55 protein-coding genes (1 of these 55 only partly in view) are annotated in these 54,411 nt (G+C 70.8%); 37 read left to right on the top strand and 18 right to left on the bottom strand.

Annotated features, from left to right (window positions below):
* The 10 genes from NGJ44_RS19700 to NGJ44_RS19655 all read left to right on the top strand — a co-directional run.
* Positions 1–57 carry part of the coding region annotated (locus NGJ44_RS19700) for a TetR/AcrR family transcriptional regulator (RefSeq protein WP_251865315.1) on the top strand (this coding region is incomplete at its 5' end). Its footprint begins 641 nt before the window's first position, so 57 of the 698 annotated nt are shown.
* 11 nt (positions 58–68) lie between these two features.
* The gene (locus NGJ44_RS19695) at positions 69–1,034 is read left to right on the top strand and encodes an HlyD family secretion protein (RefSeq protein WP_251865313.1); all 966 of its coding nucleotides are present in this window, start codon (positions 69–71) and stop codon (positions 1,032–1,034) included.
* The gene (locus tag NGJ44_RS19690) at positions 1,031–1,999 is read left to right on the top strand and encodes an ABC transporter ATP-binding protein (RefSeq protein ID WP_251865311.1); all 969 of its coding nucleotides are present in this window, start codon (positions 1,031–1,033) and stop codon (positions 1,997–1,999) included. Before NGJ44_RS19695 ends, NGJ44_RS19690 begins: the two co-directional genes overlap by 4 nt.
* Entirely contained in the window at positions 1,996–3,141 is a 1,146-nt protein-coding gene (locus NGJ44_RS19685; RefSeq protein WP_251865309.1) for an ABC transporter permease, read from the top strand. The genes NGJ44_RS19690 and NGJ44_RS19685 overlap by 4 nt, the downstream gene beginning before the upstream one ends.
* Before the next feature lie 8 nt (positions 3,142–3,149).
* On the top strand, positions 3,150–4,631 hold the full coding sequence (locus NGJ44_RS19680; protein WP_251865307.1) for an efflux transporter outer membrane subunit: 1,482 nt from the start codon (positions 3,150–3,152) through the stop codon (positions 4,629–4,631).
* Positions 4,632–4,808: 177 nt separating this feature from the next.
* Entirely contained in the window at positions 4,809–5,537 is a 729-nt protein-coding gene (locus NGJ44_RS19675; protein ID WP_251865305.1) for a response regulator transcription factor, read from the top strand.
* Positions 5,538–5,603: 66 nt separating this feature from the next.
* Positions 5,604–6,086, top strand: a complete 483-nt coding sequence (locus NGJ44_RS19670) for a YbaK/prolyl-tRNA synthetase associated domain-containing protein (protein ID WP_251865303.1) — start codon at positions 5,604–5,606, stop codon at positions 6,084–6,086.
* A gap of 37 nt (positions 6,087–6,123) precedes the next feature.
* A complete protein-coding gene (locus NGJ44_RS19665) occupies positions 6,124–8,079 on the top strand; it encodes an FUSC family protein (RefSeq protein WP_251865301.1) in 1,956 nt (651 codons plus the stop codon).
* A gap of 15 nt (positions 8,080–8,094) precedes the next feature.
* Positions 8,095–8,880 carry an NRDE family protein gene (locus NGJ44_RS19660; protein WP_251865300.1) on the top strand — a complete coding sequence of 262 codons (786 nt, stop codon included), beginning with the start codon at positions 8,095–8,097 and terminating at the stop codon, positions 8,878–8,880.
* Between the two features lie 91 nt (positions 8,881–8,971).
* A complete protein-coding gene (locus tag NGJ44_RS19655; RefSeq protein ID WP_053246348.1) occupies positions 8,972–9,406 on the top strand; it encodes a carboxypeptidase-like regulatory domain-containing protein in 435 nt (144 codons plus the stop codon).
* Positions 9,407–9,437: 31 nt separating this feature from the next.
* On the opposite strand, the gene NGJ44_RS19650 is transcribed toward NGJ44_RS19655, so the two are convergent.
* Positions 9,438–9,812 (bottom strand): MAPEG family protein, encoded by a 375-nt coding sequence (locus tag NGJ44_RS19650; protein ID WP_251865298.1) that lies wholly within the window; start codon positions 9,810–9,812, stop codon positions 9,438–9,440.
* A 114-nt stretch (positions 9,813–9,926) separates the two neighbouring features.
* Here NGJ44_RS19650 and NGJ44_RS19645 point away from each other — a divergent pair, with 114 nt between their 5' ends.
* Entirely contained in the window at positions 9,927–10,832 is a 906-nt protein-coding gene (locus tag NGJ44_RS19645; protein ID WP_502802155.1) for a CPBP family intramembrane glutamic endopeptidase, read from the top strand.
* 6 nt (positions 10,833–10,838) lie between these two features.
* Here NGJ44_RS19645 and NGJ44_RS19640 read toward each other — a convergent pair whose 3' ends face one another.
* The 4 genes from NGJ44_RS19640 to arfB all read right to left on the bottom strand — a co-directional run bounded on the left by NGJ44_RS19640 (position 10,839) and on the right by arfB (position 14,084).
* Entirely contained in the window at positions 10,839–11,894 is a 1,056-nt protein-coding gene (locus NGJ44_RS19640; protein WP_251865294.1) for an alkene reductase, read from the bottom strand.
* Positions 11,895–11,931: 37 nt separating this feature from the next.
* Positions 11,932–12,273, bottom strand: coding sequence for an ArsR/SmtB family transcription factor (locus tag NGJ44_RS19635; RefSeq protein ID WP_053246824.1), 342 nt, complete (start codon positions 12,271–12,273; stop codon positions 11,932–11,934).
* 703 nt (positions 12,274–12,976) lie between these two features.
* A complete protein-coding gene (locus tag NGJ44_RS19630) occupies positions 12,977–13,675 on the bottom strand; it encodes a DUF2238 domain-containing protein (protein ID WP_251865292.1) in 699 nt (232 codons plus the stop codon).
* Positions 13,668–14,084, bottom strand: a complete 417-nt coding sequence (arfB, locus tag NGJ44_RS19625; RefSeq protein WP_251865290.1) for an alternative ribosome rescue aminoacyl-tRNA hydrolase ArfB — start codon at positions 14,082–14,084, stop codon at positions 13,668–13,670. The genes NGJ44_RS19630 and arfB overlap by 8 nt, the downstream gene beginning before the upstream one ends.
* Before the next feature lie 102 nt (positions 14,085–14,186).
* On the opposite strand from arfB, the gene queE reads away from it, so the two are divergent.
* The 7 genes from queE (at position 14,187) to NGJ44_RS19590 (ending at position 20,634) form a co-directional block, all read left to right on the top strand.
* Entirely contained in the window at positions 14,187–14,819 is a 633-nt protein-coding gene (gene queE, locus NGJ44_RS19620; protein WP_251865288.1) for a 7-carboxy-7-deazaguanine synthase, read from the top strand.
* 28 nt (positions 14,820–14,847) lie between these two features.
* Positions 14,848–15,291, top strand: coding sequence for a 6-carboxytetrahydropterin synthase QueD (queD, locus tag NGJ44_RS19615; protein WP_053246813.1), 444 nt, complete (start codon positions 14,848–14,850; stop codon positions 15,289–15,291).
* Between the two features lie 139 nt (positions 15,292–15,430).
* Positions 15,431–15,904, top strand: coding sequence for a MarR family winged helix-turn-helix transcriptional regulator (locus NGJ44_RS19610; RefSeq protein ID WP_053246814.1), 474 nt, complete (start codon positions 15,431–15,433; stop codon positions 15,902–15,904).
* The gene (locus NGJ44_RS19605) at positions 15,901–17,952 is read left to right on the top strand and encodes an FUSC family protein (RefSeq protein ID WP_251865286.1); all 2,052 of its coding nucleotides are present in this window, start codon (positions 15,901–15,903) and stop codon (positions 17,950–17,952) included. Before NGJ44_RS19610 ends, NGJ44_RS19605 begins: the two co-directional genes overlap by 4 nt.
* Positions 17,949–18,161 (top strand): DUF1656 domain-containing protein, encoded by a 213-nt coding sequence (locus NGJ44_RS19600; protein WP_053246741.1) that lies wholly within the window; start codon positions 17,949–17,951, stop codon positions 18,159–18,161. The genes NGJ44_RS19605 and NGJ44_RS19600 overlap by 4 nt, the downstream gene beginning before the upstream one ends.
* A gap of 5 nt (positions 18,162–18,166) precedes the next feature.
* Positions 18,167–19,078: an efflux RND transporter periplasmic adaptor subunit gene (locus tag NGJ44_RS19595; protein ID WP_251865284.1), complete on the top strand. Its 912-nt coding sequence runs from the start codon at positions 18,167–18,169 to the stop codon at positions 19,076–19,078.
* 62 nt (positions 19,079–19,140) lie between these two features.
* A complete protein-coding gene (locus NGJ44_RS19590) occupies positions 19,141–20,634 on the top strand; it encodes an efflux transporter outer membrane subunit (protein WP_251865282.1) in 1,494 nt (497 codons plus the stop codon).
* Positions 20,635–20,659: 25 nt separating this feature from the next.
* On the opposite strand, the gene ypfH is transcribed toward NGJ44_RS19590, so the two are convergent.
* Positions 20,660–21,373, bottom strand: coding sequence for an esterase (ypfH, locus tag NGJ44_RS19585; protein ID WP_251865280.1), 714 nt, complete (start codon positions 21,371–21,373; stop codon positions 20,660–20,662).
* A 187-nt stretch (positions 21,374–21,560) separates the two neighbouring features.
* Between ypfH and imuA the strand changes: the two genes are divergently transcribed.
* The 4 genes from imuA to NGJ44_RS19565 all read left to right on the top strand — a co-directional run bounded on the left by imuA (position 21,561) and on the right by NGJ44_RS19565 (position 27,372).
* A complete protein-coding gene (gene imuA / locus NGJ44_RS19580; protein WP_251865278.1) occupies positions 21,561–22,265 on the top strand; it encodes a translesion DNA synthesis-associated protein ImuA in 705 nt (234 codons plus the stop codon).
* A complete protein-coding gene (locus NGJ44_RS19575) occupies positions 22,195–23,664 on the top strand; it encodes a Y-family DNA polymerase (RefSeq protein ID WP_251865276.1) in 1,470 nt (489 codons plus the stop codon). The genes imuA and NGJ44_RS19575 overlap by 71 nt, the downstream gene beginning before the upstream one ends.
* 13 nt (positions 23,665–23,677) lie before the next feature.
* On the top strand, positions 23,678–26,887 hold the full coding sequence (locus NGJ44_RS19570) for an error-prone DNA polymerase (protein WP_251865274.1): 3,210 nt from the start codon (positions 23,678–23,680) through the stop codon (positions 26,885–26,887).
* Positions 26,888–26,970: 83 nt separating this feature from the next.
* The gene (locus NGJ44_RS19565) at positions 26,971–27,372 is read left to right on the top strand and encodes an I78 family peptidase inhibitor (RefSeq protein WP_251865272.1); all 402 of its coding nucleotides are present in this window, start codon (positions 26,971–26,973) and stop codon (positions 27,370–27,372) included.
* A 33-nt stretch (positions 27,373–27,405) separates the two neighbouring features.
* Here NGJ44_RS19565 and NGJ44_RS19560 read toward each other — a convergent pair whose 3' ends face one another.
* The 3 genes from NGJ44_RS19560 to NGJ44_RS19550 are packed head-to-tail and all read right to left on the bottom strand — an operon-like array spanning position 27,406 to position 29,268.
* Entirely contained in the window at positions 27,406–28,227 is an 822-nt protein-coding gene (locus NGJ44_RS19560; RefSeq protein WP_251865270.1) for a ParB N-terminal domain-containing protein, read from the bottom strand.
* A gap of 11 nt (positions 28,228–28,238) precedes the next feature.
* Positions 28,239–28,853, bottom strand: a complete 615-nt coding sequence (locus NGJ44_RS19555; protein WP_251865268.1) for an LON peptidase substrate-binding domain-containing protein — start codon at positions 28,851–28,853, stop codon at positions 28,239–28,241.
* 7 nt (positions 28,854–28,860) lie between these two features.
* On the bottom strand, positions 28,861–29,268 hold the full coding sequence (locus tag NGJ44_RS19550; RefSeq protein ID WP_251865266.1) for a carboxymuconolactone decarboxylase family protein: 408 nt from the start codon (positions 29,266–29,268) through the stop codon (positions 28,861–28,863).
* A 258-nt stretch (positions 29,269–29,526) separates the two neighbouring features.
* On the opposite strand from NGJ44_RS19550, the gene NGJ44_RS19545 reads away from it, so the two are divergent.
* Positions 29,527–29,961, top strand: coding sequence for a VOC family protein (locus tag NGJ44_RS19545; RefSeq protein ID WP_251865264.1), 435 nt, complete (start codon positions 29,527–29,529; stop codon positions 29,959–29,961).
* A gap of 25 nt (positions 29,962–29,986) precedes the next feature.
* On the opposite strand, the gene NGJ44_RS23210 is transcribed toward NGJ44_RS19545, so the two are convergent.
* Entirely contained in the window at positions 29,987–30,262 is a 276-nt protein-coding gene (locus tag NGJ44_RS23210) for a leucine zipper domain-containing protein (protein WP_502802154.1), read from the bottom strand.
* Positions 30,263–30,440: 178 nt separating this feature from the next.
* Positions 30,441–31,292: an IclR family transcriptional regulator gene (locus tag NGJ44_RS19535; RefSeq protein WP_251865262.1), complete on the bottom strand. Its 852-nt coding sequence runs from the start codon at positions 31,290–31,292 to the stop codon at positions 30,441–30,443.
* 178 nt (positions 31,293–31,470) lie between these two features.
* Between NGJ44_RS19535 and NGJ44_RS19530 the strand changes: the two genes are divergently transcribed.
* Together NGJ44_RS19530 and NGJ44_RS19525 are read left to right on the top strand one after the other, a co-directional pair.
* Positions 31,471–33,111 (top strand): GMC family oxidoreductase, encoded by a 1,641-nt coding sequence (locus NGJ44_RS19530; protein WP_251865260.1) that lies wholly within the window; start codon positions 31,471–31,473, stop codon positions 33,109–33,111.
* Positions 33,112–33,251: 140 nt separating this feature from the next.
* On the top strand, positions 33,252–34,583 hold the full coding sequence (locus NGJ44_RS19525) for an MFS transporter (protein ID WP_251865258.1): 1,332 nt from the start codon (positions 33,252–33,254) through the stop codon (positions 34,581–34,583).
* Positions 34,584–34,623: 40 nt separating this feature from the next.
* Here the strand turns inward: NGJ44_RS19525 and NGJ44_RS19520 are convergent, their stop codons facing one another.
* The 3 genes from NGJ44_RS19520 to NGJ44_RS19510 form a co-directional block, all read right to left on the bottom strand.
* Positions 34,624–35,625: an aldo/keto reductase gene (locus NGJ44_RS19520; RefSeq protein ID WP_251865256.1), complete on the bottom strand. Its 1,002-nt coding sequence runs from the start codon at positions 35,623–35,625 to the stop codon at positions 34,624–34,626.
* Positions 35,626–35,697: 72 nt separating this feature from the next.
* Complete coding sequence (locus NGJ44_RS19515; RefSeq protein ID WP_251865254.1) at positions 35,698–36,759, bottom strand: serine hydrolase domain-containing protein; 1,062 nt, start codon at positions 36,757–36,759, stop codon at positions 35,698–35,700.
* Between the two features lie 53 nt (positions 36,760–36,812).
* Positions 36,813–38,009, bottom strand: a complete 1,197-nt coding sequence (locus NGJ44_RS19510) for a pyridoxal-phosphate-dependent aminotransferase family protein (protein ID WP_251865252.1) — start codon at positions 38,007–38,009, stop codon at positions 36,813–36,815.
* A 207-nt stretch (positions 38,010–38,216) separates the two neighbouring features.
* On the opposite strand from NGJ44_RS19510, the gene NGJ44_RS19505 reads away from it, so the two are divergent.
* The 7 genes from NGJ44_RS19505 (at position 38,217) to NGJ44_RS19475 (ending at position 46,024) form a co-directional block, all read left to right on the top strand.
* Entirely contained in the window at positions 38,217–38,963 is a 747-nt protein-coding gene (locus NGJ44_RS19505; protein ID WP_251865251.1) for a GntR family transcriptional regulator, read from the top strand.
* Positions 38,964–39,122: 159 nt separating this feature from the next.
* Positions 39,123–40,688, top strand: coding sequence for an ABC transporter substrate-binding protein (locus tag NGJ44_RS19500; protein WP_053246733.1), 1,566 nt, complete (start codon positions 39,123–39,125; stop codon positions 40,686–40,688).
* Between the two features lie 49 nt (positions 40,689–40,737).
* Positions 40,738–41,655 (top strand): ABC transporter permease, encoded by a 918-nt coding sequence (locus NGJ44_RS19495; protein WP_053246734.1) that lies wholly within the window; start codon positions 40,738–40,740, stop codon positions 41,653–41,655.
* A gap of 1 nt (position 41,656) precedes the next feature.
* A complete protein-coding gene (locus tag NGJ44_RS19490; RefSeq protein ID WP_053246735.1) occupies positions 41,657–42,571 on the top strand; it encodes an ABC transporter permease in 915 nt (304 codons plus the stop codon).
* A 2-nt stretch (positions 42,572–42,573) separates the two neighbouring features.
* Positions 42,574–43,563, top strand: a complete 990-nt coding sequence (locus NGJ44_RS19485) for an ABC transporter ATP-binding protein (RefSeq protein ID WP_251865319.1) — start codon at positions 42,574–42,576, stop codon at positions 43,561–43,563.
* The gene (locus tag NGJ44_RS19480; protein ID WP_251865249.1) at positions 43,560–44,600 is read left to right on the top strand and encodes an ABC transporter ATP-binding protein; all 1,041 of its coding nucleotides are present in this window, start codon (positions 43,560–43,562) and stop codon (positions 44,598–44,600) included. Before NGJ44_RS19485 ends, NGJ44_RS19480 begins: the two co-directional genes overlap by 4 nt.
* Positions 44,597–46,024: a M20 family metallopeptidase gene (locus tag NGJ44_RS19475; protein ID WP_251865247.1), complete on the top strand. Its 1,428-nt coding sequence runs from the start codon at positions 44,597–44,599 to the stop codon at positions 46,022–46,024. Before NGJ44_RS19480 ends, NGJ44_RS19475 begins: the two co-directional genes overlap by 4 nt.
* Before the next feature lie 9 nt (positions 46,025–46,033).
* Here the strand turns inward: NGJ44_RS19475 and NGJ44_RS19470 are convergent, their stop codons facing one another.
* A complete protein-coding gene (locus tag NGJ44_RS19470; protein WP_251865245.1) occupies positions 46,034–46,636 on the bottom strand; it encodes a TetR/AcrR family transcriptional regulator in 603 nt (200 codons plus the stop codon).
* A gap of 253 nt (positions 46,637–46,889) precedes the next feature.
* Here NGJ44_RS19470 and NGJ44_RS19465 point away from each other — a divergent pair, with 253 nt between their 5' ends.
* Both NGJ44_RS19465 and NGJ44_RS19460 read left to right on the top strand, forming a co-directional pair.
* Positions 46,890–47,408, top strand: a complete 519-nt coding sequence (locus tag NGJ44_RS19465) for a hypothetical protein (protein ID WP_053246736.1) — start codon at positions 46,890–46,892, stop codon at positions 47,406–47,408.
* 136 nt (positions 47,409–47,544) lie between these two features.
* Entirely contained in the window at positions 47,545–48,516 is a 972-nt protein-coding gene (locus tag NGJ44_RS19460; protein ID WP_251865243.1) for a Bug family tripartite tricarboxylate transporter substrate binding protein, read from the top strand.
* A 30-nt stretch (positions 48,517–48,546) separates the two neighbouring features.
* On the opposite strand, the gene NGJ44_RS19455 is transcribed toward NGJ44_RS19460, so the two are convergent.
* Both NGJ44_RS19455 and NGJ44_RS19450 read right to left on the bottom strand, forming a co-directional pair.
* On the bottom strand, positions 48,547–49,053 hold the full coding sequence (locus tag NGJ44_RS19455) for a 2-thiouracil desulfurase family protein (RefSeq protein WP_251865242.1): 507 nt from the start codon (positions 49,051–49,053) through the stop codon (positions 48,547–48,549).
* Between the two features lie 33 nt (positions 49,054–49,086).
* Positions 49,087–49,344 (bottom strand): hypothetical protein, encoded by a 258-nt coding sequence (locus NGJ44_RS19450; protein WP_251865241.1) that lies wholly within the window; start codon positions 49,342–49,344, stop codon positions 49,087–49,089.
* A 68-nt stretch (positions 49,345–49,412) separates the two neighbouring features.
* Here NGJ44_RS19450 and NGJ44_RS19445 point away from each other — a divergent pair, with 68 nt between their 5' ends.
* Complete coding sequence (locus tag NGJ44_RS19445; protein ID WP_251865240.1) at positions 49,413–50,234, top strand: AraC family transcriptional regulator; 822 nt, start codon at positions 49,413–49,415, stop codon at positions 50,232–50,234.
* Positions 50,235–50,430: 196 nt separating this feature from the next.
* On the opposite strand, the gene NGJ44_RS19440 is transcribed toward NGJ44_RS19445, so the two are convergent.
* Positions 50,431–51,900 (bottom strand): NYN domain-containing protein, encoded by a 1,470-nt coding sequence (locus NGJ44_RS19440; protein WP_502802153.1) that lies wholly within the window; start codon positions 51,898–51,900, stop codon positions 50,431–50,433.
* 583 nt (positions 51,901–52,483) lie between these two features.
* On the opposite strand from NGJ44_RS19440, the gene NGJ44_RS19435 reads away from it, so the two are divergent.
* Together NGJ44_RS19435 and NGJ44_RS19430 are read left to right on the top strand one after the other, a co-directional pair.
* Complete coding sequence (locus tag NGJ44_RS19435) at positions 52,484–53,347, top strand: motility protein A (RefSeq protein WP_251865239.1); 864 nt, start codon at positions 52,484–52,486, stop codon at positions 53,345–53,347.
* The gene (locus NGJ44_RS19430) at positions 53,344–54,366 is read left to right on the top strand and encodes an OmpA/MotB family protein (protein WP_251865238.1); all 1,023 of its coding nucleotides are present in this window, start codon (positions 53,344–53,346) and stop codon (positions 54,364–54,366) included. The genes NGJ44_RS19435 and NGJ44_RS19430 overlap by 4 nt, the downstream gene beginning before the upstream one ends.
* Positions 54,367–54,411: the final 45 nt, after the last annotated feature.

Genomic DNA, 54,411 nt, shown 5'->3' with positions numbered 1-54,411 from the left:
GTGCTGGCCGGCGGCCTGTTCATCCCGCATCCGCCCGGCGCCGGCGGATCCGCCTGAGGAGACTGACCATGCGCCCCGTTCCCCTCGTCCGCCGCGGCCTGGCCGCGCTGCTGTGCGCCGCCGCGCTCGGATCCTGCGGCGGCGGCGACACGCCCTATTACCAGGGTTACGTCGAAGGCGAGTTTGTCTATGTCGCCTCGCCAGTGGCCGGCCGCCTGGAAACGCTGGCGGTGCGGCGAGGGCAGCAGGTCGCGGCCCGGGCGCCGCTGTATGCGCTGGAGGCCGTCAGCGAAACGGCCGCGCGCGACCAGGCGCGCGCGCAGCGGGATGCCGCGCAGGCGCGCCTGGACGACAGCGCCACCGGCAAGCGTCCCGAGGAGGTTGACGTGAACCGCGCGCGGCTCGCCCAGGCCGAGGCGGCCGCGCAGCGCTCGGCGGCCCAGCTCGTGCGCGACGAAGCGCAGCTCCGCGCCGGCGGCGTTTCCCGTGGGCAGCTCGACGACAGCCGCGCCCAGGCGCGCGCGGACGCGGCGCGCGTGCGCGAGCTGCGCGCGCAGCTACTGGTGGATGCGCTGCCGGGCCGCAGCGCCCTGCGCCGCGCCGAAACCGCCGAAACGCAGGCGGCCGACGCCGCGCTGGCGCAAGCCGAGTGGACCCTGGCCCAGACCCGCGGCGTGGCGCCGGCGGCGGGGCTGGTCTTCGACACGCTGTACCGCCAGGGCGAATGGGTGGCGGCAGGCAGCCCCGTCGTCAGCCTGCTGCCGCCCGGCAACGTCAAGGTGCGGTTCTTCGTGCCCGCCGCGGTGGCGGGCGGCCTGCGCGCCGGCCAGCGCGCCAGCGTGCGCTGCGAAGGCTGCGGCGAGCCGGTGCCGGTGCGCATCGATTACGTGTCCACCCAGGCCGAATACACGCCGCCCGTGATCTACAGCCGCGAAACGCGCGACAAGCTCGTCTATCTGGTAGAGGCCCGGCCCGACCCTGCCGACGCCGCGCGCCTGCACCCCGGCCAGCCCGTGGAGGCCACGCTGCAATGAACGCCGCCGCGCCCTCCCCCGCCACGCCGCACGCCGGCGGCCTGGTCATCGACGTGCGCGGGCTGAACAAGCGCTTCGGCGACAAGCACGTGGTCAATGACGTGTCGCTGCAGGTGCGCGCAGGCGAAATCTTCGGTTTTCTGGGGCCCAACGGCAGCGGCAAGACCACCTGCATCCGGCTCATGTGCGGCCTGCTGACGCCGGACGGCGGCAGCGGCACCTGCCTGGGCTACGACATCCTGCGCGACAGCGCCCGGATCAAGCGCGAGGTGGGCTACATGACCCAGCGTTTTTCGTACTGGGAAGACCTGACCATCCGCGAGAATCTCGACTTCGTGGCGCGCATGTACGGCCTGCCCGACCGCCGCCAGGCGGTGGACAGCGCCCTGGAAGACCTGGGCCTGGCCACCCGGTCCAGCCAGCTCGCCGGCGCGCTGTCGGGCGGCTGGAAGCAACGCATGGCGCTGGCGGCCTGCCTGCTGCACCGCCCCCGCCTGCTGCTGCTCGACGAACCCACGGCCGGGGTGGATCCCACGGCCCGGCGCGATTTCTGGGAAACGCTGCACCAGCTCGCCTCGCAAGGCATATCGGTGCTGGTCAGCACGCACTACATGGACGAGGCCGAGCGCTGCCACAAGCTGGCCTACCTGTCATACGGCCGGCTCCTGGCCCAGGGCACGGCCGAGGAGATCATCGCCGGCGAAGGCCTGGCCACGTGGTCCGTCCGGGGCGCGGACCTGACGGCGCTGGCGCGCGAGCTGCGCGAGGCGCCCGGCGTGGCGCAGACGGTGGCCTTCGGCGCCGCGCTGCACGTCAGCGGATCGGACGCCGCGCTGCTCGAGCGCACGCTGCGCGAGGCGGCGGCCGGGCGTCCGCTCGCGCTGGAGCCCGTCGCAACCAGCCTGGAAGACGTCTTCATCCACATGATGCGGCGCTCGGACGACAACTACGGGAGCCCGGCATGAACGACGCGCAACGGCGGTTTTCCTGGGCGCGCTGGTGGAGCATGGTGCTCAAGGAGTTCCTGCAATTGCGGCGCGACCGCATCACCTTCGCCATGATCGTGGGCATTCCCATCATGCAGCTCGCGCTGTTCGGCTACGCCATCAACACGGACCCGCGCCACATGCCCACGGCCGTGATCGCCGCCGACCAAAGCCCTTTCACGCGCAGTTTCCTGGCCGCCATGCAGGCGTCGGACTATTTCGACATCACCGAATCGCTGCCGGACGAAGAAGCGGGCCGCGCCGCGCTGGCGCAGGGCCGCGTGCTCTTCGTGGTGACCATTCCGCCCGACTTCACCCGCAAGCTGCTGCGCGGCGAGCGGCCCGCGCTGCTCATCGAGGCCGACGCCACCGATCCCATGGCCACCGGCATGGCCATCGGAGCCGCCTCGCAACTGGCGCAGAGCGTGGCCGCCAAGGATCTCACCGGCCCGCTGGCGCGGCTGGCGCAGGGGCCGGCGCCCTTCGAGGTGCGCGTGCACCGGCTCTACAACGAAGAACAGGTTTCGCAATACAACACCGTGCCCGGGCTGATGGGCGTGATCCTCACGCTGACCCTGGTGATGATGACGGGCCTGGCCATGACGCGCGAACGCGAGCGCGGCACCATGGAAAACCTGCTTTCCATGCCGGTGCGGCCGCTGGAGGTAATGACGGGCAAGATCGTGCCCTACATCGCCATCGGCCTGATCCAGGCCACCATCATCCTGCTGGCGGCGCGCTTCGTCTTCCACGTGCCGTTCCAGGGCAGCGTGCTCGCCGTCTACCTGTCGGCGCTGCTCTTCGTGGCCGCCAACCTCACGGTGGGCATCACGCTGTCGTCGCTGGCGCAGAACCAGCTGCAAGCCATGCAGCTCACGATGTTCTATTTCCTGCCCAACCTGCTGCTCTCGGGCTTCATGTTCCCGTTCCAGGGCATGCCGCAATGGGCGCAGCACCTGGGCAACCTGCTGCCGCTGACCTACTTCAACCGCCTGGTGCGCGGCATCCTGCTCAAGGGCAACGGCTGGCCCGACCTCTGGCCCAGCCTCTGGCCGCTGCTCGTCTTCACCGCCGTCGTCATGGCGGCAGCCGTGAAGTTCTACCGCCGCACCCTGGATTGAGGCCCGCCATGCCCCGCCGTCCTTCCTCGTCCGCTCTCCTGCCCCCGGCCCTGCTGGGCGCGGCCGCCCTGCTGGCCGGCTGCGCCGCGGGCCCCGACTTCCAACCGCCCGACGCGCCGGCCGTGGCCGCCTATGCGCGAGGCGCGCCCGAAACCGCGCCGCAAGGGCAGCGCCTGGCTTCCGGCGCCGACATCCCGGCGTTGTGGTGGCGGCTGTACCGCTCGGAGGCGCTGGACGCCCTGGTGCGCGATGCGCTGGCCGCCAGCCCCACGCTGGAAGAGGCGCGCGCCCGCCTGCGGCAGGCGCAGGAAGACCTGAACGCCGAAACCGGCGGACGCATGCTGCCGTCCGTGGACGGCTCGCTCTCCGCCGCGCGCCAGAAGGTGGATCCGTCCGCCTTCGGCGTGCCGGTGGCCGAGCAGCCGGCCCCGTTCACGCTCTACAACGCCTCGATCAGCGTCTCCTACACCCTGGACCTCTTCGGCGCGGACCGCAGGGCGATCGAGGCCGTGGCGGCCCGCGCCGACGCCCGCGCCCACGAGTGGCAGGCGGCGCGCATGACGCTGGCGGCCAATGTGGTCACGGCGGCGATCCGGCGCGCCGAGCTGGACGAACGGCATGCGGCCACCCAGGCCCTGATCGACGCCCAGGCGCGCCAGCGCGACATCCTGGAGCGCCGGCTGCGGGCCGGCGGGGTGTCCGAGGCCGACCTGCGCGCCCAGGAGGTGCTGCTGGCGCAGACCCGGGCCCTGCTGCCGCCCCTGGCCAGCGCCCGCGCGCAGGCCGAGCACCAGTTGGCCGTGTACCTGGGCGTGCCGCCCGCCGCGCTGGCGGCACGGCTGCCGGCGCTGTCGGAGCTGACGCTGCCGGCGGAAGTGCCGCTGGGCGTGCCCTCCGCCCTGACGCGCCAGCGGCCCGACATCCTGGCCGCCGAGGCCCTGTGGCGGCAGGCCTGCGCCGAAGCGGGCGTGGCGGCCGCGCAGCAGTATCCCCAATTCACCCTGACCGCGGGCTTCGGCTCCCAGCGCACCCGCGCCGGCGGCCTGCCCGACGGCGTAAACGTCTGGAACCTGGGCCTGGGCCTGACGCAGCCGCTTTTCCACGGCGGCGAACTGCGGGCGCGCGCCCGCTCCGCCCAGGCCGCCTACGAAGCCGCCGGCGCGCACTACCGGCAAACGGTGCTGGACGGATTCCGGCAGGTGGCCGACGCGCTGCGCGCGCTGCAGGCCGACGGACAGGCCTACCAGGCGCAGGACCAGGCCTGGCGCCGCGCCGCCGACGCCGAGCGCATCGCCCGCGACCGCCTGCGGGCGGGCGGCATCAGCCAGTTCGAGCTGCTGGACGCCCAGCGCCAACTGCTGCAGACGCGCCTGGCCCGGGTGCAGGCCGACGCCGCCCGCTACGCCGATACGGCGGCCTTGCTGCAAGCTCTGGGCGGAGGCTGGTGGAACACCGCCCCGGCGCCCGCCGCGCAGGCCGGCGGTTCCTGACGAACCCGCCGCCGCAGGGCCAGCCGGGCCTCGTCTGGTCTGGTTTTTCAGGCCGCGTTCAGCGGGAAGCAGCCCTAGCTCAAGAATTCGGGTAGGAAAATGGCGTTGAGCGGAGGTTTCGCCGGGACGCGCATGGACGATCATTCGTCTGCGCTTGAGCTGCACAGATACCGATTCATGAATGACCTCCTAGACCTGATCGTTTTTTCTCCCGATCCAGGCCAACGCGCGCGCCGCAGCGAGGCGCTGGCCGGCATGGGGTTTTCGCCCCGGCGCTGCGAAGATTCCACCGGCCTGTTCCGGCTCTTCCAGGCGCGCCGCACCCCGCTCCTGGTCATGGAGGCCGAACTGCAGGACCTTTGCATGGCCGTCGCGGGGCTGCGGGCCATGGACACCACGGCGGGCATCGTCGCCATTTCCGCCTTCGATTCCGCCGAGAACCGCATCCTGGGCCTGCACTGCGGGGCCGACGCCTGCTTCCCTCCCGACGTTGCCACCGCCGAAGTGGCCGCCGCGCTGCAGGCGCTGGTGCGCCGCGTGCCGCCCTCGTCCGGCCGGCGGCTGTCTTCCGAGCCCGAACCGCGTCCCGCGCCCGCCCCGGCCGCGCCGGAGACGGCCGGCAAATGGCAGCTCCAGGATGCCGCCTGGACGCTGGTCAGCCCCGCCGGCGCCCGCCTGCCCCTCACCCAGGCCGAGCGCGATTTCCTGCTGCGGCTGACCCGCGCGGCAGACCGCCGCCTGCCGCGCGGCGACGCCGCCGCGGGCGAGGCGCAGGCCGGCCGCGAATCGGCCCGCCGCACGGACGTGGTCGTCAGCCGGCTGCGCCGCAAGGCGCAGGAACTCAACGTGGACCTGCCCATCCGCACCGTCTGGGGCTGGGGCTACGCCTTCACCGGCGAAATCTGACTCCCGCGGCGTATCATGCGGCTTGCGGGGCGACCGTCCCGCACCCCGCAACCCCACGCCACCGACATGCAAGTCTTTGAACAACTGCAGGCGCTGCTGACCGGCCATGCGGCGCGCTTTCGCCTCATCGAACACCCCGCGGCCGGCAAGTCCGTCGAAGCGGCCGCCGCGCGCGGCACCGAGGTCAGCCAGGGCGCCAAGGCCCTGGTCTGCCGCGTCCGCATTTCCTCCAGCCAGCGCAAGAACGTGCTGGCTGTCTTTCCTGCGGACCAGCAGGCCGACCTGGAAGCCATCGCCCGGGCCGCGGGCGGCAAGAAGGCCTCGCTCGCCTCGCAAGACCTGGCGCGCGAGCTGACCGGCTGCGAAATCGGCGCCATTCCGCCGTTCTCGTTCAACCCGGAGCTTGCGCTCATCGTCGACCCCACGCTGCGCGAGCGGCACGCGGAGATCGTGTTCAACGCGGGCCGGCTGGACGCCTCCATCCTGCTGGACACCGAGGACTACTTCCGCGTGGCCCGGCCCGCCGTCGCGCCGCTGATACGGCGCTAGGCGCCGCAGGCGGCTTCCGCGCAGACAGGCCCAGCCCGTGCCATTGCATCCGAGACGCATCTCGCCGCGCGCCACCAACATGCGCTGGCTCATGAGCCTGGCGCACATGGAACCGGCGCCGGTGTCGCGCGCCGCCGCGGTGCGCGCGGCCCTGGCCATCGGCCTGCCGTCGGCGGCGGGGCTGGCGCTGGACCAGAGTGCGGCGGCCGCCCTGGTCGCGCTGGGCGCCCTGCCTTCCATCACGGGCGACAACGGCGGCCCCTACCGCAATCGCGCCGTGTCCATCGGCTGCACGGTGCTGGGAGGCATGCTGGGCTACGTGCTGGGCGCGCTGCTCTACGGCCAGGGCTGGGCGGGCGGCGTCGCCATGATCGCGCTGGTGCTGGCGGCCAGCCTGATCGGCACGCTGAACAACATCGCGGCGGTGGCCACCCTGCAATTCGCCACCTACGTCATCGTGGGCTCCAGCCTGCCCACGGCGCTGCCGCCGTGGATGCCGGCCCTGCTGGTGGGCGCGGGCGGCCTGTTCGGGCTGGCGCTGACGCTGGCGGGCTGGATCGTCCACCCCACCGCCCCCGAACGCGCCGCCGTCGCGCTGGCCTACCGCAAGCTGGCGGCCATGTACGCGGCTATCGGCACCTCGCGCACCATGATGGCCCGGCGCGACATGGAAACAGCCATGGCCTCGGCCTACGATGCCGTGCTGGCGGCGCGCCGCCGGGCGGCAGGCCCGTCGCCCCGCCTGTCGCGCCTGGCCGCGCAGCTGCAAGCCTGCACGCCGCTCAGCAACGCCGCGCTCGCGCTGGCCCGCGCCGGGCGGGTGCTTCCGGCCGAATGCGCGCGCGCCATGAACCGCATCGCCGACCGCATCGAGAACGGCGCCCCGCCCGCGCCGCAGGCCGAGATCGCCGCTTTGCGCGCGGCCGGCATGCCCCAGCTTGCCGACGCGCTGGCGCACATCGGCCCGCAGCTCGCCGGGGAGGCTTCGGCGCCCGCGGCGGCGGCCGAAGCCTCGATGCCGGCGCCCGCCCCGCGCACGTCCTGGCGCGCCCTGCTGCGGATCTACCGGCCCGGGCCGGTGGCCGCGCGCTACCTGGGCCGCCTGGCGCTGTGTCTGGTGGCCGCCGAGGCCGTGGCCCTTACCGGCCTGCTGCCGCGTTCGTACTGGGTGCCGCTGGTGGTCGTGGTGGTGTTCAAGCCCAATTTCGGCTCGGTGTTCGCGCGCGCCCTGCAAAGCTGCGCCGGCAGCGTGGCCGGCGTGGCCATCAGCGCCACCGTGATGGCGCTGGACCGCAGCGGCGTCGTCAGCCTGGCGGCGCTGACCGCCCTGGCCGCGCTGCTGCCCTGGTCCATCCGCCGCAACTACGGCCTGTTCTCGGCGATCCTGCTGCCCATCCTCATGCTGCTCATCGGCGCCCTGCAGCCGGGCAGCTGGCCCATCGCGCTGGCGCGCTTCATCGACGTGCTGGCGGCCGCCTCCATCGTGATCGTGGTGGGCTACCTGCCCTGGATGCGCCTGGAGCGCCACAATCTGGATCATGCGGTGGCGGCCGCCATGCAGACCCTGGCCGCCTACCTGAACGCAAGCTATCAGGACCGCGCCGCTTCCCGCCTGGCGCTGCGCGCGCAGACCTACGCGCGCCTGTCGGACCTGCGCATCGCCCTGCAACGCGCGCTGTCGGAGCCCCGCCCGGTAAGCCGGCGCGCGCTGGCCTGGTGGCCCGTGGAAGTAGAGCTGGAGCGCGTGGCCAATACGCTTTCCGACACGCTGCCCCCCGCACCCGATGCGGCGCCCGCCCCGTCGGACGTGGCGCGGCTGGCCGGCGCGCTGCAGGAAATGGCCCAGGCCGTCGAACAGGGCCGGCCCGTGCCGACCGGCCCCGCCCCGGTGTCGGCCGCCGCGCTGCGCGAGGCGGCCGCGCGCATCGAAGCCGTGCGCGCGGCGCTGGCCGGCCCCGAGTTCGCCGCCGCGCCCGCGGCCGCGCCCTCCTAGAACAAGGAAACCGATATGTGTCTTGCCGTGCTGGCTTTGCAGGCGGTGCCTGGCATTCCCGTCCTCATTGCCGCCAACCGCGACGAATTCCACGCCCGCCCCACCCTGCCCGCGGCGGCCTGGCCCGATGCGCCCGACATCCATGCCGGCCGCGACGCCCTGGCGGGCGGCACCTGGATGGGCGTCACGCGCAGCGGCCGGTTCGCGCTGGTCACCAATTTCCGCGAACCCGGCCGCCAGATCGCCGGCGCCCCCAGCCGCGGCGCGCTGGTGGAGCGTTTCCTGCGCGGCGGGCAGGCGCCCGGAGACTATCTCTCGGCCCTCCACGGCCGGGCCCAGGACTACAACGGCTTTAACCTCATCGTGGGCGTGGGCGGGCATGCCTGGTATCTCAGTAACCGCGACGGCGTGCCGCGCGCGCTCCCGCCCGGCGTACACGCGCTGTCCAACCATCTGCTGGAAACGCCCTGGCCCAAGCTCGCGCGCACCCGGGCCGCGTTCGAGCGCGTGCTCGCGCAGGGCCCGCAGCCGGATCTGCCCGGACTGTTCGCCGCGCTGTCCGACCGCGACCCCGCGGCCGACGACGAACTGCCGGCCACCGGCCTGCCGCTCGAGCGCGAGCGCCTGCTGAGCAGCCCCTTCATCGTGAGCCCCCTGTACGGCACGCGCAGTTCCACCGTGCTGTCGCTGCACGCCGACGGGCGCGCGCAACTGTTCGAGAAGCGCTATGCGCCCGACGGCACGCAATCCGGCGAAACCGACCTGCGCTTTGCGTGGCGGCCTGGGGCGGACGGCCGGTGAACTCCGGGCCGGCGGCGCAGTCGAAATCCTGTCTCTTCATCCGCAAGACGGCGCGGCTTCCCGAGGCCGCGCCATACCAAGGAGAAACCGCATGAACAAACGAATCGAACGCAGCGCCATGGCGGCCGCCATGGCCGTGGGCACCATCGCGCTGGCCGGTTGGCTCGGCGCCGCGCAAGCGGCGCTGCCTCCCCTCAAGACCCAGGGCTCGGTGCAGTACGTGAGCGGCGGCATCGGCCTGGACGAATCCGAATCGTTCAAGGCCGCGGCCAAGGACTATCCGCTGGCGCTCACTTTCGCGGCCCGGATCGACGGCAATGCCGACTATGTCGCCAACGTGTCGGTGTCCATCAAGAACACCCACGGCCAGCCGGTGCTGGACGCCACCGCCGAAGGCCCCTACATGCTGGTGAAGCTGCCCGAGGGCCGCTACAAGATCACGGCCACCTACGAGGGCAAGGCCCAGGAGCGCGAGGTGTCGGTCGCCAAATCGGGCACCGCCCGCGCCGTGTTCGAATGGCGCTGATGCGCACCGCGCCGGCGCGCGGCCTCCCGCCCTACGCGCCGGCGAACAGGATCGCGATCACGAAACCCACGCTCGCCGCCCAGGCGAGCGACCGCAGGCCCCCCCACCCCGCCAGGTACAGCGCCAGATAGCCCAGGCGCACGCCCAGCCAGCACGCCATCAGCGTGGCCACGTGCGCCGCCGGCGCCTGGGTATACAGGGCGAACAGCACCGCGCCGAAGAAGAAAGGCAGGGCTTCGAACGTATTGGCCTGCGCCGCGTCGGCGCGAGCGCGCCATCCTTCCTGCCGCGCCAGCCACGGACGCGGATCGTTGTTGTCGAACCCTTTGCCGCCCGCCTTGGCCAGGATAGCCGCCACCCAGGGCAGCGCCGCGGCCGCCAGCATCAACCACGCAATTGTCTTCATCTTCCCTCCCAGGGCTTGTCGACCGCGGTTCCGGCAGGGCCTGCCGGAACCGCCCGGGCATTATCGCCCGCCGGCAGCGCTTACACTCTTGCGCTTCGCTTCCGCGATCCGCGCATGCCGTCCATGCCTGCTCCGCTGCCCGGTTTTGTCTATCCGCTTTTCTGCGCCGCCGCCCTGCTCTGGGCGCCGCGGCTGCGCGCGCTGTGCCTGGCGGCGCTGGCGGCCGCCTGGGCGCTGGCCTGGCGCGAGGGCTACCTGGACCCGCGGGCCCTGGCCGGGCCGGCCAGCCTGGCGGCCTGCGCCCTGCTGGTGCGGCCCGGCATGCCGGCCGCCTGCCGCGCGGCCGGCCACGCCTTGTTCGTGGCGCTGGCCGCGCTGCTTTTCCTGCACCGGCTGCCCGGTTTCCACAATTTCCTGGCAATGCCGCGCGCCGCGCTCACGCCCGATGCGCTGCCCTACGCCATGTATGTCAACCTGGACAAGCCGCTGGCGGCGTTCTGGGTGGTGCTGGCCATGCGGCCGCGCCTGGCCGCCGGGACGGCCGCCACGCTGGGCGCCGGCCTCGCGGGCGCGGCCGCCGCCATCGCCGTCTGCCTGGGCGCGGCGCTGGCGATGGAGATGGTGGCCTGGGCGCCGAAATGGCCGGACGGCGCCTGGCTGTGGCTGGCGAACAATGCGCTGCTGACGGCGCTTGCCGAGGAAGCCCTGTTCCGGGGCTACGTGCAGCAGCGCCTGACCCAGCGCTGGGCCGGCCGCGCCTGGGGCGGCCGGGCGGCGGTGGCGGTTTCCGCCGTTTTGTTCGGGCTGGCCCATATTGGGCTGGCCCATATTGGGCTGGCCCATACTGGGCTGGCCCATGCGGCGGGCGGCTGGGCGTGGGTGCCGCTGGCCACGCTGGCGGGCCTGGCCTACGGCGCGGCCTACCGCCGCGGCGGGCTGGCGGCGGCCGTGCTGGCGCACGCGGGGCTGAATCTGGCGCACTTCGCGCTCTACACCTACCCCGCCCTCGCGGGCGCCTGACCGGCGTCAGTCCGGCAGCGCCGGATAATCGGTGTAGCCGTGCGGGCCGGGCGTGTAGAAGGTGGAGGCGTCGGCCTCGTTGAGTTCGGCCTTCAGCGCGAAACGGCGCGCCAGGTCGGGGTTGGCAATGTACGGCACCCCGAAGGCCACGGCGTCGGCGCGGCCCGCGGCGATGGCCGCTTCGGCCGACTCGCGCGTAAAGCCCTCGTTGGCGATGTAGACGCCGCCGAAGGCCGCCTTGAGGTCGGGGCCCAGGCTGTCGGCCGCTTCGTATTCGCGCACGCAGAGAAAAGCGATGCCGCGCCGGCCCAGCTCGCGGGCCACGTAGCCGAAGGTGGCCGCGGGATTCGAGTCCCGCATGGAATGCACGCCGCCGCGCGGCGACAGGTGCACGCCCACCCGGCCCGCGCCCCAGACCGCGATGCAGGCGTCGGCGACTTCCAGCAGCAGCCGGGCGCGGTTCTCCACCGGGCCGCCGTAGTCGTCGGTGCGCAGGTTGCTGCCATCCTGCAGGAACTGATCCAGCAGATAGCCGTTGGCGCCATGCACTTCCACCCCGTCGAAACCGGCTTCCATCGCCATCTGGGCCGCATGGCGATAGGCCTGGACGATGCCCGGGATCTCCGCGGCGTCGAGCGCGCGCGGCGTGACATAGGCACGCTTGGGGCGCAGGTGGCTGACGCAGCCCTCGGCGGCCACGGCGCTGGGCGCCACGGGCAGCTCGCCATCGAGCAGCTCGGGGTCGGAAATCCGGCCCACGTGCCAGAGCTGGGCCAGAATGCGCCCGCCGGCTTCGTGCACCCCGGCAGTCACCTGCCGCCAGCCGCGCACCTGCTCGGGCGACCACAGGCCGGGCGTGTCGGCGTAGCCCACGCCGCGCGGCATGACCGCCGTGGCTTCGCTCAGGATCATGCCGGCGCCGGCGCGCTGGCGGTAGTACTCGGCCATGAGGGCGTCGGGCACGCGGCCGGGGCCGGCGTGCATGCGGGTCAGGGGCGCCATGACGATGCGGTTGGGCAGGACGAGATCGCCCACGCTCAGGGGTTCGAACAAAAGGCTCATGCCATATCCTTTGCGCCCGCGGCCGGGCGCCTGCTTGCTATAGGTCGTGGTTCAACTGCCGCAGGAACGCGGCGATGACGGGTTCATTGCGCCGATAGAAAATCCACTGCCCGTTGCGGGTCGCCAAGATCAGGCCGGCGCGCTGCAGAATGGCCAGGTGCGACGACACGGTGGACTGCGACAGGCCGCAGCGCGCATCGATGTGCCCCGCGCACACGCCGTGCTCGAAGCTGTGGCCGGGACGCTCCTCGAAATAGTCGCGAGGCGTTTTCAGCCAGGCCAGGATCTCGCGGCGCACCGGGTTGGCCAGCGCCTTGTGGATGGCGTCGGCGTCCAGCGGCGGCGCGTCGGCGGCGGAAGAATCGGGTTCGGTTTCCATATCGGTATTTCGCAATTTATCGAATCATATATCGTTAAAGAGCGATATATGTGTATGCCCCTGCGCCTGCCAGGGCTATGCCGGAACTGGCCCGAATCCATGGCGTCGGGATCAGTCTCTGCCGCGGTTCGTTGTGCTGGTGCTTAACTTGTCGGGGCGGGCGAGTCACCTCGGCCGGTCCCACATGAACCGGATGGCGCACTCACTCCTGCGCCCGGATCCGCTCGGGTGCCCTTGGAGGGACAATGGCTTGCCCGAGATGCCTGCCGCGGACGCCATTGCGTTTGCGAAACGCTACGTGAAGGCCTACATCGATAACGAGGAGGCCGGTGATTCTCGGTCAGACCCGTCCTTCGAATGGGCGGGCGTGTATTCTGCCGACGATGTGAAGCGACAGGTCGCGGCCCGGCTCAGGGAAGGCACCGGTTACTACAGATGGCCATTTGCCCGGCTTCTCCTTCTCGAATACGAAGAGGCGCAACTACAGCACGTATCTGCCCTACCTGTTCGGGGACAAAGCCGATGCAGTCTGCGCGGGCGAGGCAAGCAATGGCCGGCGGGTTGACGGCCGCGCCTTCAATTCGCTCGTGGATGCTTTGCTCGCCTAGAATGGCTCGCGGAATCCGCCCGCGCACGCGCGGGCAGGCCAATCAGTAATTCGTTGCGCGCCGACACCTCGTCGCACCGGGGTTTGCTGACAGCATTAATGCTTCCTCGCCACCGGGCGGCGCCCCGGTTTCAGGCTGTCGGCCCAGTCGCGCGCCAGGTCGCGCCGCGCCTTGCGGTTGACCAGGGCCGTGAGCACCATGGCGATCACGGCGCCGGCGGCCGCCAGCGCCATGTCTTTCTGCGCGTCCCAGATGTCGCCCTGGGTGCCGAGATAGGCCGCGCCCAGGTCGCCGCCGAACACGGCGGCGGCGCCCCATTCGATGAGCTCGTACAGCGCGGAGGTGGAAAGCGTCACGTCCATGGGCAGGAAATAGCCCCAGAAGCCCCGCACCTCGACCACGCGCAGAAAGATCTCGCGGATGGGATAGGCCAGCAGCAGCCCATAGCAGAAATGCACCACCCGGTCGAAGTTGTTGCGCTCCCAGCCCAGGGCGGCGTTCAGGCTGCGTCCCGTGAGCGCGCGCCACCAGTCGTCGTACGGCACCAGCGAATAGGTGTAGTGCGCGCCGATGGCGTGCAGGCACAGGTACAGGAAAATCAGCGTGTACGACACGCGCGAGAACACGAACCAGCGGCGCGTGGCGAAAAGCGCTGCGCCAAAGGCCAGCACCAGCGCGTTTTCCAGCGCCCAGTCGGCGCGGTCGTGAGGATGGATGGCGAGCGCGGCCCAGATCAGCGCGAAGAGCGCGGCCAGCGTGCCCAGGTAGCGGCGCCGCCGCGCGCCGTCACTCATCGCGCACCGCGCCGCGCAGGCGCTTGATCTGGCCGTGCACCGCCTTGCGCTGCACGCGGCGGCGCTGCGAGGCGCGGGTGGGCCGGGTGGGCCGGCGCGGCTTTTCCACGCGCGCGGCCGCGCGCACCATGGCGGCCAGCCGCTCGATGGCCTCGGCGCGGTTCTTCTCCTGGCTGCGGAAAGCCTGGGCCTTGATGACGATGACGCCGTCTTTCGACACGCGGTGGTCGGACAGCGCGCAGAGGGCCTCGCGGATGTGCTCCGGCAGCGACGAGGCGCGCACGTCGAAACGCAGGTGCACGGCGCTCGAAACCTTGTTGACGTTCTGCCCGCCGGCGCCCTGGGCGCGGATCATGGTGAAGACCAGCTCGCGCTCATCGAGATAGAGGGAATCCTGTATGTGCAGCATGGAAGGCAAGTCTACGCGAAGCCGAGGCGCGGCTGGGCGGCCGGACGGTAAAATAATGTGCTTTGCCGATTCCGGGGCGTTTTCCGGCCGCCTCTTTTTCTCATGACCTATTCCGCCAAAGAAATCTTCAAGACCCTGCAGGGCGAAGGCGCCCAGGCGGGTCGCGCGGCGGTGTTCTGCCGGTTCGCGGGCTGTAATCTCTGGACCGGCCGCGAGAGCGACCGCGGCCGCGCCGCCTGCACGTTCTGCGACACGGACTTCGTCGGCACCGACGGCGAAGGCGGCGGCAAGTTCGCCACCGCCGAGCTGCTGGCCGACGCCATCGCGGCGGCCTGGGGCCCGGGCGCCGAAGACCGCTATGTGGTGTTCACCGGCGGCGAGCCGCTGCTCCAACTGGACGCCCCCCTGCTCGCGGCCGTGCACGCCCGCGGCTTCACCGTGGCCATCGAAACCAACGGCACCCTGCCCGCGCCGGCCGGCATCGACTGGATCTGCGTCAGCCCCAAGGGCACGGCGCCGGTGGTGCTCGAGCGCGGCGACGAGCTCAAGCTCGTCTATCCCCAGGCCGACGCCCTGCCCGAAACCTATGCGCACCTCGACTTCGCGCATTTCTTCCTGCAGCCCATGGACGGCCCGCAGCGCGCGGCCAATACCGAAAAGGCAGTCCAGTACTGCCTGCAACATCCCAAGTGGCGGCTCAGCCTGCAAACCCACAAATATATAGGCATTCCATGATTCACCCCCACGCCTGGCGGAGCGCCGCATGATCTCCGTTACCCGCCGGCTCGAATTCGATGCCGGACACCGCATTCCCGACCACCGCAGCCAGTGCCGCAATCTGCACGGCCACCGCTACGTGCTGGAAATCACCCTGACCGGCGACGTGGTGCAGGCGCCCGGCGAATCCGACAACGGCATGCTGATGGATTTCTCCGAAATCAAGCGCATCGCCAAGACCCACATCGTGGACGTCTGGGACCACGCCTTCCTGGTCTACGAAGGCGACACCGCCGTGCGCGCCTTCCTGGACACCCTGCCCGGCCACAAGACCGTGGTGCTGGACCGTATTCCCACCGCCGAGAACCTGGCCGCCATCGTGTTCGAGACGCTGGCGCCGCACTACCACGGCCATTACGGCGCCGAGCTGCGCCTGTCGCGCGTGCGCCTGTACGAAACCCCCAACTGCTGGGCCGACTGCGCCGGCTGAGCCGTGTCCCGCCGGGGCATGCGCCCCGGCTTTCCATTCCTGGAAAAACCGCCCCCTATTTTTCCGATTGAAAGAATCAATGGAGATAGTCGTCATTTTCAATTATTAGTAAGCTAATAAATAGGATACAATCTAATCCATGAAAACGCTCTCCGACTCCCAGCTCATGGCCACCACCGCCAATCTCATGGTGATTGCCCGCGCCTACCGCGGCGCTGCCGACAAGGCGCTGGCGGACTATGGCCTGTCGCAAGCCACCGCCTGGCCCGTCATTCTCACCGGCCGGCTCGGCGATGGCGTGCGCCAGGGCGCGCTGGCCGAGGCGCTGGGCGTGGAAGGCCCGTCGCTGGTGCGCGTGCTGGACCAGCTCGTCGCGGCCGGCCTCATGGAGCGCCGCGAAGACCCGCACGACCGCCGCGCCCGCACGCTGCATCTCACCGAAGCCGGCCACGCCCTGCGCAAGCAGGTCGAGGACGTGCTGGTGGAGCTGCGCCGGCGCCTGTTCGCGGGCGTGGCCGAGGCGGACCTGGAAGCCTGCCTGCGGGTGTTCGAGTCCCTGAAGGCCGCGCTGGGCCGCAGCGGCGCGGGCGCCCAGGAGGATCCCCGGCCATGAGGCTGCCCAATGTCCGCGAAGTGGTTTTTTCGCTCAAGAGCTACGCCGGGGCCGTCATGGCGCTGTACCTCTCGTACTGCATCGGATTGCCCCGCCCGTTCTGGGCCATGACCACCGCGTATGTCGTGTCGCAGCCCTGGTCGGGCGCGGTGCGCTCCAAGGCGGCCTACCGGCTGGTGGGCACCTTCTTCGGCTCGGCCGCCACGGTCTACCTGGTGCCGCGCCTGTCGCACTCGCCGGTGCTCATGACGGCGGCGATGGTGCTGTGGGTGGGCCTGTGCCTGTACCTCTCTGTGCTCGACCGCACGCCGCGCTCCTATCTCTTCATGCTCGCCGGCTACACGGCGGCCATGATCGGCTTTCCCAGCGTCACCGACCCGCTGCTGGTGTTCGACACCGCGCTGGCGCGCGTGGAGGAAATCACCCTGGGCATCGTCTGCGCCACCCTGGTCCACAGCGTGGTGCTGCCGCGCGACCTGGCGCCCGCGCTCACGCTGCGGCTGGACGCCGCCGCGCGCGACGCGCGGCAATGGATACACGATACGCTGCGCGGCCTCAACGCCGAGCAGCGCGACCGCGACCGCCGCGTGCTGGCCAACGACCTCACGCAATTGCGGCTGCTGTCCACGCACCTGCCGTTCGACACCAGCAACCTGCGCTGGACGGCCAGCTCGGTGCGCGCCATGCAGGACAAGATCGCCGCGCTCACGCCCGTGGTTTCGGCGGTGGAAGACCGCATGCGCGCGCTGCAGGCCGACGGCGCCGCGCTGCCCGAACCCGTGTCCGCGCTGCTTGCGGAAATCTCGGAATGGATCAATGAGGGCCCCAGGGCCCGGCACGAAACCGCGGTGCGGCTGCGCGCCGCCGTGTCGCGCCTGACGCCCTCCATCGACAGCCGGTCGGGCTGGCGCGATGCGCTCCTGGCCAGCCTGATGGCGCGCCTGCGCGAGCTGGTCGACACCTACGACGAATGCCTGGCGCTGCGCCGCGAGATCCGCGCCGGGCTGGCCGGCGCGCCGGCGCGCACGCCGCACCCGGCCAGCGCGCCGCGCAACGTGCTGCACCGCGATCACGGCATGGCGCTGCTGTCGGCCCTGGCCGCCGGCGTGGCCATCAGCGTGTGCTGCGCGTTCTGGATCGGCACGGCCTGGAGCAACGGCGCCACGGCCGCGCTCATGGCGGCCATCTTCAGCTGCTTCTTCGCCTCGCAGGACAATCCCGTGCCGGGCATCATGCAGTTCCTGACCTATACGGTCTATTCGATTCCGCTGTCGGCGCTGTACCTGCTGGGCATCATGCCGGCCATCCACTCGTTCGAGATGCTGGCGCTGTCGATGCTGCCCGCGGCCTTCGTGCTGGGCATTTTCATCGCCCGCCCCGAAACGGCCGGCAAGGCCATGGCCATGCTGTTCGGCTTCCTGGGCACGATGGCGCTGCACGACACCAACACGGCCGATGTCGTGTCTTTCATCGACACGCAGACCGCGCAGATCATCGGCGTGGGCACGGCCGCGGTCATCGCGGCCATCTTCCGCACCGTCAGCGCCGACTGGAGCGCGCGCCGCATCCAGGCCGCCAACTGGAAAGAGCTGGCCTCGCTGGCCGCCTCCGCCCGCGCCCCCGCGCGCCACACGTATGCGTCGCGCATGCTGGACCGCATCGGCCTGCTGCAGCCCCGGCTGGCGCTGGCCAAGCGTCCGGACGACCTGCTGGCCGCCGATGCGCTGAAAGACCTGCGCGTGGGCCGCGACATCACCGAACTGCAGCGCGCCCGCCGCCACCTGGCAGTGGCCGATGCCGCCATCGCGCCCGTGCTCAGCGCTCTGGCGCAGTTCTTCCGCGCCCGCTCGACCTGGCGCGGCGGCGAGAAGCCCGAGAATCTCCTGGCGCAGATAGACCGCGCGCTGTCCAGCGTCTCGGCCGCGCAGGCCGGCGGCGCGGCGCGCGACCGCGCGGTGGTGGCCCTGGTGGGTATCCGCCGCGCCTTCTATCCCGACGCGCCGGGCTATCAACCCGCCCATCCCGCCATGGAGGGCAAGACAACATGATCGGCGAATTCAATCTTTACGGCATTTATTTCCCCTGGCTGCTGGTGCTGGGCGTGATCACCCTGGGCGTGTCCTGGGTAGTGAGGCGCGCCATGGCCCGCGCCGGACTGTACCGCCTGGTGTGGCACCCCGCCCTGTTCGATCTGGCGCTTTATTTGGTGCTGCTCTACGGCATGACGCTTATTTCCCCTTACGTTTTCCAGAGATAGCAGGTATGAAATTCCCCAACGCCCTTCGCCCTGCCGCCATCGGCAAGTTTGCGGTGACGGCTGCCATTGTCGCCGCCGCCGTCTACGCCGGCTGGCAGCTCTGGGTGCACTATGAAGTCGAGCCCTGGACGCGCGACGGCCGCGTCAAGGCCTATGTGGTGCAGGTCGCCCCCGACGTCTCGGGCCTGGTGACCTCCGTGCCCGTTCACGACAACCAGGATGTGAAAGCCGGCGACGTGCTGTTCGAGATCGACCGCGCGCGCTTCCAGCTCGCGTACGACCAGGCCCAGGCCGCCGTGCGCTCGCAGCAGGTGGCGCGCGAGCAGGCGGTGCGCGATGCCCGCCGCAACCGCGAACTGGGCAAGCTGGTGGCCGCCGAGGCCCTGGAACAGAGCCAGACCCGCCTGCAGCAGACCGAGGCCGCGCTGGCCCAGGCCGAAGTGCAGCTCAACATCGCCCGCCTGAACCTGGAACGCAGCCGCGTGGTCGCGGCCACCGACGGGCGCGTCACCAACCTGGACCTGCGCGCCGGCTCCTACGCCACCGCCGGCCACGGCGTGATGGCGCTGGTGGATTCGCATTCGTTCTACGTGGAAGGCTACTTCGAGGAAACCAAGCTGCCCGGCATCCGCGAAGGCGATCCGGTCACCGTGACCCTGATGGGCGACTCGCGCGAAATCCGCGGCCACGTGGAAAGCATCGCCATGGGCATCGCCGACCGCGACCGCAGCACCGGCGCGAACCTGCTGCCCAACGTGAACCCCACTTTCAACTGGGTGCGCCTGGCCCAGCGCATTCCCGTGCGCGTGAAGATCGACGAAGTGCCCGAAGGCGTGCGCCTGGTCGCCGGCCAGACCGCCACCGTCTCCGTCGACCGCCCCGCCGCCGGCCAGAAGGCCAGCCAACCGCAAACCTGACCCGCCGAGGACCGACCGCCCCGAGAGCCACAGACATCGTCCCTTTCCCAGCCGTAACCGCCATGAACACCGAAGATTTGCTGCCCACCTCCGCCCACACGAAAAACCGGACACGCCGCCGGTGCGCCGTGCTTGCCGCCCTGGCGCTCGCGCTCGCCGGCTGCACCGCCGTGGGCCCCGACTACCACGTGCCCTCCGGCTCGGTGGCGCAGCGGCAAAGCGCGCAGGTCCCGTTCGCGGAAGCCCGGTCCGGCCCCTACCGCCAGGAACCGCTGCCCGCGCACTGGTGGCGGCTCTACCAGGATCCGGTGCTCGACGGACTCGTGCAAAAGGCCCTGGAAATCAACACCGACCTGCGCGTGGCCCAGGCCAACCTGGAGCGCGCGCAGGCGGCGGTGCGCGAGGCGCAGGCCCAGCAGCGGCCCGGCATCGGCGTGAACGCCACGCCGACCTACGGCCACTCGTCGGGCCTGCAGCAGCTGCAGCCAGGCGTCGATCCCCCCAACCACTGGTCATACTCGGGCGGCGTTTCGGTGTCGTACCAGCTTGACCTCTTCGGCCAGATCCGCCGCGCCATCGAGGCCGCCAGCGGCGACGAGCAGGCGGCCCAGGCCGCCTATGACGCCGCCCGCGTCACGGTGGCCGCCGAAACCGCGCGCGCCTACGCCGACATGTGCGCGGCCGGCATGCAGCTTGCCTCGGCCCGGCATTCGGTGGAAGTGCAGAAGGCGTCGCTGGACGCCGTCCAGCGCCTGCAGCAGGCCGGACGCGGCACCGTCCTGGACGTGACGCGCGCCCGCAGCCAGCTCGAACAGCTCCAGGCCAACCTGCCGCCCTTCCAGGCTCGCCAGCGCACCGCGCTCTACACGCTGGCCGCGCTCACCGGCCAGACGCCGGCCGAGATTCCGGTTTCGCTCATGCAATGCGCCGCCGCGCCGCGCCTGGGCCAGCCCATTCCCGTGGGCGACGGCGCCGCGCTGCTGCGCCGTCGGCCCGACATCCGCCAGGCCGAACGCAGCCTGGCGGCCGCCACCGCGCGCATCGGCGTCGCCACAGCCGACCTCTACCCCAAGATCAGCCTGGGCCTGTCCGCGGCCTCGGGCGGACCGGCCTCGATGTTCGGAGACCGCGGCACCTTCGGCTGGAGCCTGGGCCCGCTGATCTCCTGGACCGTGCCCAACACCGGGGCGGCGCAGGCCCGCATCGCCCAGGCCGAGGCCAGCACCAAAGCCGCGCTGGCGCAGTTCGACAAGACGGTGCTCAATGCCCTGCGCGAAACCGAAAGCGCGCTCGCGGTCTACGCCCGCCAGCTCGACCGCGAAGCCGCCCTCAAGGCCGCCCGCGACCAGAGCGCCGAGGCGGCAGCCCAGGCGCGCCAGCTCTTCCAGTACGGCAAGACCGACTACCTCACCGTGCTGGACGCCGAGCGCACCCTGGCCAGCAACGAAAGCGCGCTGGCCGCCTCCCGGGCCGAACTCAGCCAGGACCAGATCGCGCTCTTCCTGGCGCTGGGCGGGGGGTGGGAAGACCAGCCGGCTTCCGCGGCCGCGCGCTGAACGCCGGGCCCGGGCCGCGCCGGCCTCAGTGCAGGGTGGAGCCCTCGGGCGGCGTCTGGTTCAGGCCCAGCGCGGCTTCCCAACTGCGCAGGGGCACGCAGGTCTGCAGGCGCACGATGGCGCGCTGGATGAGGGCGGGATGCAGCTCGTGGCCCACTTGGGTGGCCACGTCGATGGTGGAGTCGCCGTGCAGTTCGTCCAGCCGCGCCTGGGCGGCCTGGATGCCGGCCACCGGCATGACCGGGTCGGCCGCGCCGTGCAGCAGGTGCAGGGTGGTGTATTGCGGCGCCATGCGCGGCAATCGGGCGTAGCGGCCGGAAAAGGCGATCACGCGGCCGGCCAGGCCGTCGTGGGCCTGGACCATTTCCAGCGCCATGATGGCGCCTTGCGAGAACCCCGCCAGGGCCGTGTCCGATTGCAGCAGGCCGAAGCGCGCCTGCGCCTCGCGCACATAGGCCACCAGCGCGGGCATGGCCTGGGCCACGCGCTCGGGCCGGTTTTCCTCGGTAATGCCGCGCACGGAGAACCACTGGCGTCCTGCGCCGCCGCCGTCGTAAGGCTGGAAACCCGCCGGGACGAGCACGGCGGCCGAGGGGAACGCCGCGCGCACCGCGTGCGCCAGCGGCTCCATGTCGGCGGGCGAGCCGCCCACGCCGTGCAGCAGGATGAAAAGCTGGCGCACGTCCACGCCGGTCTCGGGAAGGATTTCGATCGAATTGATGGGGCTGGAAGAGGCCATGAGCGGCTCCCGCGCGGCATGGCGCGCAAGTGGCGCGCAAACGGCGCGCCGGGACCCGGTCATTGTAGAACGCGCGGTAGAACGCGCCGCCCGCCCGGCCCGGCTCGATGCCCGCGGCAAAATACTGTATATTTATACAGTCATTATTGAATTTGCCGAACCGGACCCGCGCCAGGTCCGCAACCCCATGCCTGTCCCCGAACACATTCATCCCGCCGTATGGCGGGCCAGCCAGCTCGCCCGGGGCGCGGCCCGCACGCTGCCCACCGGGCATGCGGCGCTCTCGGCCGAGCTGCCCGACGGCGGCTGGCCGCTGGGTTCGCTGATTGAAGTGCTGACGCCGCACCCCGGCTCGGGGGAAATCCGCCTGCTGCGGCCGGCGCTGGCCCAGCTCGAAACCCGCCGTCCCATCGCCCTGGTGCAGCCGCCGCACCCGCCCCATATCGCCAGCTGGATGAGCTGGAAGCTGGACCCGCGCCAGCTGCTCTGGGTCGCACCCGAGAAACCCGCCGACGCCCTCTGGGCCACCGAGCAGATCCTCAAGAACGGCAGTTGCGGCGCGGTGCTGTGCTGGCTGCCCCAGGTCCGCCCCGAATCGCTGCGGCGCCTGCACCTGGCCGCCCAGGCCGGCGACCTGTTCTTCGTGGCCCTGCGCCCGGCCGGCGCGGCCCGCTCGGCCACGCCGGCCGGACTGCGGCTGGCGCTGGAGCCCGCGCCGGGCGGCGTATGGGCGCACCTGCTCAAGCGGCGCGGCCCGCCTTGCGAAAACCCCGTCTACGTGGCGCTGGAGCCCGGCGCCGCCGTTTCCCCGCCCACCCGCCATGCGCCTCTGGATCGCCGTCTTCCTGCGCTGTCTGCCGCTGGACGCGCTGCGCCCGCACTGGCCGCGTGACCCGCGGCCTTTCGCGGTCCTGGAGCACGAGCGCGTGGCCGCGCTCACGCCCGGCGCGCGCCGCGCCGGCGTGCGGCCGGGCATGCGCCGCGCCGGCGCGGCCGCCATCGCGCCCCAGGTGGAACTGCTGGCGCGTGCGCCCCTGGCCGAAGCCGAGGCGCGGCAGGGCGCGGCCCTGGCCCTGCTGCAATACACGCCCGACGTGGCGCCGGGGCCGGACGAGGCCAGCATCCTGCTGAACGTGAGCGCCAGCCTGATGTGCTTCGGCGGGCCGCGCGCCCTGCACCGCCGCGTGGCCGCCACCCTGGCGGCCCTGGACCTGCGCGCCAGCCTGGGCATGGCGCCCACCGCCACGGGGGCCTGGCTGCTGGCCCGCGCGCCCGTCCGGCATCCCCGCCGCACGCTCACCCTGGCCAGCCTGGCGCGGCGCCTGGACGCCCTGCCCCTGGGCCTGTTGCCGCAGGCCCGGGCGCGGCAGGACTGGCTGCAGGCCATCGGCTGCGGCACGCTGGCCGACCTGCGCGCGCTGCCGCGCGCCGGGCTGCAGCGGCGCAGCGCGCCCGAGCTGCTGCAGGCGCTGGACGCGGCCTATGGCGACGCGGCCGAGGCGCACCGCTGGATCGAAGCCCCCCCGGCGTTCTCGCGCCGCGTCGAGCTCATGGATTATGTGGAGCACACGCACGCGGCGCTGGCGGTGGCCGGCCGCCTGGCCGAACAACTGAGCGGCTGGCTGAGCGCCCGCCGGCTGGCGGTGCGCCGCGTGACGGTGAGGCTGGAACACGAGCGCGGCCGGCGCGCCTGTCCTCCCACCTCGATCGAACTGGCCCTGGCGCAGCCGGTCTGGCAGGCCGCGCAGATCCTGCACCTGCTGCAAGAACGGCTGGGCCGCGTCACGCTGCAGGCGCCCGTGATCGCGCTGGCGCTGGACGCTCCCGACACCGTGGCGCAACCCGAGGCCAGCGCCTGCCTGTTTCCCGAGCCGGGCGGCGCCGCCGCCGACCAGGCCCGCCTGCTGGACCTGCTGGCCGCGCGGCTCGGGCGCGAGCGCGTGCGCCGCGCCCGGCCCGTGGCCGATCACCGGCCCGAGATCGCCAATGCCTGGGCCGAGGCGCAGGCGCCCGCGGCCAGCCCGCCTTCCTTGCCCGGGCCGCTGGACCGCCCCTTCTGGCTGCTGGAAACGCCCCAGCCGCTGACGCTCGCGGGTCACCGCCCGCAGTACCGCGGCCAGCCGCTGCGGCTGATGCGCGGCCCCGAGCGGCTGGAAAGCGGCTGGTGGGACGCCGCCCTCACGGTGCGCGATTATTTCGTGGCCGAGGACGGGGCCGGCGCGCGCTACTGGATCTACCGCGAGCGCGACGCGGCGCGGGCGCGCTGGTTCCTGCACGGGCTGTATGCCTGACGCAAGCCCTCCCATGCGCGATACGCCCGGCCCCTCCGCCCTGGCCCTGCCCGGCTACGCCGAGTTGCATTGCCGCAGCAATTTCTCTTTTCTGCAAGGCGCCTCGCATCCCGACGAGCTGGTCGCGCGCGCGGCCGGGCTGGGCTATTCCGCCCTCGCCATCACCGACGAGTGTTCGCTCGCCGGCGTGGTGCGCGCGCACATGGAAGCGCGCCGGCACGCGCTGCAGCTCATTGTCGGCGCCTCGTTCATGCTGCGCGAAAGCGAAGACGCGGCCCCGCTCGCGCTGACGCTGCTGGCGCAGACGCGCGAAGGCTATGGAAACCTGTCCGAACTCATTACCCTGGCCCGCACCCGCGCGCCCAAGGGCGAGTACCGTCTCGCGCCCGGCGAACTGCTGCGCCCGCCCAAAGGCAGCGAACACCTGCGCGGCGTGCCCGAGTGCCTGGCCATCCTGGCGCCCGCCTATGGCGCGGACCCCGACCGCATGGCCGAGCAGGCGCGCTGGCTGGCGCGCGTCTTTCCGCAGCGCGCCTGGGTCGGCCTGACCCTGCAGCACCGCTCGCGCGACGACCAGCATCGCGCCGCCGTGGAACAGGCCGCGCGCGCCGCCCGGCTGCCGGTCGTGGCGCTGGGCCAGGCGCAAATGCACCTGCGTTCGCGCAAGCCCCTGCACGACACGCTCGCCGCCATCCGCACGCGCCGGCCCGTTTCCGAATGCGGCTACGGCCTCGACGCCAATGCCGAAGCGCACCTGCGCAGCCGCATGCGCCTGGCCAGCCTGTACCCGCCCGAGGCGCTGGCGCAGACCCTGGTTGTGGCGCGCCGCTGCGCCTTCTCGCTGGACGAGCTGCGCTACGAGTATCCCGACGAGATCGTGCCGCGCGGCCATACGCCGGCCAGCTACCTGCGCCAGGAAACCTACGCCGGCGCGGCGCGGCGGTTTCCCGATGGCGTGCCGGCCGGGGTGCGCGCGCAACTGGAAAAGGAACTGGGCCTGATCGCCGAACTGCGCTACGAAGCCTATTTCCTCACGGTGTACGACATCGTGCGCTATGCGCGCGGCGAGGGCATTCTGTGCCAGGGCCGCGGCTCGGCGGCCAATTCCGCCGTCTGCTACTGCCTGGGCATCACCGAGGTCGATCCCGTGCGCGGCCACAACCTGTTCGAGCGTTTCATCAGCAAGGAGCGCAACGAGCCGCCCGACATCGACGTGGACTTCGAGCACCAGCGGCGCGAAGACGTCATCCAGTACATCTACCGCAAATATGGCCGCGACCGCGCCGCGCTGACCGCCGTGGTCATCAGCTACCGCCCGCGCAGCGTACTGCGCGACACGGGCCGCGCCCTGGGCGTGGACCCCGGCGTCATCGACGCCGTGGCCCGCGCCCACCAGTGGTGGGACGGCCGCGAAGAAATGCTGCGCACCCTGGGCGCCTGCGGCCTGGATCCCGAGTCGCGCGTGGCGCGGCAATGGGCCGCGCTGGCGCAGACCCTCATGGGTTTTCCGCGCCACCTGTCGCAGCATCCGGGCGGCTTCGTGATTTCGCGCGGCAAGCTCTCGCGCCTGGTTCCCATCGAAAACGCCGCCATGGACGGGCGCAGCGTGGTCCAGTGGGACAAGGACGACCTGGACGCGCTCAGGCTGCTCAAGGTCGACGTGCTGGCGCTGGGCATGCTGTCGGCGCTGCGGCGCACGCTGGAGCTGGCCGGCCAGCGGCGGGGCAGCCCGCTGGCCATGTCCGACATCCCCGAAGGAGACGAGGCCACCTACGACATGATCTGCGACGCCGACACCATCGGCGTGTTCCAGATCGAATCGCGCGCCCAGATGAGCATGCTGCCGCGCCTGCGGCCGCGCCGATACTACGACCTGGTCGTGCAGGTGGCCATCGTGCGGCCCGGCCCCATCCAGGGCGGCATGGTCCACCCCTACCTGCGCCGCCGCCAGGGCCGCGAAAAAGAAACCTACCCCAGCGAAGCGGTGCGCGGCGTGCTCGCGCGCACCATGGGCGTGCCCATCTTCCAGGAGCAGGTCATGCAGATCGCCATGGTGGCGGCCGGTTTCACCGCTGACGAGGCCGACGCGCTGCGCCGCTCCATGGCCGCCTGGCGGCGCAAGGGCGGCGTGGACAAGTTCCACGCCAAGCTGGTAAATGGCCTGCTCAGCAAGGGATACACCGAGGAATTCGCCGAGGCGCTGTTCCGCCAGGTGCAGGGCTTCGGCGAATACGGCTTTCCGGAAAGCCATGCGGCCAGCTTCGCCCTGCTGGCGTACTTCAGCTCCTGGCTCAAGCGGCATGAGCCCGAAGCCTTCCTGGCCGCGCTGCTCAATTCCCAGCCCATGGGGTTCTATGCGCCCTCCCAGCTGGTGCAGGACGCCCGGCGGCATGGCGTGCGCGTGCTGCCGGCCGACGTGGTGCGCAGCGGCTGGGATTCCACCCTGGAAAGCCTGGCGGAAGAGCCGCCCGGAGACCCCGCGGCGCACCGTCACGCGCCGTCTCCCCGCGGCCGGCCCGCCGTGCGGCTGGGACTCTCCCTGGTCCAGGGCATGCGCGAGGAAGCGGCCCGCCGCATCGAGGCCGCGCGCCGCGAATCGCCCTTTTCCGGCACGGCCGACCTGGCGCGCCGCGCCGGCCTCTCGCGCCACGACCTGAACGCCCTGGCGGCCGCCGGCGCCCTGCGCGAACTGGCCGGCCACCGCCGGCGGGCCAGTTGGGAAGCCGCCGCCAGCGTGCCCAGCCGCGACCTGCTGCGGCAGGCGGACATCGTCGAGACAAGTGCGCCCCGACTCGCGCCGCCCACCGAAAGCCAGGACCTGGCCGCCGACTACCGCAGCCTGGGCCTGACCCTGGGACGGCATCCGCTGGCGCTGCTGCGCGGAGAGCTGGCCGCGCGCAACTTCCAGCCCGCCTCGGTGCTGAACCGGTATCCCGACCGCCGCCCGGCGCGCGCCTGCGGCCTGGTCACCGTGCGCCAGCGGCCCCAGACCGCCAAGGGCGTCATCTTCGTCACCCTGGAGGACGAAACCGGGCCGGTCAACGTTGTGGTGCGCCCCGAACTCATCGAGCGCCAGCGCCGCGAGCTGCTGGGCGCCTTCCTGCTGGGCGTCTATGGCACCTGGCAGAACGTGGACGGCGTGCGCCATCTCGTGGCGCAGCGCCTGGTGGACCTGTCCGCCCTGCTGGGCGGCCTGGACACCGCCAGCCGCGATTTCCACTAGCGCCCGCATCGGCCGACGCCGCCCAGCAACGCCCCAGGCTGGTCTATCATGGCCATTTGTCGCGTCGTTGCAAGGAGTACCCCATGATACGCAAGCTGATCCCCGTCCTGCTGGCCGCCGCCCTGACCGCCTGCGCCCATACCGGCGCCCCGCGTTCGTCCGGCACGCCGTCCGACTCCGGTTCGCCTTCCAGCGCATCCTCCTCCGGGTCGGACTCCACCTACGGCGGCGGCTATGGCTCAGGCGGCTACGGCAGCGGCATGCCCGGCTATGGCGGCGGCAAGACCTGCGACGCCTCCGCCCTGCAATCCATGATCGGCCAGAAAGCCACCCCCTCGGTCATGGAAGACCTGCGCACCCGCAGCGGCAGCGCCACCGCCCGCATGCTGCGCCCCGGCCAGGTCGTCACCATGGAATACAACGACACCCGCCTGAACCTCATCGTGGACGACAAGGACGTCATGACGGCCATCCGCTGCGGCTGAGGCCGCGCGCCCTTCGCACCCGCCCCGGCCGGCTCAATCGCCTCCGGCCGCATTGCGCGCCTCGGCCAGGGCGACCGTCAGGTGCATGACTTTCTTCTTGAGCTGGTCGCGCTCTTCGGTCAGGCGGGCCAGCAGCTCGCGCAGGCGCGCCACCTCGGCGGGCAGGTCGTCGATATCCTCGATGGGCGGCATGGGCGCGGCCTCGCGCGGCGGCGGGGCCTTGGCCTGGCGCGCTTCCCGCGCGGCTTCGCGCAGTTCCTTGCGCCCCCCGGCCGCGGCGGCGGCCTGGCGCTCGGGCGGCAGGGTGGCGACGGCCGCGGCGGCGTTGATGGATATCTCGCCCCGCCGCACGGCACGCACCAGTTCCGGCGCGGCCGCTTTCTGGATTTTCTCGATCTGACCCAGCGTATTGCTGCTCAGGCGCGCCGCGCGCGCCAGGGCCTGGCGCGACGGCACCGGCGGCGCGGGCATGACCGGGGGCTCGGGCTGGCCTTCCTGCCAGGGCGGGTCGTCGGGCGCGCCGGCCTTGCCCCGCGCTTCCAGAATTTCCTTCTTGCGCAGCGCCAGCACCCCGCGCTGGAAATCCGACACGCTGCGCCGGCCCAGATGGTTTTCGATCATCCAGAGATGCACGTCGTCCATGGACTTGAAGCGCGTGTTCTGGATGGTGTGAAAAGCGATGCCGTGCTTGCGGCAGATCTCGTAGCGGTTGTGGCCGTCGACCAGCAGGTCGCCCCACAGCACCAGCGCGTCGCGGCAGCCTTCTTCGAGCAGGCTGCGCTCCAGCGCGGCGTATTCGTCTTCGGTCAGCGGATCGATATAGGCGCGCAGGCCTTCGTCTATGCGGATTTCCATATTCTCTGCGTTCAGGGCGCCAGGCCGCGGGCCTGCAGCACGCCCTGCGCCACCGCCAGCCTCGCCACCGGGTCTTCCATGGCGAGCAGCCGCGCCTTTTCCGCCGGCGGCAGGGGCAGCAGCTCGCACCAGCGGTCGGCCACCCAGCCGGCGTCGTCCAGCCGGTAAGGCGGCGCCAGGGGCATGGCCTCGGCGGGCACGCCGTCGCGCTGCCATTGCGCCACCAGCCGGCCCAGCGCGTCGGCGGCGGGCTGCAGCGCGGGCGGCACCGCCGTTGGCGGGTCGTCGGGAATCGGCTCGGCCTCGCCCATCCAAAGCCCGTATTTTGCCAGTTGGGGAGAATGCAGCCGGAAGCGCCCCTGGCCCGAACAGCGCAGCTCCAGCAGCGCCGGCATGGGCGCGTCCCAGGCGTCGATGCGCGCCATGGTGCCCACGTCCGCCAGCGTTTCGCGCTCCTCGGGCCGGCGCACCTCGCTGCCGGCCAGCAGCGCCACCACGCCGAAACCGCTGCCCTCGGCAAGGGCGCGCCGCACCATGTCGAGGTAGCGCACCTCGAAAACGCGCAGCCGCAGCACGCCGGCGGGAAACAGCGCATGCGACAGGGGAAACAGCGGTATCAGGGCCATGGCGCGGCTATTCCGCCAGAAAGGCCGCGTCCACCGGCACCTGCATGGCGGTGGCCAGCGCGTTGGTCTGCGATGCCAAACCGATGACGGCCAGCAGCTCGGCGTGCTGGCCCGGCGTCATGCCCTTGGCGCGCGCGGCGGCGGTATGCGAATGCACGCAATAGGAACAGCCGTTGGCCGTGGACACCGCGACGTAGGTCATCTCCCGCACCAGCGGCGGCAGCTCGCCCTCGGCGGTCATGACCTGCTTGAGCTGGCCCCATACGCGCCGCAGTTGCGGCGGATCGTTGGCGAGCGCGCGCCAGAAATTGTTGACGAAATCGGACTTGCGCGTCGCGCGGATGTCTTCGAACACCTCCCACGCCTCGGGCGATTGCCGCGCCTCTTCGTCTGTCAGCAGCTTCACGGTGGCCATGCGGTTCCTCCAGAAAATCGATGGCCGGCCCCGTTTCCGCGCAAGCCGCCCGATCTGCGTAGCTTAGCGCCGTTTTCTGCGCCGTTTCGCGCAGGCGCAGGCAAGCCGCCGCCCGCCGCCTGAAAAGAACGCTTACCGGCGCGGCGTCGCTGCGCGGCGCGCCCTGCCCTATCATGGACGCGGTCCGCCCGCTCCCAGGAACGCCCTGCCCCTGACGCCGGCGTCCGTGGCGGCCGTTCCCACTTCCGGAGCCCCCGCATGCCCGAGCTTTCCGCCTACCTCAGTTTCGACGGCGACTGCGCCGACGCCATGCGCTTCTACGAGCGCGTGCTGGGCGGCCGCCTGGAATTGCTGATGCGCTATGGCGACGCGCCCGCCGACGCCGTCCTGCCCGACCTCGGGCCCGGCGAGGCGGAGCGCGTGATGCACGCGCGGCTGGTGCTGGACGAGCAGGTGCTGCTGGCGGCCGACGCCACGTCCTCTCATCCCTATGCGGGCAAGCAGGGCGTGGCGCTGGCCCTCGCATACCCCACCGTATCGGACGCGCACCGCGTCTTCGACCAGCTGGCCGAAGGCGGCAGCATCACCCTGCCTCTGCGCCAGACCTTCTGGGCCGAAGCCTTCGGCGCCCTGGTGGACCGCTATGGCACGCGCTGGATCGTCAGCGGCGGCATGAAGAAACCGCTCGCCTGAGGTGTCGAGTTTCAATAGGTTGTTCTCAGCGAGTCGGGAAGCTGGAGGCTTGTAACCGGGAGCGGAATGAGGTCTGCACCTGCACAAACCCCACCCGCCAATGATCGTCAATGGCAACATGGGCGACCTCCCGGGCATCGATCGTGCTGCGGGTACGCACTGGGCGCGAGCTGCAATCGGCCAGGGCGGCCGCGCCATGCAAGGCGAAACGTCTCTGCCATTCGCGCGCCGTGCGCAGACTGATGCCGGCGGCTTGGGCCGCAGCTTTGAGTCCTTGACTGGCAATGCGCTCGACCAGCAATTGGCGATCCCGCAGCGCGGGTCTGGCATTCCATTCTTATGGCTGTTCATCCGGATAGAGTTCTTGGGTGGCTGAAGCGTAGAGAACTCCAGTTTCCCAGACTCTTCCGGGTGAACAACCTATTGAAACATCACACCTGGGACGCGTTGCCCCCAGCCGCGCGCCTGACGCGAGAGGCTCAGACCTGCGCCTCGCCCGGATGGTGCGCGGCCAGCACGTCCTGCAAGGCCCGGGCCGCGCCTTGCAGCACGGGAACAGCGCGCAGCAGGTCGTCGAGCAGGACGCGCGCGGTGGGCGCGTGGCAGGCCACGGCCGCCACCACGCGGTCGGCCGCGTCGCGCACCGGCACGGCCACTGCACTCATGCCGCGCACGAATTCCTCGTTGTCGATGCCGATGCCGCGCGCGGCCAGGCGCTCGAGCTCTTCTTCCAGGCGCGCCGGATCGGTGAGCGTGCGCGGCGTGTTGCGCGTAAGCGGCAGGCGCGCCAGCACGCGGCCGCGCTCGAGCCGGTTCATGGACGCGAGAAAGAGCTTGCCGCTGGCGGTGCAGTGCATGGGCACGTGACTGCCTACCGCGAAGAACAGCCGCAGCGGCTCGGTGGTTTCGACGCGCTCCATGTAGACCACCTGGTCGCCGTCCGGCGCGGTGAGATTGCAGGTTTCGCCGAGTTTGCCCACTAGTTGCGCCAGCACCGCGCGGCAGGCGCGCGTAAACGGCGACGCGCGCAGCGTGGCCAGCGCCAGCGCGGTGGCCTGCGGGCCGGTCACGAATCCGTGCTCGGTGGGCGTGGCGGCCGCGAACCCCGCGCGCTGCATGGCGCCCAGCAGCCGCATGAGCGAGCTCTTGGGCAGGCCCATGCGCTGGGCCAGCTGGGCCAGCGTGGGCGGATGCTGCGCGCGCGCCAGGTGCTCGAGCACGTAGAGCGCCCGCAGGCTGCGGGCTTCCGGGGGGTCGTCGGCCCCGCGTTGCGGACCCGTGGCCGATGCTGCGCTGCGATTTTGAAACCGATCGGGCATGTTCTGTTCCATTTGTCCCCTGGCGCGCGGATAGGGCTTGGCTGCGCGCCGCCTCTTCCTAGAATCGCCATCAAAGCGATGGGCCGCCGGCGCCGCGCCGCGGCCCGAACCAGTATATAAACGCGCTGCGCGGCGGCAAGCAGGGAAAACACGCTTCAGGCACGGCAACTCGCAAAGGAGACTGCGCGCCATGTCGGACACTGTGGATTACATCATCGTGGGCGCCGGCTCGGCCGGCTGCGTCATGGCCAACCGGCTGAGCGCCAGCGGCGCGCATACGGTCTGCCTGCTCGAAGCGGGCCCGCCGGACCGCTATCCCTGGATACACATCCCCATCGGATACGGCAAGACCATGTTCCACAGGGTGGTGAACTGGGGCTACTACACCGACCCCGACCCCAACATGCTGGGCCGGCGCATCTACTGGCCGCGCGGCCGCACGCTGGGCGGCTCCAGCGCCATCAACGGGCTGATATACATCCGCGGCCAGCGCCAGGACTACGACGCCTGGGAGGCCGCCGGCAATCCCGGCTGGAGCTGGGACGACTGCCTGCCGTACTTCCGCAAGCTCGAGTGCAACGACCTCGGCCCGGGGCCCACGCGCGGCACCGGCGGCCCGCTCAACGCCACCTCCATCAAAACGCGCCACCCGCTGGTGGAAGCCCTGATCGAAGCCGCCGGCCGCCTCGGCATACCGCGCGTGGACGATTTCAATACCGGCGAGCAGGAAGGCGTGGGCTACTACCAGCTCACCACGCGCAACGGCCGCCGCTGCTCCACGGCGGTGGCCTACCTGCACCCGGTGCGTTCCCGCGCCAACCTGCGCGTGGAAACCGGCGCGCACGCCATGGCCGTGCTGTTCGAGGGCCGCCGCGCCTGCGGCGTGCGCTATCGCCAGGGCGGCGCGGTGCGCACGCTGCGCGCGCGGCGCGAAGTGGTGCTGTGCGCGGGCGCGCTGCAATCGCCGCAACTGCTCCAGCTATCCGGCGTGGGGCCGGCCGGCCTGCTGCGCCGCCACGGCATCGGCGTGGTGCGCGACCTGCCCGGCGTGGGCGAGAACCTGCAAGACCACCTGCAGATCCGCCTCATCTACGAAACCACCCGTCCCATCACCACCAACGATCAGCTGCGCAGCCTGGCCGGCCGGATCGGCATGGGCCTGCAATGGCTGCTGTTTCGCGGCGGGCCGCTGGCGGTGGGCATCAACCAGGGCGGCCTGTTCTGCAGGGTGGACCCGGCCAGCGCCACCCCCGACACGCAATTCCATTTCGCCACGCTGTCGGCCGACATGGCAGGCGGCGCGGTGCACCCGTTTTCCGGCTGCACCTATTCGGTGTGCCAGCTCAGGCCCGGCTCGCGCGGCTACGTGCGCCTGCGCAGCGCCGATCCGTTCGAGCCGCCGTCGATGCAGCCCAACTACCTGTCCACGGAAGCGGACCGGCGCATGGCGGTCGCGGCGGTGAAGTACGCGCGCCGCGTGGCCGCGACCGAGCCGCTGGCCGGGCTGATGAAGCGCGAATTCCGCCCCGGCCCCGAAGTGCGCACCGACGACGAGATCCTGCATTTCTGCCGCGAATACGGCGCAACGATTTTCCACCCGTCGGGCACCGCGAAAATGGGGCCCGCCAGCGACCCGCTGTCGGTGGTGGACCACCGCCTGCGCGTGCACGGCGTGGCCGGCCTGCGCGTGGTGGACTGCTCCGTCATGCCCACGCTGGTTTCGGGCAACACCAACGTGCCCGTCGTGATGATGGCCGAACGCGCGGCCGAGTTCGTCCTGCAGGACCTGCAGGCGCAGCGCCGCCCCCAGGCGGTCCTGCAGGCGGCATGAACGCCCGCGCCCCGGAGGCGGACGCCGGCGCACGCGGCGCGCGGACCGTCCGCCCGGCCCGGAGCAACCCATGACCTGATTCCGCAGCATCGGCCGAGCGCAGCGCAGAATGCCCGGCCTCCCACCAAAGGAGAGTAGACATGGCCAAGCAAAATGTAGCGGCGGTCCGCAAAGTGGTCGCTGCGTCGCTGATCGGCGCCACCATCGAGTGGTACGACTTCTTCCTGTATGGCGTCGTCGCGGGCATCGTGTTCAACAAGCTGTATTTTCCGGCCGGCGACCCCCTGGTTTCCACCATGCTGGCCTACACCACCTTCGCCGTGGGCTTCGTGACGCGGCCGCTGGGCGGGCTGATCTTCGGCCACTTCGGCGACCGCATCGGCCGCAAGAGCATGCTGGTGCTGACGCTGATGATCATGGGCGTTTCCACCTTTCTCATCGGCCTGGTTCCCACCTACGAGAGCATCGGCATCTGGGCGCCCATTCTGCTCCTGCTGCTGCGCGTGTTCCAGGGCATCGGGCTGGGCGGCGAATGGGGCGGCGCGGTGCTCATGGCCTACGAATACGCCCCGCCCGAGAAGAAAGGCTATTACGCCTCGCTGCCGCAGATCGGGCTGTCGATCGGGCTGTGCCTGGCCTCGGGCACCGTGGCGCTGCTGTCCACGCTGCTGACCGACGCGCAATTCATGGCCTGGGGCTGGCGCGTGGCGTTCCTGGTGTCCGCCGTCATGGTGGGCGTGGGCATGTACATCCGCCTGAACATCCAGGAAACGCCCGAGTTCACGGCGGTCAAGGCCAACAACGCCGAGAGCCGCATGCCGTTCATGGACATGCTGCGGCGCTATCCGGGCAATGTGTTCAAGGGCATGGGCGCGCGCTACATCGACGGCGTGTTCTTCAACGTGTTCGGCGTGTTTTCCATTTCTTACCTGACGCAGACCGTGCACATTACGCGCACCGAGGCGCTCACGGGCGTCATGGCGGCCGCGCTGGTGATGTGCTTTTTCATTCCGTTCTTCGGCCGGCTGTCCGACCGCATCGGGCGGCCCCGCGTGTATTTCTGGGGCTCGCTCGTCACGGCGCTGGCATCCTTCCCCGGCTTCTGGCTCATGCTCAACAGCCAGGGCAGCACCTTCCTGATCTGGATGGCCATCATCGTGCCCTTCGGCATTTTCTACGCGGCCGTCTACGGTCCCGAAGCCGCGCTCTTCTGCGAGCTGTTCGACGCCAAGGTGCGCTACACGGGGATTTCGTTCGTCTACCAGTTCTCGGGCATCTTCGCCTCGGGCATCACCCCCATCATCGCCACCGCGCTGCTCAAGACGGGCGGCGGCGAGCCCTGGCTGATCTGCCTGTACGTGCTGTTCGCCGGCGTAGTCTCGGCCTGGAGCGCGTGGCTCATCGGACGCGGCAAACCGGCGGACGATGCCTATGCCCCGATGGCCGGGCGGGGACTGCGCAAGGCGCTGTAGCGGGCGGGCGGCGGCCCCCGGGGCCGCCGCCGCGCCGCGCTCATGCCTTGCGGCCATGGAACGGATAGTTGGGATCGTTGTAGCCGTGGGTGGATGCGTGGCCGGGCGGCACCCAGCCGTCGACCAGGGCTTCTTCCTCGGCCGAAACGGCCACGTCGAGCGCCGCGTAGTAGTCCTCCATCTGCGCCAGCGTGCGCGGCCCGGCGATGACGGCGGTGACGATGGGATTGGCCAGCACCCAGGCGGTGGCGAAGTGGCCCGGCGCCACGTTGCGCCCCGCGCAATAGGCGCCGAGCTGCTGCGCGATGCGCAGCGATTCCTCGCGGAACTCGGTGGCCAGGATGCGCGCGTCGCCGCGCCCGGCGCGCGTGTCGGCCGCCGGCGGCTGGCCCGGCGCGTACTTGCCGGTGAGCACGCCGCGCGCGATGGGGCTGTACGGCACCACGCCCAGGCCGTAATGGCGGCAGGCGGGCAGAATCTCCACCTCGGGGCCGCGGTTGAGCATGTTGTAGTACGGCTGGCACACCACGGGCTGCGGCACGCCCAGCTCGCGGCACAGGCGCATGACTTCGGCGATGCGCCAGCCGCGGAAATTCGACAGGCCGAAGGCGCGCAGCTTGCCGGCGCGCACCAGGTCGCCCAGCGCCCACAGCGCCTCTTCCAGGTTTTCCTCGTGGAAGTCGCGGTGCAGGTAGAGAATGTCGAGGAAATCCGTGCCCAGGCGGGCCAGGCTGGCCTCCACGCCCTGCACCAGCCACTTGCGCGAATAGTGCGACTGGTTCGGCCCCTGCCCTATGGGGTTGCCGATCTTGCTCGCCAGCACCCAGTGGTGGCGCTGGTCTTTCAGCAGACGGCCCACCACCTCCTCGGAACGGCCTTCGTTGTACACGTCGGCGGTGTCGATGAAGTTCAGGCCGTGGTCGCGCGCCGAGGCGACAATGCGGGCGGCCTCGTCGTCGGGCGTCTGCTTGCCGAACATCATGGTGCCCAGGCACAGCGGCGAAACGCGCAGATTGCTCTGCCCCAAGCGTCGGTAGTTCATGGCGGTGTCTCCAGACGGGAAACGGCGGCGCACGATGCGCCGCCCCCGCACGAGTGTGCCAGAAAAGCGCCCTCAGCCGTGTTGCGGCCCGGCGTCCACGGCGGCCAGGATCTTGCCGAAGAGCGCATTCGCGTGGGCCGAATCGAGCCAGCGCACGATGACCACCATGCGCCGCTCGGGCTCGATCCACGTAAACGAACTGCCCGCGCCCACGCCGAAGAAACTGGACTCCGGCACGCTGGGAAACATGCGCCGGCCGGTGTTCAGCCAGATCAGGAAGCCGTAATAGGGCGCGATGTCGCAGGGCGTGCGCATGGCCTGTATCCACTCGCGCGACAGCACCTGCCGGCCCTGCGCGCGCCCCTCGTCGAGCAGCATCTGGCCGATCAGGGCCTGGTCGCGGGCGCTGATGGACATGCCGCCGCCCCAGTGCGAGCCGCCCGGCACCGACTGCACGCGCCTGCCGTCCAGGTCGACCCAGGCGTTGTCGTAGCCCACCCAGCGCCAGTTCTCGCTCACGCCGATGGGCCGCGTGATGGCCTCGCGGAACACGTCGGGCAGCGGCTGGCGGAACAGGTGCAGCAGGGCGTACGAGAGCTGGTTGATGCGCACGTCGTTGTATTCCCAGTACGTGCCGGGCCGCTGCAAGGGGCGCGCATCGCCCTTCTTGCCATCGGGCGGCGTGCCGAAGGTCACGGCGCGGTAGCGGTCGGCCTGGTCGGACACGCCGAAGCGCTCGCCTTCCCACTCGCTGGTCTGCTGCAGCAGGTGACGCCAGGTGATTTCGGCGTTCTGGCCGCTGTCGAAGCCGATGCCGGGCACGCGCCTGACCACCGGCTCGTCCACGTCGGGCAGCAGCCCGCGGTCGTGCGCCACGCCCGCCAGCAGCGCCAGGTACAGCTTGGCCACGCTGAACGTGAGGTCGGCGCGGTCGGGCTCGCCCCACTCGGCCAGGGTCTGGCCGTCGCGGCGCACCACGCCCGAAACCGGACCGCGGTCATGGATGGGCCCGAGCAGGCGGTTCCAGGGCGGCGGGTCGTTCAGGTGCACCCCGAAATTGCCCGAGATGCTGCGGTCCCAGGCGGATTCATGGTCATTGGCGAACTGGATCGCCTCCTGCATCAGCGCATTCATTGGTTTGGTCCTCGAAGAAATCCGTGTCCGGAAGCCGGGCTTGCCAGGACGTGTCAGCCCCGGGCGTCCCGCGGCGCGCGCGCCAGGAATTCCATGGCGGCCCGCACGCCCCCGCCGCGATGAGGCACGCCGGCCGCGGCCAGCCCCATTTCCACGCCGGCCAGCGTGCCGCACAGGGTGAGATCGTTGAAATGGCCCAGGTGTCCGATGCGGAACACGCGGTCCGACAGCCGGCCCAGCCCCTGGCCAAGCGACATGTCGAAACGCGCCAATATCGTCCTGCGCAAGGCGTCGGCGCCCTGCCCGCCCGGCATCAGCACGGCGGTGAGCGCCGGGCTGCAGGCGGCGGCGTCCGCGCACAGCACCTCCAGGCCCCAGGCGCGCACCGCGAGGCGCGCGGCCTCGGCGTGGCGGCGGTGGCGCGCGTAGACCCGCGGCAGCCCCTCGGCCTCCAGCATGGCAATGGCCTCGTGCAACCCATAGAGCAGATTGGTGGCGGGCGTGTACGGAAAATAGCCGTTCTCGTTGGGGCCGAGCATCTCGCGCCAGTCCCAGTACGAGCGCGGCAGCCGGGCCGACCCGGCGGCCGCCAGCGCGCGCGGCCCCACCACGTTGAACGACAGGCCGGGAGGCAGCATCAGCCCCTTCTGCGAGCCTGAAATGGAAACGTCCACGCCCCATTCGTCGTGGCGGTAATCGATGGCGCCCAACGAGGAAATCGTGTCCACCATGAGCAGCGCCGGATGGCCCGCGCCGTCGATGGCGGCGCGCACGGCGGCGATGTCGCTGGCGACGCCGGTGGAAGTCTCGTTGTGCACCACGCACACCGCCTTGATGCGGCGCGCGGCGTCGGCGGCCAGGCGCTCGGCGATGCGCGCCGGGTCCACGGGATGGCGCCAGTCGCCTTCGATCAGGTCCACCTCCAGCCCCAGGCGGCGCGCCAGGCGGCACCACAGGCTGGCGAAATGGCCGGTTTCGGCCATGAGCACGGCATCGCCGGGCGAAAGCGTGTTCACCAGGGCCGCCTCCCAGGCGCCCGTGCCCGAGGAGGGGTAGATGACCACCGGAGAGGCGGTCTGGAAGATGCGCTGCATGCCTTCGAGCACGGCCCTGCCCAGCGCGCCGAACGCCGGCCCGCGGTGGTCGATGGTGGGCTGGTCGATGGCGCGCAGCACGCGGTCGGGCACGTTGGTGGGCCCGGGGATCTGGAGAAAGTGCCGGCCGGACGGGTGGGAATGCAGAGTGAGCATGCGGGGCCTCGTGGGGTGCTTTTGTATACCAACGAAACGAACGCGACGACAAAGCATGGGCCCGCCCGCCGTGCATGGCGCGGCCCCGAAAGCATGCGTCACTCTATCCCATTGTTTTTGCGTGCATAACCTAGGGTATACACCCATGAATAAAGCGGTGGGCCACAGTTTATAGTTGCCGCAAACAAGGGGATTTTTTGTATACCAATGAGCCGCAGCACTGAACTGTTGCCCGACTCCGCCGCCGCCGGCGAGGCTGCCCCGCCCGTGGCGGCGCCCGCCGCCACGCCGGCGCGGACACTGCCGGCCAGCGTGGCCGGGCGGCTGCGCGAGCGCATCATCCAGGGCGAATTCCCACCCGGCAGCCGGCTGAACGAGCGCGCGCTCTGCGAACGGCTGGGCGTGTCGCGCACGCCGCTGCGCGAGGCTTTCCGCGTGCTGGCGGCCGAGGGCCTGGTCAGCATCGAGCCCAACCGCGGCGCGCAGGTGGTCGCCCTCTCGGAAGCCAACATCCGCGAAGCCTTCGAGGTGATAGGCGGGCTGGAGGCCATGTCGTGCCGCCTGGCCTGCGAACGCGCCACCGACGCCGAGATCGCCGAGATCCGCGCGCTCACCTACGAAATGATGGCCAGCCACGCGCGCCACGACCTGCCCTCGTACTTCCGCACCAACCGCGAGATCCACGAACGCATCAGCCTGGCGGCGCACAACAGCCTGCTCAAGCAGCTCTACGACGCGCAGAACGCGCGCATCCAGAACCTGCGCTTCGTGTCCAACGAAGACCGCCACAAATGGGACCTGGCCATGCGCGAACACATCGAAATGGCGCAGGCCCTGGAGGCGCGCGACGCCGACCGGCTGGCGGACATCATGCGCCAGCACCTCGAACGCAAGTGCGCCGCCGCGCTGCGCGCCCTGCGCCACCAGGCGGGCGGGCCGGCCGATTCCGATTGACCCGGGCCGCGGCGGGCGCGCGAGCGCCGCGCCGCGGCATCGACAGCAGTGACAGCTTCATGGGGACCGCGGGTTCCGCGCCGCAGGCGCCGGCTCCCGCGTTTCCGCAGCACCCGGCAGCATCCCGTTCCAAACCGCATGGTCCAGAGGAGCCTCGTCATGGCCGATTCCAACGTCACCCCCGCCGCACCGCCCCTTTCCCGCTTCCGCCCCCGGCTCAAGTTCCTGGCCGCCGCGCTGCTGGCCTGCGCCGCCCTGGGCGCGGGCGCCGCGCACGCCTCCAAGCAGGACGACACGCTGCGCATGGCGTACGACCAGGCGCCCGAAAGCGTGGACCCGTACTACAACAACGTGCGCATCGGCGTCATCATTGCCGCCAACGTGTGGGACACCCTGCTCTACCGCGACCCCATGACCAACGAGTACAAGGGGCAGCTCGCCAAGAGCTGGAAACAGGTCGACGACAAGACGCTGGAATTCGAACTGCGCCAGGGCGTGAAATTCCACAACGGCGAGGAGTTCGACGCCGATTCGGTGGTGTACACGCTGAACTTCGTGGCCGACCCCAAGAACAAGGCGGTCACCCAGCAGAACGTGGCCTGGATCGACAAGGTCGAGAAGATCGACAAATACCACGTGCGCCTGACCACCAAGGAACCCTTCCCGGCGGCCAAGGAATACCTCGCCACCACCGTGGCCATCCACCCCGCCAGGTACTACAAGGAAGTCGGCCCCAAGGGCATGAACGCCAAGCCCGTGGGCACCGGCCCGTACAAGGTGACGGACTACCAGCCCGGCAAGTCCATCACGCTGGAGAAGAACGCCGACTATTTCAAGGACTCGCCCAAGGCCCAGCCCAGGATCGGCAAGGTGGTCATCCGCTTCATCCCCGACCGCCAGACGCAGATGGCCGAGGTGATTTCCGGCGGCGAGGACTTCATCATGAGCGTGCCCAAGGACCAGGCCGAGCAGCTCAAGACCCTGCCCACGCTGCAGGTCGTGTCCGGCGAAACCATGCGCATCGTGTTCATGCAGATGAACATCCAGGATGGCTCGCCCGCGCCGCAGCTCAAGGACGAACGCGTGCGCAAGGCCATCATCCACGCCATCGACCGCGAATCCATCCTGAAGAATATCGTGGGCGAAGGCGGCGCGATCCTCAACGCCATCTGCACGCCCTCGCAGGTGGGCTGCACGCAGGACGTGCCCGCCTACAAATACGACCCGGCCCTGTCGAAAAAACTGCTGGCCGAGGCCGGCTACCCCAACGGTTTCGACATCGACATCCTGGCCTATCGCGAGCGCAACCAGACCGAGGCCCTCATCAACTACCTGCAGGCCGTGGGCATACGCGCCAAGCTCAATTTCCTGCAGTACGCCGCCATGCGCGACATGGTGCGCGGCGGCAAGGCCGCGCTCACGCACCAGACCTGGGCGTCCAACCTGGTGAACGACGCGTCGGCCTCCACGCCGGTCTACTTCGGCTTCGGCAATGACGACATCACCCGCGACCCGCAGGTGCGCGACCTGCTGCGCAAGGCCGACACCACCATCGACAGCGCCCGGCGCAACGCCGCCTACAAGGAGGCGCTCACGCGCATCGCCGAAAAAGCCTATGCCGTGCCGCTGTGGACCCTGCCCGTGTACTACGTGGCCAGCAAGGAAGTGAACTTCAAACCCTACCCGGACGAGCTGGTGCGTTTCTGGGACATGAGCTGGAAGTAAGCCGCGCCCCGGCGGCGCCCGCGCGCCGCCGGCCGCAAGGGGAACATCAATGCTGCAATTCACGATCAGGCGGCTGGGCCTGGCGCTGCTGGTGGCGCTGACCGTCTCGGTGCTGGCCTTCATGCTGCTGCACCTGTCGGGCGACCCCGCGCTGGCGCTGGCCGGCGAAGGCGCCCGGCAGGCCGACATCGACGCGATCCGCAAGGCCTACGGGCTGGACCGCCCCCTGCTGGTCCAGTATGCGGACTGGCTCTGGCAGATCCTGCACGGCGATTTCGGCACCTCGGTGTATTTCAAGACCGAGGCCGGCCCGCTCATCCTGTCCAAGCTGGGCACCACGCTCAAGCTGGGCGTAGGCGCGCTGGCCGTGGCGCTGGCCATTTCGGTGCCGCTGGGCGTGCTGGCCGCGATCTGCAAGGGCAGCCTGGTCGACCGCTTCTGCCTGGCAGTGGCGGTGCTGGGCCAGGCGCTGCCCAACTTCTTCTTCGCGCTCATCCTCATCATGCTGTTCGCGATTTCGCTGCGCGTGCTGCCGGTTTCGGGCAGCGGCACCTGGCAGCATTTCGTGATGCCGGCCATCGCGCTGGGCTACTACGTGGCGCCGGCCTTCATGCGGCTGATCCGCGCCGGCATGATCGAGGTGCTCTCGGCCGATTACATCCGCACCGCGCGCGCCAAGGGGCTGCCCGCGCGCACCATCATCTTCAAGCACGCGCTGCGCAACGCCATCGTGCCGGTGGTGGCGCTGGCCGCGGTGCAGCTCGGCTACCTGCTGGGAGGCTCGGTGGTCATCGAAACCATCTATGCGCTGGACGGCCTGGGCTACCTGGCCTACCAGAGCATCACCTACAAGGATTTTCCGGTCATGCAGCTCATCGTGCTGCTGCTGTCCGTCATCTACGTCCTGCTCACGCTGGCGGCCGACATCGCCAACGCCTGGCTGGACCCGCGCATCCGGGTGTCGTGAAATGAACGCTCCATTACCCGATTCCTCGCTTGCCCGGATCGCGCCGGAAGCGGCCGGACTCACGCCCGCGCGGCTGCGCTGGCGCCGCGTCTCGCGCAACACCGCGCTGCTCGCGGGCGGCGGCATCCTGCTGGCGATTCTGCTGGTGGCGCTCTTCGCGCCCTGGATCGCGCCGCACGACCCCTACTTCCAGGATCTCGCCTACCGCATGGCGCCGCCGGTCTGGTACGAGAAAGGCACCTGGCTGCACCCGCTGGGCACCGACCCGCTGGGCCGCGACTACCTCTCGCGGCTGCTCTACGGCGCCCGCATTTCGCTGCTCATCGGCGCCAGCGTGGCGCTGATCTCCGGGCTGATCGGCACGGCCATGGGCATGGCGGCCGGCTACTTCGGCGGCAAGGTGGACATGGCGGTGTCCTTTCTCGTCACCACGCGCCTGTCCATGCCCGTGATCCTGGTGGCGCTGGCCACAGTGGCCATGGTGGGCGGCTCGCTCTGGGTGGTGATCCTGGTGCTGGGCCTGCTCAAGTGGGACCGCTACGCCGTGGTCATGCGCAGCGCCACGCAGCAGGTGCGCTCGCTGGAATACGTGGCGGCGGCCCAGGCGGCCGGCGCCTCCACCTGGCGCATCGTGCGCGGCGAGGTGCTGCCCAACGTGGTGCCGCACCTTATCGTCATCGCCACGCTGGAAGCGGCCAGCGCCATCCTGCTCGAAGCCTCGCTGTCGTTCCTCGGGCTGGGGGTGCAGCCGCCGCTGCCGTCGTGGGGGCTGATGATCTCCGAGGCCAAGGCCTACATGTTCTTTTCTTTCTGGCTCATCGCCATCCCCGGCTCGGCGCTCGCGCTGCTGATCTTCGCCATCAACCTGGCGGGCGACGGGCTGCACCAACTGCTGACGCCCGAGGAGAAAGCATGACCATGAATCACGCGGAACCCGTCCTGGACGTGCAGGGGCTGAAGGTGGACATCGCCACGCCCCGCGGCACGCTGCACGCGGTGCGCGACGTTTCGTTCCAGGTGCGCCGCGGCGAAACCCTCTGTCTGGTGGGCGAGTCCGGCTGCGGCAAGTCGATGACTTCGCTGGCCGTCATGGGCCTGCTGCCCAAGGCGGCGCGCCGCAGCACGAGCCGGCTCGCCGTGCTGGGCGAAGACATCTCGCGGGCCCGCGCGCGCCGCGTCAACGCGCTGCGCGGCAACAAGATGGCCATGATCTTCCAGGAGCCCATGACGGCGCTGAACCCGGCCTACCCGATAGGCGACCAGCTCACCGAGCATTACATCCATCATCGCGGCGCAAGCCGCCCGCAGGCGCGCGACCGCGCCGTGGAACTGCTGGAGAAAGTCGGCATCGCCTCGGCCGGGCAGCGGCTGTCGCAGTACCCGCACCAGCTCTCGGGCGGGCTGCGGCAGCGCGTCATGATCGCGATGGCGCTGATGTGCGGCCCCGAGCTGCTCATCGCCGACGAGCCCAGCACGGCGCTGGACGTCACCATCCAGGCGCAGATCCTGCGGCTGCTGGCCGAGCTGCAGGCCGAGCTGGGCATCGCCATGGTGCTCATCACGCACGACCTGGGCGTGGTCGCGCGCATCGCGCGGCGCGTGGCCGTCATGTACGCCGGACAGATCGTCGAGCAGGGCCCGGTGGCCGAACTCTTCGCCGCGCCGCGCCACCCCTACACGCAGGGATTGCTCGACTGTATTCCCGTGCCGGGCCGCAACCGGCCGGGCGAGCCGCTGGGCACCATCGCCGGCGTGGTGCCCGCCCTGTACGGCGACCTGCCGGGCTGCGCGTTCTACCAGCGCTGCCCGCACGCCCAGCCCCGCTGCCGCGCCCCCATCGCGCTGCGCGGCGGGGCCGGAGCCCGCCAATGGCGCTGCGTGCTGCACGCGGAAGGAGGCCGGGCATGAGCGCGCCGGTTCTCTCTACCGACGAATACCGCAGCGCAAGCGGCCAGGCCGGCGCATTGCTGCAGGCCGAGGCGGTCGGCCGGCGGTTCAGCGTGCGCGCCGGCATGTTCCAGCCGCGCCGCGAACTGCACGCCGTCAACGGCGTGGACCTGGCCGTGCGGCGCGGCGAGGTGCTGGGCATCGTGGGCGAATCCGGCTGCGGCAAATCCACGCTGGCGCGCCTGCTGCTGGGCCTGATCCCGCCCAGCGAGGGCGCCGTCCGCCTCGACGGCCAGGACATCCGCCACATGGACCGCCGCGCGCTGGCGCGGCGCGTGCAGCCCATCTTCCAGGACCCGTATTCCTCGCTCAACCCGCGCCGGTCCATCGCCTCCATTGTGTCGCTGCCGCTGGAAGTGCACGGCATTCCCAACCCGCGCCAGCACAAGGCCATCGAAATGCTGGAGCGCGTGGGCCTGCCGCCGCGGCTGGCCCACAACAGCCCGGGCCAGCTTTCGGGCGGGCAGCGCCAGCGCGTGGCCATCGCCCGCGCGCTGGTCATGCGCCCGGAGATCGTGATCTGCGACGAGCCCACCTCGGCGCTGGACGTGTCGGTGCAGGCGCAGATCATGAACCTGCTCATGGAGCTGCGCCGCGATTTCAACCTCACCTACGTGTTCATCAGCCACAACCTGGCGGTGGTGGAACACATCGCCACCCAGGTGGCGGTGATGTACCTGGGCCGCGTGGTCGAATCGGCGCCCGTCGACCGGCTCTTCCGCGACCCGCGGCATCCCTATACCCAGGCGCTGCTGGCCTCGGTGCTGACGCCCGAGCCGGGCCTGGGAATACCCGACACCGGGCTGGGCCTGTCATTTCCCGATCCGCTGCATCCGCCGCCCGGCTGCCCGTTCCATCCGCGCTGCCGCCACGCCATGCCCCAGTGCAGGGAGGCGCGGCCAGCTTTGGCGCGGCCAGCTTTGGCGCGGCCGGACGGCGCCGCGGTGGCCTGCCATCTCTATCCGCCCGCCTCGACTTCCGGAGCCCTGCCCTCATGACCCGAAACCAAGCCCTGGCCCTGGCCGAACGCCGCTTCGACAGCGGCGAATTCCGCGACGTGCTGGCCCGCCGCGTGGCGCTGCCCAGCGAAAGCCAGAACCCCGAGCGCGCCGGTACGCTGGCGCAATACCTGGCCGAGGAAATCCAGCCCGCCTTCGAAGCCATGGGATTCCGTTGCCGCACCCTGACGCAAGCGCGCGCCCTGGCGCCGTTTCTCTACGCCGAGCGCATCGAAGACCCGGCCCTGCCCACCGCCCTGGGCTACGGCCACGGCGATGTGATCCGCGGCCTGGAAAAGGAATGGAAACCCGGCCTGTCGCCCTGGACGCTCACCGAGTCCGAGGGCCGCTGGTACGGGCGCGGCATCGCCGACAACAAGGGCCAGCACACCGTCAACATGGAAGCGCTGAGGCTCGTGCTCGAAGCCCGCGGCCGCCTGGGCTTCAATGCCAAGTACCTGATCGAGATGGGCGAAGAAACGGGCTCGCCCGGCCTGCGCGAGCTGTGCGAAGCGCACCGCGGCCTGCTGGCGGCCGACGTGCTCATCGCCTCCGACGGTCCGCGCCTGTCGCCGGCCCGGCCCACGGTGTTCCTGGGCGCGCGCGGCAGCATCAACTTCGATCTGGCCATCGAGGCGCGCGCGGGCGGGCACCACTCGGGCAACTGGGGCGGGCTGATCTCCAATCCCGGCATCCAGCTCGCCCACGCCATTGCGAGCATCGTGTCGCCCTCCGGCCAGATCCGCGTGCCGGAATGGGTGCCCGACGCGCTGCCCGATTCGGTGCGCCGCGCGCTGGCCGACTGCGACGTGGACGGCGGCGAAGACGGGCCGCTCATCGAGCCCGGCTGGGGCGAACCCGGCCTGACGCCGGCCGAACGTGTCTTCGGCTGGTGTTCATTCGAAGTCCTGGCCTGCAAGACGGGCAACCCCGACACGCCCGTCAACGCAATACCGCCGCGCGCCTGGGCGCGCTGCCAGCTGCGCTTCGTGGTGGGCATCGATCCCGACCGCATCCTGCCCGCGCTGCGCCGCCATCTGGACCGCCAGGGCTTTCCGTATGTGCAGATCCTGGAAACCGGCGAGAGCCTGTTCCGCGCCACGCGCATCGACCCGGACGACCCCTGGGTGCGCTGGGCCGCCGATTCGCTGGCCGCCACCTCCGGCAAGAAGACCGCGGTGCTGCCGAATCTCGGCGGCTCTCTGCCCAACGATATCTTCACCGACGTCCTGGGCCTGCGCACCGTGTGGGTACCGCACTCCTATCCTGGCTGCTCCCAGCACGCGCCCAACGAGCACCTGCCGCCCGGCCTGCTGCGCGAAGGGCTGCGCCTGATGACCGGCCTGTACTGGGACCTGGGCGCGGGCACGGCGCCCGCGGGCCGAAGAGGCGGCCCGGAAGGCGGCAGCCGAGGCGGCCAATAAAAAGCCGGCTCATCGCCGGCGCATTCCTTCCAGGAACAGGTCCGCGATGAAGGCGGCGCATCGTCGCCGCTCCTCCGCGTCCAGCGCCTTGCGCGTGAAGCGTTCGATCGCGCCCATGAGCGCCTGCGCGAACCACTCCGGCGACACGTCGTCGCGGAACAGCCCGGCCGCCTGCTCGGCCCGCACGTTGCCCGCGATCATGCCTTCCAGCTCGCCTTTGAGGGCGTCGGCCCGCTCGACCTGGAAAAAGCCGATGCGCGTCAGGTTCATGTCGTGCTGGAGAATGTCGAGCAGGCCGGCCACCCCCTGCGCCACGCGCCCGGCCACGCCTGCCTGCGGCGTGTCGTCGGGCAGGCGCGCGCACGCGATGGCCTGGCGCAGGCGCTGCGTGAACAGCTCCACCAGTTCGTCATAGGCCGCCTGCTTGCTGGCGAAATACTGGTAGAAAACGGGCTGCGTCACTCCGGCGCGCGCCACGATGTCGCTGATCCGGGCGTTCTGGAACCCGCGCTCGGCGAATTCCGCCGCCGCGACCTCCAGCAATTGCTGGCGCGTGCGCTCGCCCTTGGTGGGCGGCTTCTCGGCGGCAGGAAATTCAGGGCTTGCGATCATCGCAGGAAAATACCCTTTCCTGCTCATTTCCACCAGTAATTTCAATGACTTGTGCCGTCATATGGCGGACCGCGTTGTATGTTTTTCCTGGCATGCTAAGCAAGCGCCGCCCGTGGCGGGCCGGGACCGCGCCGGTCTGAAACCTTCTGAAATACCCGGCGCGGCCCGGCCCGCCACGGCGCCGCCAAAGCAGTAAAGTAAAGGGGTCCGCCGGGCCCCCGGGGCCGGGGCGGATTCATCAGGAGCAAGCATCATGAAGCGGTTTTCAGGCCGAGCCGCCAGCGTCGCGCTGGCGCTGGCCATGGCAGGTTCTCCCGCCTATGCGGGCGGCTACGGATGGCACGGCGGCCATGGCTGGCACGGCGGCTCGTCGCACCATCACCACGGCGGCGGCTCGGACGGCTGGTGGGTGGCCGGCGTCTTCGGACTGGCCGCGGCCGGGCTGCTGCTGGCGGCCAACTCCGGCCCGACCTACGTCCAGACCGGCGTCTATGCCCCCGGCGTGGCCTACACCAGCCCACCCGTCTACGCCGCGCCGCCGGCCGTGGCCTACGTCGAACCCCAGCCCCAGTATGCGCCGGTGCAGTACGAGCCGGCCAAGCCGGCGGACACGGCGCAGGCGCGCGCCGAAACCGACTGCCAGCGCTGGGCGGTGAACCAGAGCGGCTACGATCCGGCCACGATCTCCCAATGGACTACCCAGGTCATGGTCGACAGCTACAACCGCGCCCTGGACTCGTGCATGACGAGCCGCGGCTACCGGGCCAGATAAGCCTTCCTGGCGCGCGGGCTCCGCTGCCGATTGCCCGCGCGCTTCCCTTTGCGCATACTGCCAGCCGGCGCGCCGCACCGGCCGCCGCAACCCGGCGCGCGCCATTGCGGCGCCCGCCGCCATCACAGGGGAAAACATGTCCGGATTCAAGCGGATCGCCATGGCATGCGCGCTGGGCGCGATGCTGGCATTCAACGCGCAGGCCCAGGGCGTCGCCGACGCCAGGGCCATGACCATCGTCGTGCCCTACGGCGCCGGAGGCATCGTCGACAACACCGCACGCGCCTTCGCCGAGAAAATGTCGCAAGAGCTCGGGCGGCCCGTGGTCGTCGAGAACCGCGGCGGCGCCGGCGGCATGATAGGCATGAACGCGGTCGCCCGCGCGGGCGGCGACGATACGCTGGCCTTCAGCGCGGTCAGCCCGGTCACGCTGTCGCCGCACGTCATGAAAACCCTGTACGACCCGCTCAAGGATCTGGCGCCCGTGGCGTCCGTCATGTATTCGCCGGTCTACCTGGTGGGCGGGCCGCGCTTCCAGGGCTCCACCTTCCAGGACTTGCTGTCGCAGGCCAAGGCCGACCCGGGCGGGTTGTCGCTTGCGACGGCGGGCGTCGGCTCCCTGGGCCACCTCATGCTGGAGCAGATCAACAACCAGGCCGGCGTGCGCATCACCCACGTGCCCTACAAAGGCATGGCCCAGATGGTGCCCGACGCGCTGGGCGGCCAGTTCTCTCTGATGCTGGTCAATGCCTCGGGCCCGGTCAACGCCCTGATCGCCGAGGGCAAGCTCAAGCTGCTGGCCGTGGGCTCTCCCGCCCGCCTGCCCGGCCATCCCGACGCGCCCACCCTGGCCGAGCTGGGCTATCCCATGGCCAACATGACGTCCACCTTCGGCTTTTTTGCCCCAGGCGGCAGCACGCCCGCCTTCCGCCAGCGCATGAACGCGCTCATCAACAAGATCGCGGCCATGCCCGAGATCGAAAAACCGCTCGCCAGCGCGCTGAACATCATGTCCACCGGCACCATCGCCCAGTTCGAGGCCCAGATCCGCAAGGAATACGCCGACAACGGCAAGATCGTGCGGCAGGCCAACATCCGCGCCGAATAGCCGAACGCAAGCCGATATTCCCGCAAGCGCTCACCCCAGCAAACCGGCCTCCAGCTCGCGCAGGCAGGTTTGCGCCGATTCCCACTCGTGTTCGCTGAAGACCCGCAGCCCGGCCTGGCGCAGCAGCCAGGCCGTGACCCCTGCGCCGGGCTGGCGCGCGCCCGTATGGGTGCCGTCATACACGTAGCCGCTGCCGCACGAAGGGCTGCCTTCTTTCAGGACGGCGATGCGGATGTCCCGTTCGCGGGCGGCCTGCAGCGCGGCCCGAGCGCCGCGCACGAAGGCCGGGCCGGCGTCGCCGCCGTCGAGGGTGAGCACGCGGGCCCGCCCTTCCAGCACGGCGCGCGCGTCTGCGCCCGGCTCGATTTCCGCCGGCGGACGCGGCACGGGCAGCCCGCCGGCCATTTCCGGACAGAGCGCCACCACGCGTCCCTGCGCGCGCCATTCGGCGAGAACGGGATGGACGCGCGCGGCGCCCCGTCCGTCGTAGCGGACAGGGTTGCCGAGCAGACAGGAGCTGACGAGCACGTGGAACATGGACAGGCAAAGCGCGCGGCGAAGGCCGCCATGTTAACCGCCGGCGCGTTCCAGCCACTCGCGCAGCGCCGGGTCGCGCACCTGCATCACCTCGAACAGGCCCAGGGCGCGCAGGGCCGGCAGGGCCCGCAGGATGTCGCGCCGCGCCTGCTCGCGCGCCGGCCTGGACGCATGCGCGTCGCAGGCGGTGCGCGCATTGGCGAGAAACGCGCCCACCGTGCCCTTGCGCACGGCAACGCCGCCGATCTCGATCTGGTTGCGGTCGTCGGGAAGAATGTCGCTGGCCTGCATGGTTTGCTCCGCCGAGAGTGGGAAAGGCTTTACGATAACGGCGTTTTCGTGGCCTTTATGCCGCATTCATGCCTATCGATATCGTGAAACAGCCAGATTCCGAAGCGCCGCTTCCGCTGGTCGATCCCCGGCGGGCGGGGTCGCGCGGCGGCCCCGGCGCGTTTGCGGTGCGCCGGCTGCAGTCGGCACGGCGCGACACGGCCATGCACCGGCACGCGCGCGGCCAGTTGCTGGGGGTGGAACGCGGGCTGCTCACGATGTACGCCGGCCAGCGGCAATGGGTGTCTTCGCCCGCCGAAGCAGTGTGGATACCGCCGGATTGCCCGCATGGCATGCGCTCGCATGGGCCGTTCGAGGGCTACAGCGTCTACCTGAGCCCGGCGGCCTGCGCGGGGCTGCCCGAGGCTCCCTGCGCCCTGGCGGCCTCCTCCCTGCTGCTGGCCGCCGTCCATCGCGCGGCGAGCTGGGACGCGCCCGTGCTCGATGCGCGGCAGCGCCGCGTGGTGGAGGTGATCCGGGACGAGATACGGGGAGCCGCTCACACGGAGGGAGGGCTCGCCTTGCCGCGCGATCCGCGGCTGCAGCGGGTGGCGCTGGAGATTTCCAGCCATCCCGCCGATACCCGCAGCCTTGCCGAATGGGCGGCTCGGGCAGCCATGGCGCCGCGCACGCTGGCGCGGCGCTTCCAGGCGGAAACCGGCATGACGCTGGGCGCGTGGCGGCAGCGCGCCCGCCTGATGCAGGCCCGCGAGCGGCTGGCGGCCGGCCACAGCGTCACGGCCGTGGCTCTGGACCTCGGGTACGACAACATCAGCGCCTTCATCGCCATGTTCAGGCGGGAAACCGGCCTCACGCCGGGGCGCTATGCCAGCCTGGCCGTGAGGGGGTGAGGACGGCCCGGCGGGAGCATCGGGCCGCCTTCGTGCTGCGCACTCCGGCATTCGCCCTTGGGGCGGCCCGGCGGGCTCATCGGGCCGCCTTCGCGCTGCGCGCTCCGGTATTCGCCCTTGGGGCGGCCCGGCGGGCTCATCGGGCCGCCTTCGCGCTGCGCGCTCCGGTATTCGCCCTTGGGGCGGCCCGGCGGGCTCATGCCCCCTCCTCGGACGATGCCGATTTGCGTGGGCGGCGTCCGCCGGCGGCGCGCTTGCGGGCGGGTTTGCCGGCGGCGGTTTCGGGCTGGGGTTGAGGCTGGAATTCGGTCTGTCCGGCGGCGGCCGGGGCCTCGGCGGGCGCTTCCGCGGCTGGGGCTGCGGTTTCGGCGGCGGGGGGCTGCGCGGCGGTGCGCGCGGTTTTCCTGGCCGTTCTGGCCGGCGTCTTGCGGGCGCTCTTCTTGCGGGCTGGCTCGGCCGCCTCCGCCGGCGCGGGCTCGGCGCTTTGCGCCGGGCCGGCCGCGGGCGCGGCGGGCGGCGCATCGTGGCCCGCACCGGAGCCCGTTGCCGCATGGCCCACATCGTGACCCGCGCCCTGCCCCACATCCCGGCCCGTCGCTTCCCGGCCCGCAGGCTCCCGCTCCAGGCCGCCCGGCGCGCCGTCGGCGGCCCGGGACGCATCACGCGGCGCCGATTCCCGGTCGCCGGCGGATTTTCTGCGCTCGCCCCGGCCGCGGCGTCCGGACCGGCCCGCCTCGGCATGCCTGCCCGCGTCCTGGGGTTCCGCCTGCGAAACCGCAGCCGGAACCATGGCCGGAGCCGGGTCTGGCTGGCCATGGACCGGGCGCGCCTCGATAGCCGACGCGGCGTCGCGCCATACGTAGGTGCCCGACTTTTCTTCGCGGCCTACTTCCAGCAGCCCGCGCGACTGGGCTTCTTCGAGCAGGTTGCCGAAAGCGCGGAAGCCGTAGTACGACTCGTTGAAATCCGGACGCCGGCGCTTGAGCGCGTCCTTCAGGGCCGAGGCCCAGATCTTGCCGTTTTCGCCGCGCTCGGCCAGCAGATCGTCCAGCGTCTCCACCACCATGTCCACGGCCTGGCTGCGGCGGGCTTCCATTTCTTCCTTGCGGCGGCGCTCCTCGTCGGGCGTGCGCCGCTGCGCGCCGCCGGCCGCCCGGCTGTCGCGCCGCGCATCGGCGGCGCGGCGCGTTTCGCGCGCCAGGTCGTCGTAGAAGATGAACTCGTCGCAATTGGCGATGAGCAGGTCCGAGGTGGACTGTTTGACGCCCACGCCGATGACTTTCTTGTCGTTCTCGCGCAGCTTGGAAACCAGCGGCGAAAAGTCCGAGTCGCCGCTGATGATGACGAAGGTGTTGACGTGCGACTTGGTGTAGCAGAGGTCCAGCGCATCGACCACCAGCCGGATGTCGGCCGAGTTCTTGCCCGACTGGCGCACGTGCGGGATTTCGATCAGCTCGAAATTGGCCTCGTGCATGGGCGCCTTGAATTCCTTGTAGCGCTCCCAGTCGCAATAGGCTTTCTTGACCACGATGCTGCCCTTGAGCAGCAGCCGCTCCAGCACGGGCCGGATGTCGAACTTCTGGTACTTGGTGTCGCGCACGCCCAGCGCCACGTTCTCGAAGTCGCAAAAAAGCGCCATGCTGACGTTTTCGTTGGCTGCATTCATTCCATTCTCCGGTGTCGCGGCGCAGCATGGCGCGCGCCGCAGGATGGCGGACATGATATACAAGTCCCTTTCCAGGCCGCTTTTTCCCCGCCTTGCCTGTCCCGCCGCTTCCCGAGCTGCGCACCGCGCGGCTCGTCCGGCTGCCGCTGGCCGCCTCCGACGCGCCCGCCATCCAGCGCATCTTCCCTCAATGGTAGGTGGTGCGCCACCCGGCCGACGCGGTGTCCTGGCCCCAGCCCGCCGACGGCGCGCGCCCAGGCATGCCGCCAACCTCGCGTCGCGGCGCGTGTCGGCGCCCGGCGGCATGCGGCTGGCCGGGCGCGTCACGCGCGGCTGCGTATGCGGCGAAGGCGAAGCGGAGATCCGGGAAATCACCCGCGAAGAATGGCTCCCCCCGGCGGGCTCTGGTAGCGCTGGAAAGCGTCCCTTTTTTCCGCGGCGGCCCAAGCGACCGCTTACCGCCTTTTTTGCCCCGTTTTCCTTCGGATTGAGCGGGCGCCGCGCTGGCTAGAATGCCTCGAACCCGGCGCTGCGCACGCTCGCGCCCTCCCGTCCCGGGACTGCCCCGCACACGATCCGAACCATGAATCCGTCTACCGTCATCGGCGCCGCCGTCGGCCTTTTCACGCTGGTCATCGTGGTGGCCCTGTCCGCCACCGATCCGGGCCTGTACTTCAACCTGCCCGGGCTGGCCATCGTGCTGGGCGGCACCTGCGCCGCGCTCTTCATTGCCTATCCGCTGCCCGAGGTGCTGCGGGTGTTCAGGCTGGTGGGCACCGTGTTCCGCCGCGACCGCCACGATCCGCAGCGCGACATTGACGAGCTGGTCGCCCTGGCCCAGCTGTGGATGAACGCCGACGTGCACAAGGTGGAGCAAGCGCTCAAGAAGGTCACCAACCCGTTCCTGCGCACGGGCGTGCAGCTCATCATCGACAACACGCCCGAGGACCAGATCATCGAGCTGCTGCAATGGCGCGTGGCGCGGCTGCGCGCGCGCGAACAGGCCGAGGCGCAGATGTTCCGCGTGATGGCGACCTTCGCGCCGGCCTTCGGCATGCTGGGCACCCTGGTGGGCCTGGTGAACATGATGGCGGTGCTGGGCGACGGCAGCATGCAGACCATCGGCCAGCAGCTCGCCATCGGCCTCATGACCACCTTCTACGGCATCCTGGTGTCCAACCTGGTCTGCAAGCCCATCGCGGTCAAGCTCGAGCGCCGCACCGCCAAGCGGGTGGAATCCATGAACATGGTGCTGCAGGGCATCGCCATGATGTGCGAGAAGCGCGGCCCGGCCATGGTGCGCGAAACGCTGAACTCCTTCGCCATGCACGTCGAAGACGAAATCTACGACGGCGGCGAAGCGGCCCAGGCCGCGCCGCGCCAGGCGCCCGCCGTCTCCCGGCCCGCCGCCGTTCCCGTCGCCCGCCCCGCTGCCGCCCGCCAATGAGCCTGATTTCTCCCACCCTGGCCGAGCGCATCGAACAGGCCCGCCAGGCCCAGCTGCGCGCGCAGAAGGCCGCCCGGCAGAAGGGCTGGCGGCTGGACCGCGAGCAGATGCAGAGCCGGCAGGCCCGCTGGCACGTCGAGGAGCCGGCCGAACCGGACTCCGAAAACTGGCTGCTCAGCTATCTCGATCTCATCACCCTGCTGCTGGCCATGCTGGTCGTCATGCTGGCCGTGGTGCGCCTGCACGGCGGCTGGCGCGAGGCCGGGTCCAAGACGCTGGACCTGGTGGGCTCGGTGGACGCGCGCGGCCTGCCGGCCTATGACGGCGAATACGCCCGGTTCGACGCGCCCCGCATTCCGGCCGCCTGGGCGCACCTGCCCGAGCCCGGGCCGCGGCAGGACGAGGCCGCGGCCGCGCCGGCAGCCGACACGCAGGACGGCACGGTCGTCGCCCCGCCCGCGCCTGCGCTCAAAGCGCCCTCCAAGGAATCGCTGGGCCTGGCCGACCTGGGCGATTCGGTCGACGTCATCATCAACGCGCAATCGGTGAGCTTTCGCATCAGCAACGAGCTGCTGTTTCCATCCGGACAGGCCACGCTCAGCCCCTCCGGCCTGGACCTCATCAAGCGCCTGGCGCGCATACTCGAAAAGAATGACTACCCGGTGTCGGTGGAAGGCCACAGCGACAACGTGCCCATCCTCACGCGCCAGTTCGCTTCCAACTGGGAGCTCTCGGCCAGCCGGGCGACCAGCGTGCTGCGCGAACTGGTGAGCGACGGCATCGCGCCGCAGCGCCTGCGCGCAGTGGGCTACGCCGACACCCGGCCGATCGACGGCAACGATACGGCGGCCGGCCGCGCAGCCAACCGCCGCGTGGAACTCATCATGGACATCCCGCCGCACGGGCCCGCCGGCACGGCCCAGGCGGCCGGCGCTTCCGCCGAACCGGCCGCCGCCAGCGCGCCGGCGCAGACGGCACAGGCGGCGCAGGCGGCGTCCGCGGCCCAGGCAGCCCGCTGAACCCCGCCGCGCGGCGGCGGCCCCGCCCTCGCCCGCGGTTTGCGC

The sequence above is a fragment of the Achromobacter sp. Marseille-Q4962 genome (assembly GCF_943737005.1).
In the GTDB taxonomy this organism is placed as follows: domain Bacteria; phylum Pseudomonadota; class Gammaproteobacteria; order Burkholderiales; family Burkholderiaceae_B; genus Achromobacter.
This window is presented reverse-complemented; position numbering and strand designations above follow the sequence as displayed.

What these genes read in the sequence shown, in the direction of transcription:
- NGJ44_RS19695 (WP_251865313.1), top strand. Translation starts at nt 69, where the DNA reads ATGCGCCCCGTTCCCCTCGTCCGCCGCGGCCTGGCCGCGCTGCTGTGC.
- NGJ44_RS19690 (WP_251865311.1), top strand. Translation starts at nt 1,031, where the DNA reads ATGAACGCCGCCGCGCCCTCCCCCGCCACGCCGCACGCCGGCGGCCTG.
- NGJ44_RS19685 (WP_251865309.1), top strand. Translation starts at nt 1,996, where the DNA reads ATGAACGACGCGCAACGGCGGTTTTCCTGGGCGCGCTGGTGGAGCATG.
- NGJ44_RS19680 (WP_251865307.1), top strand. Translation starts at nt 3,150, where the DNA reads ATGCCCCGCCGTCCTTCCTCGTCCGCTCTCCTGCCCCCGGCCCTGCTG.
- NGJ44_RS19675 (WP_251865305.1), top strand. Translation starts at nt 4,809, where the DNA reads ATGAATGACCTCCTAGACCTGATCGTTTTTTCTCCCGATCCAGGCCAA.
- NGJ44_RS19670 (WP_251865303.1), top strand. Translation starts at nt 5,604, where the DNA reads ATGCAAGTCTTTGAACAACTGCAGGCGCTGCTGACCGGCCATGCGGCG.
- NGJ44_RS19660 (WP_251865300.1), top strand. Translation starts at nt 8,095, where the DNA reads ATGTGTCTTGCCGTGCTGGCTTTGCAGGCGGTGCCTGGCATTCCCGTC.
- NGJ44_RS19655 (WP_053246348.1), top strand. Translation starts at nt 8,972, where the DNA reads ATGAACAAACGAATCGAACGCAGCGCCATGGCGGCCGCCATGGCCGTG.
- NGJ44_RS19650 (WP_251865298.1), bottom strand. Translation starts at nt 9,812, where the DNA reads ATGAAGACAATTGCGTGGTTGATGCTGGCGGCCGCGGCGCTGCCCTGG.
- NGJ44_RS19645 (WP_502802155.1), top strand. Translation starts at nt 9,927, where the DNA reads ATGCCGTCCATGCCTGCTCCGCTGCCCGGTTTTGTCTATCCGCTTTTC.
- NGJ44_RS19640 (WP_251865294.1), bottom strand. Translation starts at nt 11,894, where the DNA reads ATGAGCCTTTTGTTCGAACCCCTGAGCGTGGGCGATCTCGTCCTGCCC.
- NGJ44_RS19635 (WP_053246824.1), bottom strand. Translation starts at nt 12,273, where the DNA reads ATGGAAACCGAACCCGATTCTTCCGCCGCCGACGCGCCGCCGCTGGAC.
- NGJ44_RS19630 (WP_251865292.1), bottom strand. Translation starts at nt 13,675, where the DNA reads ATGAGTGACGGCGCGCGGCGGCGCCGCTACCTGGGCACGCTGGCCGCG.
- arfB (WP_251865290.1), bottom strand. Translation starts at nt 14,084, where the DNA reads ATGCTGCACATACAGGATTCCCTCTATCTCGATGAGCGCGAGCTGGTC.
- queE (WP_251865288.1), top strand. Translation starts at nt 14,187, where the DNA reads ATGACCTATTCCGCCAAAGAAATCTTCAAGACCCTGCAGGGCGAAGGC.
- queD (WP_053246813.1), top strand. Translation starts at nt 14,848, where the DNA reads ATGATCTCCGTTACCCGCCGGCTCGAATTCGATGCCGGACACCGCATT.
- NGJ44_RS19610 (WP_053246814.1), top strand. Translation starts at nt 15,431, where the DNA reads ATGAAAACGCTCTCCGACTCCCAGCTCATGGCCACCACCGCCAATCTC.
- NGJ44_RS19605 (WP_251865286.1), top strand. Translation starts at nt 15,901, where the DNA reads ATGAGGCTGCCCAATGTCCGCGAAGTGGTTTTTTCGCTCAAGAGCTAC.
- NGJ44_RS19600 (WP_053246741.1), top strand. Translation starts at nt 17,949, where the DNA reads ATGATCGGCGAATTCAATCTTTACGGCATTTATTTCCCCTGGCTGCTG.
- NGJ44_RS19595 (WP_251865284.1), top strand. Translation starts at nt 18,167, where the DNA reads ATGAAATTCCCCAACGCCCTTCGCCCTGCCGCCATCGGCAAGTTTGCG.
- NGJ44_RS19590 (WP_251865282.1), top strand. Translation starts at nt 19,141, where the DNA reads ATGAACACCGAAGATTTGCTGCCCACCTCCGCCCACACGAAAAACCGG.
- ypfH (WP_251865280.1), bottom strand. Translation starts at nt 21,373, where the DNA reads ATGGCCTCTTCCAGCCCCATCAATTCGATCGAAATCCTTCCCGAGACC.
- imuA (WP_251865278.1), top strand. Translation starts at nt 21,561, where the DNA reads ATGCCTGTCCCCGAACACATTCATCCCGCCGTATGGCGGGCCAGCCAG.
- NGJ44_RS19575 (WP_251865276.1), top strand. Translation starts at nt 22,195, where the DNA reads ATGCGCCTCTGGATCGCCGTCTTCCTGCGCTGTCTGCCGCTGGACGCG.
- NGJ44_RS19570 (WP_251865274.1), top strand. Translation starts at nt 23,678, where the DNA reads ATGCGCGATACGCCCGGCCCCTCCGCCCTGGCCCTGCCCGGCTACGCC.
- NGJ44_RS19565 (WP_251865272.1), top strand. Translation starts at nt 26,971, where the DNA reads ATGATACGCAAGCTGATCCCCGTCCTGCTGGCCGCCGCCCTGACCGCC.
- NGJ44_RS19560 (WP_251865270.1), bottom strand. Translation starts at nt 28,227, where the DNA reads ATGGAAATCCGCATAGACGAAGGCCTGCGCGCCTATATCGATCCGCTG.
- NGJ44_RS19555 (WP_251865268.1), bottom strand. Translation starts at nt 28,853, where the DNA reads ATGGCCCTGATACCGCTGTTTCCCCTGTCGCATGCGCTGTTTCCCGCC.
- NGJ44_RS19550 (WP_251865266.1), bottom strand. Translation starts at nt 29,268, where the DNA reads ATGGCCACCGTGAAGCTGCTGACAGACGAAGAGGCGCGGCAATCGCCC.
- NGJ44_RS19545 (WP_251865264.1), top strand. Translation starts at nt 29,527, where the DNA reads ATGCCCGAGCTTTCCGCCTACCTCAGTTTCGACGGCGACTGCGCCGAC.
- NGJ44_RS19535 (WP_251865262.1), bottom strand. Translation starts at nt 31,292, where the DNA reads ATGGAACAGAACATGCCCGATCGGTTTCAAAATCGCAGCGCAGCATCG.
- NGJ44_RS19530 (WP_251865260.1), top strand. Translation starts at nt 31,471, where the DNA reads ATGTCGGACACTGTGGATTACATCATCGTGGGCGCCGGCTCGGCCGGC.
- NGJ44_RS19525 (WP_251865258.1), top strand. Translation starts at nt 33,252, where the DNA reads ATGGCCAAGCAAAATGTAGCGGCGGTCCGCAAAGTGGTCGCTGCGTCG.
- NGJ44_RS19520 (WP_251865256.1), bottom strand. Translation starts at nt 35,625, where the DNA reads ATGAACTACCGACGCTTGGGGCAGAGCAATCTGCGCGTTTCGCCGCTG.
- NGJ44_RS19515 (WP_251865254.1), bottom strand. Translation starts at nt 36,759, where the DNA reads ATGAATGCGCTGATGCAGGAGGCGATCCAGTTCGCCAATGACCATGAA.
- NGJ44_RS19510 (WP_251865252.1), bottom strand. Translation starts at nt 38,009, where the DNA reads ATGCTCACTCTGCATTCCCACCCGTCCGGCCGGCACTTTCTCCAGATC.
- NGJ44_RS19505 (WP_251865251.1), top strand. Translation starts at nt 38,217, where the DNA reads ATGAGCCGCAGCACTGAACTGTTGCCCGACTCCGCCGCCGCCGGCGAG.
- NGJ44_RS19500 (WP_053246733.1), top strand. Translation starts at nt 39,123, where the DNA reads ATGGCCGATTCCAACGTCACCCCCGCCGCACCGCCCCTTTCCCGCTTC.
- NGJ44_RS19495 (WP_053246734.1), top strand. Translation starts at nt 40,738, where the DNA reads ATGCTGCAATTCACGATCAGGCGGCTGGGCCTGGCGCTGCTGGTGGCG.
- NGJ44_RS19490 (WP_053246735.1), top strand. Translation starts at nt 41,657, where the DNA reads ATGAACGCTCCATTACCCGATTCCTCGCTTGCCCGGATCGCGCCGGAA.
- NGJ44_RS19485 (WP_251865319.1), top strand. Translation starts at nt 42,574, where the DNA reads ATGAATCACGCGGAACCCGTCCTGGACGTGCAGGGGCTGAAGGTGGAC.
- NGJ44_RS19480 (WP_251865249.1), top strand. Translation starts at nt 43,560, where the DNA reads ATGAGCGCGCCGGTTCTCTCTACCGACGAATACCGCAGCGCAAGCGGC.
- NGJ44_RS19475 (WP_251865247.1), top strand. Translation starts at nt 44,597, where the DNA reads ATGACCCGAAACCAAGCCCTGGCCCTGGCCGAACGCCGCTTCGACAGC.
- NGJ44_RS19470 (WP_251865245.1), bottom strand. Translation starts at nt 46,636, where the DNA reads ATGATCGCAAGCCCTGAATTTCCTGCCGCCGAGAAGCCGCCCACCAAG.
- NGJ44_RS19465 (WP_053246736.1), top strand. Translation starts at nt 46,890, where the DNA reads ATGAAGCGGTTTTCAGGCCGAGCCGCCAGCGTCGCGCTGGCGCTGGCC.
- NGJ44_RS19460 (WP_251865243.1), top strand. Translation starts at nt 47,545, where the DNA reads ATGTCCGGATTCAAGCGGATCGCCATGGCATGCGCGCTGGGCGCGATG.
- NGJ44_RS19455 (WP_251865242.1), bottom strand. Translation starts at nt 49,053, where the DNA reads ATGTTCCACGTGCTCGTCAGCTCCTGTCTGCTCGGCAACCCTGTCCGC.
- NGJ44_RS19450 (WP_251865241.1), bottom strand. Translation starts at nt 49,344, where the DNA reads ATGCAGGCCAGCGACATTCTTCCCGACGACCGCAACCAGATCGAGATC.
- NGJ44_RS19445 (WP_251865240.1), top strand. Translation starts at nt 49,413, where the DNA reads ATGCCTATCGATATCGTGAAACAGCCAGATTCCGAAGCGCCGCTTCCG.
- NGJ44_RS19440 (WP_502802153.1), bottom strand. Translation starts at nt 51,900, where the DNA reads ATGAATGCAGCCAACGAAAACGTCAGCATGGCGCTTTTTTGCGACTTC.
- NGJ44_RS19435 (WP_251865239.1), top strand. Translation starts at nt 52,484, where the DNA reads ATGAATCCGTCTACCGTCATCGGCGCCGCCGTCGGCCTTTTCACGCTG.
- NGJ44_RS19430 (WP_251865238.1), top strand. Translation starts at nt 53,344, where the DNA reads ATGAGCCTGATTTCTCCCACCCTGGCCGAGCGCATCGAACAGGCCCGC.